Annotated in this window: 50 protein-coding genes and 2 tRNA genes (1 of these 52 running past the window's edge); 41 read left to right on the forward strand and 11 right to left on the reverse strand. The window is 61.3% G+C overall.

Features of this window, described 5'->3' with window-relative positions; all coding sequences use genetic code 11:
• The 29 genes from GM676_RS18395 to GM676_RS18535 form a co-directional block, all read left to right on the forward strand.
• The coding region (locus GM676_RS18395; RefSeq protein ID WP_155465281.1) for a DUF4115 domain-containing protein at window positions 1–320 on the forward strand (320 nt) is incomplete at its 5' end.
• A gap of 18 nt (window positions 321–338) precedes the next feature.
• Window positions 339–1595: a flavodoxin-dependent (E)-4-hydroxy-3-methylbut-2-enyl-diphosphate synthase gene (gene ispG, locus GM676_RS18400; RefSeq protein WP_155465283.1), complete on the forward strand. Its 1257-nt coding sequence runs from the start codon at window positions 339–341 to the stop codon at window positions 1593–1595.
• Window positions 1588–2931 (forward strand): histidine--tRNA ligase, encoded by a 1344-nt coding sequence (hisS, locus tag GM676_RS18405; RefSeq protein ID WP_155465285.1) that lies wholly within the window; start codon window positions 1588–1590, stop codon window positions 2929–2931. The genes ispG and hisS overlap by 8 nt, the downstream gene beginning before the upstream one ends.
• 30 nt (window positions 2932–2961) lie before the next feature.
• Window positions 2962–3594: a YfgM family protein gene (locus GM676_RS18410; protein WP_155465287.1), complete on the forward strand. Its 633-nt coding sequence runs from the start codon at window positions 2962–2964 to the stop codon at window positions 3592–3594.
• A 27-nt stretch (window positions 3595–3621) separates the two neighbouring features.
• A complete protein-coding gene (gene bamB, locus GM676_RS18415; protein WP_155465289.1) occupies window positions 3622–4761 on the forward strand; it encodes an outer membrane protein assembly factor BamB in 1140 nt (379 codons plus the stop codon).
• A gap of 4 nt (window positions 4762–4765) precedes the next feature.
• Complete coding sequence (der, locus tag GM676_RS18420) at window positions 4766–6112, forward strand: ribosome biogenesis GTPase Der (RefSeq protein WP_155465291.1); 1347 nt, start codon at window positions 4766–4768, stop codon at window positions 6110–6112.
• 194 nt (window positions 6113–6306) lie between these two features.
• Window positions 6307–6543, forward strand: a complete 237-nt coding sequence (gene hfq / locus GM676_RS18425; protein WP_072780809.1) for an RNA chaperone Hfq — start codon at window positions 6307–6309, stop codon at window positions 6541–6543.
• 42 nt (window positions 6544–6585) lie between these two features.
• Window positions 6586–7707, forward strand: coding sequence for a GTPase HflX (gene hflX, locus GM676_RS18430; RefSeq protein WP_155465293.1), 1122 nt, complete (start codon window positions 6586–6588; stop codon window positions 7705–7707).
• Window positions 7708–7724: 17 nt separating this feature from the next.
• Window positions 7725–9020 carry an FtsH protease activity modulator HflK gene (gene hflK, locus GM676_RS18435; RefSeq protein WP_229262759.1) on the forward strand — a complete coding sequence of 432 codons (1296 nt, stop codon included), beginning with the start codon at window positions 7725–7727 and terminating at the stop codon, window positions 9018–9020.
• The gene (gene hflC, locus GM676_RS18440) at window positions 9020–9931 is read left to right on the forward strand and encodes a protease modulator HflC (protein ID WP_155465297.1); all 912 of its coding nucleotides are present in this window, start codon (window positions 9020–9022) and stop codon (window positions 9929–9931) included. Before hflK ends, hflC begins: the two co-directional genes overlap by 1 nt.
• 160 nt (window positions 9932–10091) lie before the next feature.
• On the forward strand, window positions 10092–11252 hold the full coding sequence (locus tag GM676_RS18445; RefSeq protein ID WP_155465299.1) for an ATP phosphoribosyltransferase regulatory subunit: 1161 nt from the start codon (window positions 10092–10094) through the stop codon (window positions 11250–11252).
• Between the two features lie 4 nt (window positions 11253–11256).
• Window positions 11257–12567, forward strand: a complete 1311-nt coding sequence (locus GM676_RS18450) for an adenylosuccinate synthase (RefSeq protein ID WP_155465301.1) — start codon at window positions 11257–11259, stop codon at window positions 12565–12567.
• An 11-nt stretch (window positions 12568–12578) separates the two neighbouring features.
• Window positions 12579–13124: a phosphoribosyltransferase gene (locus GM676_RS18455; protein WP_155465303.1), complete on the forward strand. Its 546-nt coding sequence runs from the start codon at window positions 12579–12581 to the stop codon at window positions 13122–13124.
• A 245-nt stretch (window positions 13125–13369) separates the two neighbouring features.
• Window positions 13370–14041, forward strand: coding sequence for a choice-of-anchor E domain-containing protein (locus GM676_RS18460; protein ID WP_155465305.1), 672 nt, complete (start codon window positions 13370–13372; stop codon window positions 14039–14041).
• Window positions 14042–14075: 34 nt separating this feature from the next.
• Window positions 14076–14720, forward strand: a complete 645-nt coding sequence (locus GM676_RS32315; protein ID WP_229262760.1) for a choice-of-anchor E domain-containing protein — start codon at window positions 14076–14078, stop codon at window positions 14718–14720.
• Window positions 14721–14787: 67 nt separating this feature from the next.
• Window positions 14788–15384: a MarC family protein gene (locus GM676_RS18470; RefSeq protein WP_155465307.1), complete on the forward strand. Its 597-nt coding sequence runs from the start codon at window positions 14788–14790 to the stop codon at window positions 15382–15384.
• A gap of 150 nt (window positions 15385–15534) precedes the next feature.
• A complete protein-coding gene (locus GM676_RS18475) occupies window positions 15535–16551 on the forward strand; it encodes a LacI family DNA-binding transcriptional regulator (protein WP_155465309.1) in 1017 nt (338 codons plus the stop codon).
• A 62-nt stretch (window positions 16552–16613) separates the two neighbouring features.
• Window positions 16614–19472 (forward strand): TonB-dependent receptor, encoded by a 2859-nt coding sequence (locus GM676_RS18480; protein ID WP_155465311.1) that lies wholly within the window; start codon window positions 16614–16616, stop codon window positions 19470–19472.
• 7 nt (window positions 19473–19479) lie between these two features.
• Window positions 19480–20889 (forward strand): glucoamylase family protein, encoded by a 1410-nt coding sequence (locus GM676_RS18485; RefSeq protein WP_155465313.1) that lies wholly within the window; start codon window positions 19480–19482, stop codon window positions 20887–20889.
• A gap of 8 nt (window positions 20890–20897) precedes the next feature.
• Window positions 20898–22142, forward strand: coding sequence for a sugar ABC transporter substrate-binding protein (locus GM676_RS18490; protein ID WP_211923257.1), 1245 nt, complete (start codon window positions 20898–20900; stop codon window positions 22140–22142).
• Window positions 22139–23014: a carbohydrate ABC transporter permease gene (locus tag GM676_RS18495; protein ID WP_155465315.1), complete on the forward strand. Its 876-nt coding sequence runs from the start codon at window positions 22139–22141 to the stop codon at window positions 23012–23014. The genes GM676_RS18490 and GM676_RS18495 overlap by 4 nt, the downstream gene beginning before the upstream one ends.
• A complete protein-coding gene (locus GM676_RS18500; RefSeq protein ID WP_155465317.1) occupies window positions 23011–23826 on the forward strand; it encodes a carbohydrate ABC transporter permease in 816 nt (271 codons plus the stop codon). Before GM676_RS18495 ends, GM676_RS18500 begins: the two co-directional genes overlap by 4 nt.
• Complete coding sequence (locus tag GM676_RS18505; RefSeq protein ID WP_155465319.1) at window positions 23823–26885, forward strand: discoidin domain-containing protein; 3063 nt, start codon at window positions 23823–23825, stop codon at window positions 26883–26885. The genes GM676_RS18500 and GM676_RS18505 overlap by 4 nt, the downstream gene beginning before the upstream one ends.
• Before the next feature lie 27 nt (window positions 26886–26912).
• Window positions 26913–28271 (forward strand): GH1 family beta-glucosidase, encoded by a 1359-nt coding sequence (locus tag GM676_RS18510; protein WP_155465321.1) that lies wholly within the window; start codon window positions 26913–26915, stop codon window positions 28269–28271.
• A gap of 8 nt (window positions 28272–28279) precedes the next feature.
• Window positions 28280–32083 (forward strand): GH36-type glycosyl hydrolase domain-containing protein, encoded by a 3804-nt coding sequence (locus GM676_RS18515; protein WP_211923258.1) that lies wholly within the window; start codon window positions 28280–28282, stop codon window positions 32081–32083.
• Between the two features lie 9 nt (window positions 32084–32092).
• Entirely contained in the window at window positions 32093–33175 is a 1083-nt protein-coding gene (locus GM676_RS18520) for an ABC transporter ATP-binding protein (RefSeq protein ID WP_155465325.1), read from the forward strand.
• Window positions 33176–33244: 69 nt separating this feature from the next.
• Complete coding sequence (locus GM676_RS18525) at window positions 33245–33532, forward strand: autorepressor SdpR family transcription factor (protein WP_155465327.1); 288 nt, start codon at window positions 33245–33247, stop codon at window positions 33530–33532.
• Window positions 33529–34164 (forward strand): SdpI family protein, encoded by a 636-nt coding sequence (locus GM676_RS18530; RefSeq protein ID WP_155465329.1) that lies wholly within the window; start codon window positions 33529–33531, stop codon window positions 34162–34164. Before GM676_RS18525 ends, GM676_RS18530 begins: the two co-directional genes overlap by 4 nt.
• Window positions 34165–34176: 12 nt before the next feature.
• Window positions 34177–35109 (forward strand): alpha/beta hydrolase, encoded by a 933-nt coding sequence (locus GM676_RS18535; RefSeq protein WP_155465331.1) that lies wholly within the window; start codon window positions 34177–34179, stop codon window positions 35107–35109.
• 92 nt (window positions 35110–35201) lie between these two features.
• Here the strand turns inward: GM676_RS18535 and uvrB are convergent, their stop codons facing one another.
• Window positions 35202–37274, reverse strand: a complete 2073-nt coding sequence (uvrB, locus tag GM676_RS18540) for an excinuclease ABC subunit UvrB (protein WP_155465333.1) — start codon at window positions 37272–37274, stop codon at window positions 35202–35204.
• Between the two features lie 114 nt (window positions 37275–37388).
• On the opposite strand from uvrB, the gene GM676_RS18545 reads away from it, so the two are divergent.
• The 5 genes from GM676_RS18545 to GM676_RS18565 all read left to right on the forward strand — a co-directional run bounded on the left by GM676_RS18545 (window position 37389) and on the right by GM676_RS18565 (window position 40546).
• The gene (locus GM676_RS18545) at window positions 37389–38585 is read left to right on the forward strand and encodes an amino acid aminotransferase (protein ID WP_211923259.1); all 1197 of its coding nucleotides are present in this window, start codon (window positions 37389–37391) and stop codon (window positions 38583–38585) included.
• Window positions 38586–38698: 113 nt separating this feature from the next.
• Window positions 38699–38774 (forward strand) — tRNA-Asn (locus GM676_RS18550).
• Window positions 38775–38893: 119 nt separating this feature from the next.
• On the forward strand, window positions 38894–40162 hold the full coding sequence (locus tag GM676_RS18555) for a hypothetical protein (RefSeq protein ID WP_155465335.1): 1269 nt from the start codon (window positions 38894–38896) through the stop codon (window positions 40160–40162).
• A gap of 84 nt (window positions 40163–40246) precedes the next feature.
• Window positions 40247–40399 (forward strand): hypothetical protein, encoded by a 153-nt coding sequence (locus GM676_RS18560; RefSeq protein ID WP_155465337.1) that lies wholly within the window; start codon window positions 40247–40249, stop codon window positions 40397–40399.
• Between the two features lie 71 nt (window positions 40400–40470).
• A tRNA-Asn gene (locus GM676_RS18565) sits at window positions 40471–40546 on the forward strand.
• A gap of 312 nt (window positions 40547–40858) precedes the next feature.
• Here GM676_RS18565 and GM676_RS18570 read toward each other — a convergent pair.
• Both GM676_RS18570 and GM676_RS18575 read right to left on the reverse strand, forming a co-directional pair.
• Complete coding sequence (locus GM676_RS18570; RefSeq protein WP_155465339.1) at window positions 40859–41878, reverse strand: DUF4365 and DUF1817 domain-containing protein; 1020 nt, start codon at window positions 41876–41878, stop codon at window positions 40859–40861.
• A 264-nt stretch (window positions 41879–42142) separates the two neighbouring features.
• Window positions 42143–43141 carry a hypothetical protein gene (locus GM676_RS18575; RefSeq protein ID WP_155465341.1) on the reverse strand — a complete coding sequence of 333 codons (999 nt, stop codon included), beginning with the start codon at window positions 43139–43141 and terminating at the stop codon, window positions 42143–42145.
• A gap of 541 nt (window positions 43142–43682) precedes the next feature.
• Here GM676_RS18575 and GM676_RS18580 point away from each other — a divergent pair.
• The 3 genes from GM676_RS18580 (at window position 43683) to GM676_RS18590 (ending at window position 46341) form a co-directional block, all read left to right on the forward strand.
• Window positions 43683–43961 (forward strand): hypothetical protein, encoded by a 279-nt coding sequence (locus GM676_RS18580; protein WP_155465343.1) that lies wholly within the window; start codon window positions 43683–43685, stop codon window positions 43959–43961.
• Between the two features lie 199 nt (window positions 43962–44160).
• Window positions 44161–45510, forward strand: a complete 1350-nt coding sequence (locus GM676_RS18585; RefSeq protein WP_155465345.1) for a protein kinase domain-containing protein — start codon at window positions 44161–44163, stop codon at window positions 45508–45510.
• Window positions 45511–45546: 36 nt separating this feature from the next.
• Window positions 45547–46341, forward strand: coding sequence for a hypothetical protein (locus tag GM676_RS18590; protein ID WP_155465347.1), 795 nt, complete (start codon window positions 45547–45549; stop codon window positions 46339–46341).
• A gap of 214 nt (window positions 46342–46555) precedes the next feature.
• Here the strand turns inward: GM676_RS18590 and GM676_RS18595 are convergent, their stop codons facing one another.
• The 7 genes from GM676_RS18595 to GM676_RS18625 all read right to left on the reverse strand — a co-directional run bounded on the left by GM676_RS18595 (window position 46556) and on the right by GM676_RS18625 (window position 53406).
• On the reverse strand, window positions 46556–47089 hold the full coding sequence (locus tag GM676_RS18595) for an integrase core domain-containing protein (protein WP_155465349.1): 534 nt from the start codon (window positions 47087–47089) through the stop codon (window positions 46556–46558).
• Window positions 47090–47259: 170 nt separating this feature from the next.
• Window positions 47260–47607 (reverse strand): helix-turn-helix domain-containing protein, encoded by a 348-nt coding sequence (locus tag GM676_RS18600; protein ID WP_155465350.1) that lies wholly within the window; start codon window positions 47605–47607, stop codon window positions 47260–47262.
• Window positions 47604–47768: a hypothetical protein gene (locus GM676_RS18605; RefSeq protein ID WP_155465351.1), complete on the reverse strand. Its 165-nt coding sequence runs from the start codon at window positions 47766–47768 to the stop codon at window positions 47604–47606. The genes GM676_RS18600 and GM676_RS18605 overlap by 4 nt, the downstream gene beginning before the upstream one ends.
• Before the next feature lie 498 nt (window positions 47769–48266).
• A complete protein-coding gene (locus tag GM676_RS18610) occupies window positions 48267–48689 on the reverse strand; it encodes a putative toxin-antitoxin system toxin component, PIN family (protein WP_155465352.1) in 423 nt (140 codons plus the stop codon).
• Entirely contained in the window at window positions 48676–48966 is a 291-nt protein-coding gene (locus tag GM676_RS18615; RefSeq protein ID WP_211923260.1) for a type II toxin-antitoxin system Phd/YefM family antitoxin, read from the reverse strand. The genes GM676_RS18610 and GM676_RS18615 overlap by 14 nt, the downstream gene beginning before the upstream one ends.
• A 94-nt stretch (window positions 48967–49060) precedes the next feature.
• The gene (locus GM676_RS18620) at window positions 49061–50791 is read right to left on the reverse strand and encodes a ferritin-like domain-containing protein (RefSeq protein WP_155465354.1); all 1731 of its coding nucleotides are present in this window, start codon (window positions 50789–50791) and stop codon (window positions 49061–49063) included.
• Window positions 50791–53406: a xanthine dehydrogenase family protein molybdopterin-binding subunit gene (locus GM676_RS18625; RefSeq protein WP_155465355.1), complete on the reverse strand. Its 2616-nt coding sequence runs from the start codon at window positions 53404–53406 to the stop codon at window positions 50791–50793. The genes GM676_RS18620 and GM676_RS18625 overlap by 1 nt, the downstream gene beginning before the upstream one ends.
• 135 nt (window positions 53407–53541) lie before the next feature.
• Between GM676_RS18625 and GM676_RS18630 the strand changes: the two genes are divergently transcribed.
• Window positions 53542–54621 (forward strand): hypothetical protein, encoded by a 1080-nt coding sequence (locus GM676_RS18630; protein WP_155465356.1) that lies wholly within the window; start codon window positions 53542–53544, stop codon window positions 54619–54621.
• A 67-nt stretch (window positions 54622–54688) separates the two neighbouring features.
• Here the strand turns inward: GM676_RS18630 and GM676_RS18635 are convergent, their stop codons facing one another.
• Window positions 54689–55018 (reverse strand): DUF2322 family protein, encoded by a 330-nt coding sequence (locus tag GM676_RS18635; protein ID WP_155465357.1) that lies wholly within the window; start codon window positions 55016–55018, stop codon window positions 54689–54691.
• Between the two features lie 206 nt (window positions 55019–55224).
• Here GM676_RS18635 and GM676_RS18640 point away from each other — a divergent pair, with 206 nt between their 5' ends.
• The 3 genes from GM676_RS18640 to GM676_RS18650 all read left to right on the forward strand — a co-directional run.
• Window positions 55225–56220: a helix-turn-helix transcriptional regulator gene (locus GM676_RS18640; RefSeq protein WP_155465358.1), complete on the forward strand. Its 996-nt coding sequence runs from the start codon at window positions 55225–55227 to the stop codon at window positions 56218–56220.
• Window positions 56217–56984 (forward strand): alpha/beta fold hydrolase, encoded by a 768-nt coding sequence (locus GM676_RS18645; protein WP_155465359.1) that lies wholly within the window; start codon window positions 56217–56219, stop codon window positions 56982–56984. The genes GM676_RS18640 and GM676_RS18645 overlap by 4 nt, the downstream gene beginning before the upstream one ends.
• 112 nt (window positions 56985–57096) lie before the next feature.
• A protein-coding gene (locus GM676_RS18650) for a methyl-accepting chemotaxis protein (RefSeq protein WP_155465360.1) crosses the window boundary here: on the forward strand, window positions 57097–57671 show its beginning. Its footprint extends 1066 nt past the window's final position; the window shows 575 of its 1641 coding nt (coding positions 1–575); it begins with the start codon at window positions 57097–57099; its stop codon lies off the right edge, out of view.

Here is a 57671-nt window from a genome sequence, read left to right on the forward strand (position 1 = left end):
CCCCGGCCCCGGCGCCAGTGGCGACCGCGCCTGCCGCCGCACCAGCCCCGGCGCCCGCCGCAGCGCCAGTCGCTGCCGGCTCCGGCCATCAGCTGGTATTGAAAGTGACGGAAGATTCGTGGGTGGAAATCCGCCGCCCCGGCACCACCTCGCTGATCTCGCGCGTGGTGAAAGCCGGCAGCACCGAGACCTTTGACATCAAGGACCCGGCGCTGCTGATCGTCGGCAAGCCGGGCGGCGTGGAGGCCACCTTGGGTGGCGCGCCGCTGGCGCTGCCGCTGATCCCTGGCGGCACGATTTCGCGTGTGAACATCAAGTAAGAACAGAGTAGAACGACCATGACGCAAACTGCTATTCCATCGGGACCGACCGACCGCCGCGCCAGCCGCCGCGTGTTGATCTCGCACGGCGAGCGCAAGATCTGGGTGGGCGGCGACGCCCCGGTGGTGGTGCAGTCGATGACCAACACCGACACCGCCAACGCCATCGAAACCGCGATCCAGATCCGCGACCTGGCGCGTGCCGGCTCGGAGCTGGTGCGCCTGACCGTGGACCGTCCGGAAGCCGCCGAAGCGGTGCCCTACATCCGCGAACAGCTGGACAAGATGGACGTGGACGTGCCGCTGGTGGGCGACTTCCACTACAACGGCCACACGCTGCTGCAAGACTATCCGGAGTGCGCCAAGGCGCTGTCCAAGTACCGCATCAATCCGGGCAACGTCGGCAAGGGCGCGAAGCGCGACACGCAGTTTGCGCAAATGATCGAAGTGGCCGCGCGCTACGACAAACCGGTGCGCATCGGCGTCAACTGGGGCAGCCTGGATCAGGCGCTGCTGGCGCGCATCATGGACGAAAACGCCGTGCGTGAAAATCCGTGGACCGCGCAGCAGGTGATGTATGAGGCGCTGATCACCTCCGCCATCGAAAACGCGCAGCGCGCCGAAGAACTGGGCCTGGGCCGCGACAAGATCATCCTGTCGTGCAAAGTCTCGGGCGTGCAGGACCTGATCGCCGTGTACCGTGAGCTGGGCAAGCGCTGCGACTATCCGCTGCACCTCGGCCTGACCGAAGCGGGCATGGGCAGCAAGGGCATTGTGGCCTCGACCGCCGCGCTGTCGGTGCTGCTGCAAGAAGGCATCGGCGACACCATCCGCATTTCGCTGACGCCGGAACCGGGCGGCGACCGCACCAAGGAAGTGGTGGTGGGGCAGGAGATTCTGCAAACCATGGGCCTGCGCAAATTCACCCCGATGGTGATCGCGTGCCCGGGTTGCGGCCGTACCACCTCGACCACTTTCCAGGAACTGGCCGACAATATCCAGACCTTCCTGCGCGACCAGATGCCGGAGTGGAAAAAGAGCTATCCGGGCGTGGAGGCGATGAACGTGGCCGTGATGGGGTGCATCGTCAACGGTCCGGGCGAATCCAAGCACGCCAACATCGGCATCAGCCTGCCGGGCACCGGCGAATCGCCGGCCGCGCCGGTGTTCGTGGACGGCGCCAAGGTGGCGACGCTGCGCGGTGAACGCATCGTGGAAGAGTTCCAGGAAATCGTACTGAATTACGTGAAGAAGAATTACAGCAAACATGTCTAAACAAGAGAAAATCACCGCCGTCAAAGGCATGAACGACATCCTGCCGCAGGACTCGCACCTGTGGCAGCTGTTCGAGAACACCGCGCAGTCGGTGGTGCAGAGCTACGGCTTCCAGCAGATCCGCACGCCGATCGTGGAGGACACCGCCCTGTTCAAGCGCGCCATCGGCGCTGTGACCGACATCGTCGAAAAAGAGATGTACTCGTTCGAGGATTCGATGAACGGCGACCAGCTGACCCTGCGCCCTGAAGGCACGGCCGGCGCGGTGCGCGCGGTGATCGAGCACAATCTGGTCTACGAAGGTCCGAAGCGCCTGTGGTACACCGGCCCGATGTTCCGCCACGAGCGTCCGCAGCGCGGCCGCTATCGCCAGTTCTACCAGTTCGGTTGCGAGGCCGTGGGCTTCTCCGGTCCTGACGTCGACGCGGAACTGATCATGATGTGCCGCCGCCTGTGGGACGACCTGGGCCTGCCGGAAATCCGCCTGGAACTGAACTCGATCGGCGACGCCGAAGAGCGCGCGCGCCACCGCGTCGACCTGATCGCCTATCTGGAAAAGCACGAAGACATCCTCGACGCCGAAGCCAAACGCCGCCTGCACAGCAACCCGCTGCGCATCCTGGACACCAAGAACCCTGCCATGCAGGACATGGTCAACGCCGCGCCGAAGCTGATGGACTATTTGGGCGAAGAATCGCTGGCGCACTTCAACGGCGTGCGCAAGATCCTCGACCACAACAACATCCCGTACGTGATCAACACGCGCCTGGTGCGCGGTCTGGATTACTACAACCGTACCGTGTTCGAATGGGTGACGGATTCGCTGGGCTCGCAAGGCACGGTGTGCGCCGGCGGCCGTTACGATCCGCTGATCGCCTCCTTCGGCGGCAAACCGACGCCCGCCGTCGGTTTCGCCATGGGCATCGAACGCCTGCTGGAACTGATGAAGGAAGCCGGCGAGCCGGACATGCCTAACCAGTGCGACGTCTACCTCGTGCATCAAGGCGAGGCGGCCCAGCTGCAAGCCTTCGTGCTGGGCGAGCGCCTGCGCGACGCCGGCCTGGACGTAATCATGCACGGCTCCACCGCGGCCGGCGCGGGCAGCTTCAAGTCGCAGATGAAGAAGGCCGACGGCGCGGGCGCCGCCTTTGCCGTCATCATTGGCGAGGACGAAGTGAAGAACAACACCGCCGCAGTGAAGTCCATGCGCGCGGCGGAAGGCGAGCAGCAGCAAAGCACGGTGCCGTTCGACCAGGTAGTAGACTTCGTGGTCGACCAAATCACCGACGGCGGCGATCACCATCACCACGTGCACGACGAGCACTGCAACCATTAATTCAATCAACAACAACGGCAGACGAATACCATGGCATACGATCTTGAAGAACAAGAACAGATAGCAACCCTCAAAGCATGGTGGGACAAGTACGGCAATGCGACCACCTGGGTGTTGATCGCGGCGCTGGCGGCCTACTCGGGCTGGAACGGCTGGAACTACTACCAGCGCGACCAGGCCGGCAAGGCCTCGGCCCTGTACGGTGAGCTGCAAGCGGCGGTGGAAGCCAAGGATAACGCCAAGGTGCTGCGCGCCGCCGGCGACATGGAATCGCAATTCGCCAGCACCGCCTACGCGCCGATGGCCGCGCTGGTGGCGGCAAAAAGCGCGTTTGAAGCCAACGACCTGAAATCGGCCAAAGCCCAGCTGCAATGGGCGGCGGAGCATGGCGCCGATGAATTCAAGGCCGTCGCCAAAGTGCGTCTGGCCGGCGTGCTGCTGGATGAAAAAGCCTACGACGAAGCGCTGAAAGTGCTGGCCGGCGACGTGCCCGCGGCATTTGCCGGTGCCGTGGCGGACCGCAAGGGCGACGTGCTGGCCGCGCAAAACAAGCTGACCGAAGCCCGTGCCGCCTACAAGGCCGCGCTGGACGCCACCGACAAGAAGAACCCTGGCCGTCAACTGATTCAGATGAAACTGGAAGCCATCGGCGGCGCCGCCTAATCACTCAAGCACCAAGGTTTATAGACTATGCGTATTACCGAAAAAGTAGTTGCAGCAAGCGTGTTTGCGATGTTGGCCGGTTGTTCCCTGTTCTCCTCCAAGGAGACCAAGAACCTGCCAGCGCCGCTGGTGGAGCTGAAGAATCCTTCGCTCACGCCGCAGGTGGTGTGGAAGTACTCGGTAGGTAAGGCTGGCAACGCGGTGTTCACCCCCGCAGTGGCCGGCGACAGCATTTATGTGGCGGACGCCGACGGCACGCTGGCGCGCCTGAACGCCGCCACCGGCAAGGAAATCTGGCGCATCCGCACCGGCACCGATCTGACCGCGGGCGTGGGCAGCGACGGCGAGGTGGTGGTGGTCGGCGGCGTCAAGGGCAAGATCCTGGCCTACGACAGCAACGGCAAGCAGCTGTGGACCGCGCAAGCCACCAGCGAGGTGCTGTCGTCGCCGGAAGCCGGCGGCGGTGTGGTGGTGGTGCGCAGTGTCGACAACATGATCACCGGTTACGACGCCAAGACCGGCGCCAGGAAATGGAACGTGGCCCGCACCACGCCGGCCCTGACCCTGCGCAATGCGCCGGGCATGGTGATCAGCGGTCCTAACGCCTACATCGCCCAGCCGGGCGGCAAGCTGCTGGCGCTGAACGTGGCCGGCGGCCTGCAACGCTTTGAAGTGGTGGTGGGCGAACCGCGCGGCGCCACGGAACTGGAACGTGTGACCGACATCGCCGGCACTCCGGTGATCTTCGAAAAAGATGTCTGCGCTGTGTCGTACCAAGGCCGTGTGGCCTGCTTCGACGCCACCACCGGCGCGCCGCACTGGAGCAAGCCGGTATCGTCCGACAAGGGCGTGGCGGTGGACCAGCGTTTTGTATTCGTCTCCGACGACAAAGGCGAAGTTGGCGCCTACAGCCGTGAAAACGGCGCCAACGCCTGGAAGAACGACAAGCTGTCGTACCGTGTGCTGTCGACCCCCGTGTCGTATGGCCGCGCGGTGGCGGTGGGCGACTATCAGGGTTACATCCACTTCCTGTCGCGGGAAGATGGCGCATTTATAGGTCGTGTGGCGACGGACGGTAGCCCTATCCAGGCTGACCCGGTCATCGCCGGCACGAATTTGATTTTCCAAACCCAATCAGGGACTGTGACCGCTCTGGCGGTCGAATAATAAAATGAAGCCGGTAATCGCATTAGTGGGTCGACCCAACGTTGGGAAATCGACCTTGTTCAATCGTCTGACCCGCTCGCGCGATGCGCTGGTGGCGGACTTGCCTGGGTTGACGCGCGATCGTCACTATGGCGAGGGCCGTGTCGGCGAACGTCCCTTCCTGGTCATTGACACCGGCGGCTTTGAGCCGGTGGCCAAGGAAGGCATCCTCCACCAGATGGCGAAGCAGACCAAGCAAGCCGTGGCCGAAGCCGACGTTGTCGTCTTCCTGGTCGACGGCCGCCAGGGCCTGACGCCGCACGACAAGACCATCACCGACTTCCTGCGCAAGAGCGGCCGTCCGGTGATCCTGGTCGTGAACAAGGCGGAGGGCATGCGCTACACCTCGGTGGTGGCGGACTTCTATGAACTGGGACTAGGCGAACCGGCTGTCATTTCGTCGGCACACGGCGACGGCGTGCACGACCTGGTGGACCTGGCCCTCGATACCGCCTTCGAACAGCGCCCGGAAGATCCGGAAGAGCTGGAGAAGTCGGACCGTGGCGTCAAGATCGCGCTGGTCGGCCGTCCCAACGTCGGCAAGTCGACCCTGATCAACACCCTGGTGGGCGAAGAGCGCGTGATCGCCTTCGACATGCCGGGCACCACCCGCGACTCGATCGAGATTCCGTTTGAGCGCGACGGCAAGAAGTACACCCTGATCGACACCGCCGGCATCCGCCGCCGCGGCAAGGTGTTTGAAGCCATCGAGAAGTTCTCGGTGGTGAAGACGCTGCAATCGATCTCGGAAGCCAACGTGGTGGTGCTGATGCTGGATGCTCAGCAGGACATCTCCGAGCAGGACGCCCACATCGCCGGCTTCGTGCTGGAAACCGGCCGCGCGCTGGTCATCGCCGTCAACAAGTGGGACGGCCTGGAATCGTGGCAGCGCGACGAAATCAAGATCGACATCGACCGCAAGCTGGACTTCCTCGGCTTCGCCAAGATGCACTTCATCTCGGCGCTGAAGGCGCAGGGCATCGGCCCGCTGATGAAATCCCTGGACCAGGCCTACGCCGCCGCCTTTGCCGACCTGTCCACGCCCAAGCTGACCCGCGCGCTGATCGAGGCGGTGGAGAAGCAGGAGCCGAAGCGCAAAGGCTCGATCCGTCCGAAGATGCGTTACGCCCACCAGGGGGGCATGAATCCGCCGGTGATCGTCATCCACGGCAATGCGCTGGACGCCATCAGCGAACCATATAAACGCTATCTGGAGAAGCATTTCCGCGAGACGTTCAACCTGGTCGGCACGCCGCTGCGCATCGAACTGCGCACCGGTAAAAATCCATTCGCAAAATCTTCGGAAAAATAAGCGTTTTTTTTACAGGAACTCCCTGCAAAAAAAGCAAAAACAAGGTACAGTGGCTTAGAAGCACCACTTTTGACGTGGCGAGCGGTGTTTCAGCGAAAATTGTTTGACTTTAGTTAGACTTTTTGCTGAGCCACGTACTTGAAATCAAGCGTTTCGCCTCCACTTCCAACACAACAACATAAAATGGAGCTGTTATGAGCAACAAAGGGCAACTGTTACAAGACCCATTCCTCAATGCCTTGCGCAAAGAGCACGTTCCTGTTTCGATCTACCTGGTCAACGGCATCAAGCTGCAAGGCCATATCGAATCGTTCGATCAATACGTCGTACTGCTGCGTAACACCGTGACCCAGATGGTCTACAAGCACGCCATCTCCACCGTGGTGCCGGCACGCGCCGTCAACCTCAATATTGAAAACGAAGCGGAATAAGCATTTGCTGTATCGCTTCTTTTTACCTGGCCTGACCGTCGTATGCGTGCAGCTCTAGTCGGTATCGATTTCGGCAAGGGCGACTTTGCCGCCAGCATGGAGGAACTGCAACTGCTGGCTCGTTCAGCCGGTGCGGAACCGGTGACGATGATCACGGCAAAGCGTTCTTCGCCGGACGCGGCTTATTTCGTCGGCAGCGGCAAGGCCGACGAGATTGGCCAGGCCGCGTTGGCCGACCGCCTCGACATCGTCATCTTCAACCACGCGCTGTCGCCCGCGCAGCAACGCAATCTGGAAAAGCGCCTGAATATCCGGGTGCTGGACCGGACCAGCTTAATCCTTGATATCTTCGCCCAGCGGGCCAAGAGCCACGAGGGCAAGCTGCAAGTCGAGCTGGCGCAGTTGCAGCACCTGGCCACGCGCCTGATCCGCGGCTGGACTCACCTTGAGCGCCAGAAGGGCGGTATCGGCTTGCGCGGTCCCGGCGAAACCCAGCTGGAGACCGACCGCCGGCTGATCGGCGAGCGTGTCAAGATGCTGCGTTCGCGCCTGGCCAAGCTGCGCAAGCAGCACGAGACCCAGCGCCGTTCGCGCAACCGCACCCAGACTTTCTCGATCTCGCTGGTCGGCTATACCAATGCCGGCAAGTCGACCCTGTTCAACGCGGTGACCAAGGCCGGCGTGTATGCGGCCGACCAGCTGTTCGCCACGCTGGACACCACCTCGCGCCGCGTCTACATGAACGCGGAAGTAGGGCACGTGGTGCTGTCCGACACGGTCGGCTTCGTGCGCGAGCTGCCGCACCAGCTGGTGGCGGCGTTCCGCGCCACGCTGGAAGAGACCATCCATGCCGACCTGCTGCTGCACGTGGTGGACGCCGCGTCGCCAGTGCGCATGGAGCAGATCGAGCAGGTCAACCTGGTGCTGCAGGAAATCGGCGCCGATCACATCCCGCAGATTCTGGTGTGGAACAAGATCGACGCCGCAGGCCTGGAGCCGTCGGTGGAGCGAGATGAATATGATAAGATTTCCAGGGTCTTCCTCAGTGCGCGCACGGGGCAGGGACTGGACCTGCTGCGCGACGCCATCACTGAATGGGCCACCAAAGAAGAATTAGAAGAAGTAGAGAGCAGTCCCACCCTCACTCACGTTGGATCACACTAATGCGTGTCTCCTCACTTATGAAACGACTTGGCTTGAAGCTGTCGCTGAACGACCCTCGCTGGGGGAAGGACAACAAGCCGCAAGCCAACGAAGGCAAGAAGCCCGGCGAGGGCCCGCCCGACATGGAACAGCTGTGGCGCGACTTCAATCAGCGCCTGAATGGCTTGTTCGGGCAAAAACGTCCCAACGGCGATAACAACGGCGGCGGCGATGGCGGCGGCGGCAACCGCCCCGACATGAGTGGCGGCGTGCGCGCCACGGCTGGCGCCATCGGCGCGGTGGTCGGGCTGATCTGGCTCGCCAGCGGCTCGTTCATCGTGCAGGAAGGCCAGACCGGCGTGGTCTACACCTTCGGTAAAGTCAGCCATACCACCGGCTCCGGTTTCAACTGGCGCTGGCCGTACCCGTTCCAGAGCGATGAAACGGTCAAGGTGTCGCAGATGCGCATGGTGGAAATCGGCTACCGCGGCAATATCAAGAACAAGCAGACGCGCGAATCGCTGATGCTGACCGATGACGAGAACATCATCGACATCCAGTTCGCCGTCCAGTTCAAGCTGAAGGACCCGGTCGCGTGGCTGATGAATAACCGCGACGAGGAAGACACCGTGCGTCAGGTGGCCGAGACCTCGATCCGCGAAATCGTCGGCAAGAACAAGATGGACTTCGTGCTGTACGAAGGCCGCGACAAAGTGGCTTTCGAAACCCAGCAGCTGATGCAGCAGATCCTCGACCGCTACGCCTCGGGCGTGCTGATTTCCAGCGTCACCCTGCAAGCGGTGCAGCCGCCGGAGCAGGTGCAGATCGCCTTTGACGACGCGGTGAAAGCAGGGCAGGACCGCGAGCGCCAGAAGAACGAGGGCCAGGCCTACGCCAACGACGTGATTCCGAAAGCGCGCGGCACCGCCTCGCGCCTGTTGCAGGAAGCCGAGGGCTATCGCTCGATGGTGGTGGAAAACGCCACCGGTAACGCCTCGCGCTTCAAGCAGGTGCTTGTCGAGTACCAGAAGGCGCCGGCGGTCACGCGCGACCGCATGTATCTGGACACCATGCAGCAGATCTTCTCCAGCTCCTCCAAGGTGATGGTGGACGCCAAGACCGGCAGCAACCTGCTGTATCTGCCGCTGGACAAGCTGATCGCCCAGGCGGCGGCCACCGATGCGCAAGCCGCCGCCGCGCGCGCCGCGCAAGCTGCGGGCGGCGCACCGGCCGCCAGCACCACGCTGCCGTCGGAGCTGATGCCGTCGGTGGAAGTGAACCGCACGCGCGACTCGCGCTCGCGTGAATCCTTACGTGACCGGGAGAGCCGTTAATGAATCGCATAGCCAGTACCGTCGTCCTGGGCTTCATCGCCCTGATGCTGCTGTCGTCGACCGTGTTCGTGGTCGACCAGCGCAAGTACGCGATCGTGTTCGCGCTGGGCCAGATCAAGGAAGTGATCCGCGAGCCGGGCCTGCACTTCAAGTTGCCGCCGCCGTTCCAGAACGTGCTGCTGCTGGATAACCGCATCATGACCATCGAGTCGCCGGATGCCGAACGCTTTATCACCGCCGAGAAGATGAACATCCTGGTGGACAGCTTCGTCAAATGGCGCATCGGCCGCGGCGAGAATCAGCCCAAGCTGTACTACGTCACCTTTGGCGGCGACGAAGGTCGTGCGCGCGATCGCATGTCGCAGATCATCAAGGCGGCGCTGAACGAGGAAATCACCAAGCGCACCGTGGCCGAAGTGATCTCCGGCCAGCGCGGCAAGGTGATGGAAGGCATCCGCGCCAAGGTGGTGCAGGAGGCCGCGCAGATCGGCGTCGAGATCATCGACGTGCGCTTGAAGCGCGTGGAATACGTGGAGCAGATCAACAACTCGGTGTACGAGCGCATGAAGGCCGAGCGCACCCGCGTGGCCAACGAGCTGCGTTCGACCGGTTCGGCGGAATCTGAAAAGATCCGCGCCGACGCCGATCGCCAGCGTTCGGTGATTCTGGCGGAAGCCTATCGCGATGCGGAAGAGATTCGCGGCGAGGGCGATGCCAAGGCCTCGGCCATCTACGCCGAAGCGTTTGGCCGGAATCCGGAGTTCTACAAGTTCTATCGCAGCCTGGAAGCCTATCGCGCCACCTTCAAGAACCACGGCGACGTGATGGTGATGGATTCCAGTTCGGACTTCTTCAAATACTTCAAAGGCTCTGGCGCCGGCGGCGCCGCACCCGCGCCAGCCAAGAAGTAAGTCATAGCAGGGACCTCGCACCGGGATGCCCACAAGGCATCCCGGTCGCATCTTTTTCCCCTCTGTAGACGCGTTTTCGCGTAAAATATCAGGTTCGGCCCTCCGCTTTGGTGGTCGAGGCCTCCGCGCCGCATTGTTCATTTCTTAATTAAATAGTCCCATGCCTAATTGGCTGCTGCCCGAGAATATCGCCGACGTCTTGCCGTCGGAAGCACGCAAGATTGAAGAGTTGCGTCGCCTGATGCTGGATAATTTCCGTCTGTACGGCTACGAGCTGGTGATGCCGCCGCTGCTGGAGTACCTGGAGTCGCTGCTGACCGGCGCCGGCGAGGATACCGACCTGCGCACCTTCAAGCTGGTGGACCAGCTGTCGGGCCGCATGCTGGGCCTGCGCCCGGACATGACCACGCAGGTGGCGCGCATCGACGCCCACCTGCTGAACCGCGCCTCGGTCACGCGCCTGTGCTACGCCGGCAGCGTGCTGCATACCCGTCCATCGGGCCTGCACGCCACCCGCGAGCCGCTGCAAATCGGCGCCGAGATGTATGGCCATGCCGGCCTTGAAGCCGACGCCGAAATCCAGGAACTGGCGCTGGCCTCGCTGGCGCTGGCCGGTTTCATCGAAGTGCGGCTGGACCTGACTCACGTCGGCGTGCTGCATGCGCTGCTGGAGCAATGCCCGGCCGCCCGCCGCGATCAGGCTAAAATCCACGCCGCGCTGCGCGCCAAGGATGTGCCGGACCTGCAAGCGTTGACCAGGGGCTACGCGCCGCAAGTGCGCGACGCCTTGCTGGCCTTGCCCTCGCTGTACGGCGACGTCGACGTGCTGGCCAAGGCGCGCGAAGTGCTGCCGGAGCTGCCGGGCATCGCCAAGGCGCTGGCCGAACTGGCCGCGCTGGCGGCATCGGCCATCGGCCGCGCGCAAGTGGCCATCGACCTGGCCGACCTGCGCGGTTATCAGTATGAAAGCGGCGCGATGTTCGCGCTGTATGTGCCAGGCTTGCCGAACGCGGTGGCGCGCGGCGGTCGTTACGATCACGTAGGCGAGGCCTTCGGCCGGGCGCGTCCCGCCACCGGCTTCTCGCTCGACCTGCGCGAACTGGCGCGCCTGTTGCCCACCGCGGAGCGCAAGCATTCGATCCGCGCGCCATGGGGCAATGCGCCGGAATTGAAGGAAAAAATCGCCGAGCTGCGCAAGTCCGGCGAAGTGGTGATCCAGAGTATGCCGGGTCACAGCCACGAACTGGACGAGTTCGAGTGCGACCGCGCACTGGTGCTCGAAGAGAATGGTAGTAACTGGATTCTTAAAAACTTAGGTTAATGTGATGTCAAACAAAAACGCAAAAAACGTCGTCGTCATCGGTACCCAATGGGGCGATGAAGGTAAAGGCAAAATCGTCGACTGGCTGACCGACCACGCCCAGGGCGTGGTGCGCTTCCAGGGCGGCCACAACGCCGGCCACACGCTGGTCATCGGCGGCGTGAAGACTGCGCTGCAACTGATCCCGTCGGGCATCATGCGCCCAGGCGTGGCCTGCTACATCGGCAACGGTGTGGTGGTGTCGGTGCCGGACGTGCTGCGCGAAATCGACAAGCTGGAAGCGGTGGGCGTGGAAGTCGCCTCGCGCCTGAAGGTGTCGGACGCCGCGCCGGTGATCCTGCCTTACCACTCGGCGCTGGACCACGCGCGCGAAGCCGCGCGCGGCGACGCCAAGATCGGCACCACCGGCAAGGGCATCGGCCCCGCGTACGAAGACAAGGTGGCCCGCCGCGCCATCCGTATCGCCGACCTGCTGAACGAAGGCCGCTTCGCCGAGAAGCTGAAAGAGAACCTAGACTACCATAACTTCGTGCTGGAAAACTATCTGAAGGCACCGAAGATCGATTACCAGAAGACCCTGGACGACGCGCTGGCCTACGTGCCGCGCCTGCGCCCGATGGTGACCGACGTGTCGAGCGCCCTGTACAAGGCGCACAAGGCCGGCGCCAACCTGCTGTTCGAAGGCGCGCAAGGCTCGCTGCTGGACGTCGACCACGGCACCTATCCATTCGTCACCTCGTCGAACTGCGTGGCTGGCAACGCCGCCGCCGGCGCCGGTGTCGGTCCGAGCATGCTGCACTACGTCATGGGCATCACCAAGGCCTACACCACCCGCGTGGGTTCCGGCCCGTTCCCATCGGAACTGCCAACCGACGCCGGCGTGGGCCACCACCTGGCGCAAGTGGGCCACGAGTTCGGCACCGTGACCGGCCGTGCCCGCCGCTGCGGCTGGTTCGACGCCGCGCTGCTGCGCCGCTCGGTCCAGATCAACGGCGTGACCGGCATGTGCATCACCAAGCTGGACGTGCTGGACGGCCTGGAAAGCCTGAAGCTGTGCACCGGCTACACCATCGACGGCGAAGCCGTGGACATCTTCCCATCGGGCGCCGAAGAGGCGGCCCGCTGCGTGCCGGTGTACGAAGAAATGCCGGGCTGGAAGGACAGCACCGTGGGCGCCAAGACCATGGAAGCCCTGCCGGTTGCCGCCCGCAACTACATCAAGCGTATCGAAGAACTGGTCGGCGTGCCGGTGGACATGGTCTCGACCGGTCCGGATCGTGAAGAGACGATCGTCCTGCGCCATCCGTTCGCGTAATAAGGAAAAGTATGAGCACCCCACAATCCAACGAAAAACACCTCTGGGTCTCCTGGGACGAGTATCACCGCCTGATCGAGCGCCTGGCGCTCAAGGTGCATGAGTCGGGCTGGAAGTTCGACATGGTGCTGTGCCTGGCGCGCGGCGGCGTGCGTCCGGGCGATGTGTTCTCGCGCATCTTCGACGTGCCGCTGGCCATCCTGTCGACCAGCTCCTACCGCGCCGAGAAGGGCACCGTGCAGGGCGACCTCGACATCGCCAAGTACATGACCATGACCAAGGGCCCGCTGAGCGGCAAGATCCTGCTGCTGGACGACCTGGCCGATTCCGGCGTGACCCTGATGAAGGTGGTGGACCACCTGAAGCAGAACTTCGCCGGCGTGACCGAAGTCAAAACCGCAGTGATCTGGACCAAGGGCAGCTCGGCCTTCAAGCCGGACTACCAGATGGAAGAGCTGCCGCACAACCCGTGGATTCACCAGCCGTTTGAAGATTACGACGGCTTGCGCCCGCATCAATTGGCGGCCTGGATCAAAAAAGGCGAGACCACCAAGTAAGCGCCCCTAAGGGCTTTACCTAGTTTGTAGCAAAAAAACGACCCTTTCGGGTCGTTTTTTATTTGAATTACTTTTCGGCAATTATAATTTCATTTTTCTATCGAAAATTGCCGAAATGGCGATGACATTTCCATATTGTATGTTAAGATTGCTCTAAGTAAGAAGAAGGCAGCAAAGGAAAGACTCTGCGGCCGACCAAAATCAAGGCCCTGGATCTTTACCAGACACAAAAATAAGGAAATCTCATGAAACTCAAACAATTTGCTGCCGCTTCCCTGTGTGTTGCAGCCGGCGCCTTCGCCGCTCCAGCCATGGCCGCAGTGGTCGAATACGACATTACGTCCCTGAACACCACCCAGACCAATATCCTGACCAACCTGCTGATCCAGAAGTTCGACAGCTCGCTGGGCACCCTGACCGGCATCACCATCGAGTACGAATCGGCGGTCAGTGGCCATGTTGCCCTGAGCAATAGCAGCCTGACCAAGGACAAGAGCGCCACCGTCGGCCTGACCGCCACCATGGCCCTGACTGGTCCGGGCGGTTTGTCGCTGAGCGATACCGACACCCTGTTCAGCGGCGTTGTTGTTACCGCCGTGAAAAACACCACTAACGTGATTGTGGCCAGCGGCGAGGGCAACCTGTCGGGCAGCCAGGCGCTGGATGCGGCTTACTTCGGCCTGTTCACTGGCACCGGTTCGGTCACCGCTTCGCTGGCGATCAACGCCACCGGTGCCGCCGCTGTCTCGTCCGGCGTCCGTCCCCAATTCACCACGCTGGCCGACGGCGCCGGTAAAGTGACCTACACCTACGACATCGCTCCAGTGCCGGAGCCAGAAACCTACGGCATGCTGCTGTTGGGCCTGGGTGTTGTGGCATACGCCGCCAAGCGCAAATCGCGTTCGGCCCAAGCCTGATACGCCAACCTGACAACCAAGATCTGGATCTCCTATGAAAAACTTCTCGAAAACCATTCTGGCCGCCGCAGCCATGACCTTCGCGCTGGGCGCCAACGCTGCCGTCATCGAGTACACCTCGAACACCGCCACCAACATCGAAGAAAACGATGGCGACCTGGCCCTGGCCAAGTTCGACGCCTCGCTGGGCAACCTGACCAGCGTAAAAATTGAACTGTTCAACACCCTGAGCGGCTCCATCGGTGTGACCAACGACGGCCCAAGCACCGGCACCTTCTTCGTGTCGGCCACCGGCAAGCTCGAAGGCGACGTAGTGGGCAATGCGCTGGCCGTCACCGGCACCGTTAGCAAGGACTTCACCCTGGCATCGGGCGCCTACGGCAGCGTGACGCTGTCGCCATGGACCGTCAGCAACTCGCTGACCCTGTCGTCCGGCGCCGCCCTGGCTGCCTTCACCGGCGCCGGCACCTTCTACCACGCGCTGCTGACCGGCACCTCGAGCGCCGAAGCATGGGGTAGCGGCAACGCCACCTACGATCCAGTGCTGCTGATGGACGGCTACGCCAAAGTCACCTATACCTACGATGTCGCCCCGGTTCCGGAGCCAGAAACCTACGCCATGATGTTGGCTGGCCTGGGCCTGGTAGGCGCCATCGCCCGCCGCCGCAAGTCCGCCTAAGTCGGAACTGGTGGTACACTCAAACGGGAGCTTCGGCTCCCGTTTTTCTTTTCCACTTCGAGCTTCCATGACCCAGGACTTTTTCCAGACCTTCATCCTGCTGCTGCTGGTGACCGACCCGTTCGGCAACGTGCCCTTGTTCGCCAGCGTGCTCAATCCGGTGCCGGTGGCACGCCGGCCGCGCATCGTGGTGCGCGAATGCGCGATCGCCTTCGTGCTGCTGCTGATCTTCATGTTCTTCGGCCGCCACTTCCTCAGCGCGCTGCACCTGTCCGAGGTGGCGCTGCGCATCGGCGGCGCCGTGATCCTGCTGCTGATCTCGATCCGCATGATCTTCCCCCATCCCGACGGCGTTCTGGGCCGCACCGACGGCGCCGAACCCTTCATCGTGCCGCTGGCGATACCGGCGCTGGCGGGGCCGTCCGCCTTGGCCACGGTGCTGCTGTTCTCGCGCGAGAGCACCGGCGAAGTGTTGGTGCACGTGGCGGCGCTGGCGGCGGTGGGCGTGGTGTGGCTGGTGGTGTTCCTCAGCGCCGAGAAGCTGCAAAAAGTCCTCGGCCCGCAAGTGATGACCGCCTTTGAGCGCCTGATGGGTCTGATCCTGACCGCGATGTCGGTCGAGATGCTGCTGGGTGGCATACGGGAATTCGTGAAAACCCTGTAGCGCACGATTGCAAAAATAGCTTTACATTGTGCATTGTGCACGGTTAGACTAAACCAATATTCCATGTAACCGGTTACATTTCTTGCGAAAGTGATCGGTTTTATTTTTTGAGCAAAATGTAACCGGTTACATTTGCTGATAAGGGCAAAAATGGCAGTCACGATCAGGGATGTGGCGCAGGCGGCGGGGGTCTCGGTGGCTTCGGTGTCGCGCGCGCTCAACGGTCATCCCAGCCTCACGGACGACACGCGCCGCCACATCATGGCGGTCATCAAGCACATGCGCTACGTGCCGCACGTGGGCGCGCGCAGCCTGACCACCAGCTGTACCAACACCATCGGCGTGCTGCTGCCGGACCTGTACGGCGAATTCTTCTCCGAGATGATACGCGGCATAGACGCCGCGGCCCGCCAGCGTGGCCTGCACCTGATGGTCTCCAGCCTGCACGGCGACGCCGACGAAGCGGCGCACGCGATGCGCGCCATGCGCGGCCGCGTCGACGGCCTGCTGGTGATGTCGCCGCACGTGGACGCCGCTTTCCTGACCGAGAATCTGCCGGAGGAGCTGCCGATCGTGCTGATGAACTGCGCCGCCGACGGCGTGCGCTACCCGTCGCTGTCGGTCGATAACTACAGCGCGGCCTACGCGATGGTCGCGCACCTGGTGCGGCGCGGCTACCGCGACATCGCCTTCATCGCCGGCCCGGCCGGCAACTTCGAAGCGCAGGAACGCCTGCGCGGCTACCACGCGGCGCTGGCCGGCCTGGCGCCGTCCGACGCGCCGCATCGTGTGTTTGAAGGCGACTTCTCGGAACAGTCCGGCCAGGCGGTAGGCCAGGCGCTGCTGGCGCTGCCGCCTCTCGGGCGCCCCGATGCGCTGTTCGCGGCCAACGACATGATGGCGATCGGCGCGCTGCTGGCGCTGACCCAGGGCGGCCTGCAACTGCCGCGCGACATGGCGCTGGCCGGTTTCGACGATATTCCCATCGCGCGCTATGTCAGCCCGGCGCTGACCACGGTGCGGGTTCCGATCGCGGAACTGGGCGTGCAGGCATTGGCGCGGCTGCACGCGGCCATCGGCCAATCGGGCGACCGCAGCGCCACCGTGCACACGCTGGCGGCCGAACTGGTGCTGCGCGCATCGACGGGAGAATCCAGCACCGCATAACCACCACTGCAAGACCACAGCTTCATGACCTAGATGCATACAACAAAAATCAGGAGACGACCATGAACACAGCCACACATTGCAAACCCTATCGCACACCCGCCTTATCCCTGATGGCCGCGGCGCTGGCCGCCGCCTTGTTCAGCGCGCCATGTGCCCACGCGCAGCTGAGCAGCGCCACGATCCAGGGGCAGGTCACGCGCGGCGCCGCGGCCGCCCCCGGCACGCCCGTGGTCGCGGTCAATCAGCTGAACGGCTATGCCTACAACGCGGTCACGCGCGCGGACGGCAGCTATATCCTGACCGGCGTGGCGCCGGGCACCTACCAGATCAAGGTCGGCGACCAGGCATCGGAACTGGTGACCGTCAGCGTCGGCCAGACCAGCCAGGTCAACCTGGCGCTGCAGGAAGGCGTGACGCAAGTGGTCATCACCGGCTCGGCGGCGCGGCGCGACGTCGCCGGCTCCGAAGTCGGCACTTCCGTGTCGCGCCAGCAGATCGAGAAGCTGCCCCAGGTGACGCGCAACTTCCTGTCCTTCGCCGACCTGGCTCCGGGCGTGCGTTTCGATGTCGACCAGAGCGGCAACGTCAAGGTGCAGAGCGGGGCGCAGAACCAGGACAACATCAACGTCTTCATTGATGGCGTCAGCCAGAAGAACAATATCCTGCGCGGCGGCACCGCGGGCCTGGACTCCAGCCGCGGCAATCCGTTTCCGCAATCGGCGATCGCCGAGTACAAGGTCATCTCGCAGAACTACAAGGCGGAGTACGACCAGGTGTCCAGCGCCGCCATTACGGCGGTGACCAAATCCGGCGGCAACCAACTGCATGGCGACGTTTTCTGGGACCACACCGGCACCAACCTGACCGCGCTCGATCCGTTCCAGAAGGAGGCCGAACGCCAGGGCGTGGCACGCCCCGCGTCGTCGCAGGACCAGTACGGCTTTACGCTGGGCGGTCCGATCAGGCAGGACGTGGCGCACTTCTTCTTCGCCTACGAAGGCAAGAAGATCGACAGTCCGCGCCAGGTGGTCGCCCAGCGCACCGACCTGCTGCCGAACGCCGGCATCGTGCCTTCGCTGCTGGCGCAGCAGGGCGCCACCGTGTCGTCGTTTAAGGAGGACCTGTTCCTGCTGAAGGTGGATGCGCAGATCGACCGTAGCCAGCGGGTGGAAGCGAGCGCGCGGATTCGCCGCGAATCGGACATCATCCCGGAAGACATCAAGCTGAGCTTGCCGGAGAACGCCGTCAACCGCAGCAACGACGAAGATCGCTACGACTTCAAGCATGAGTGGAGCAGCGACAGCTTCCTCAACGAGGCGCGCCTGGGCTACGAGAAGTACACCTGGAATCCGCATTCGAATGCGACCAAGCCGGAGATCCATTACCAGGTCTCGCCCAGCAACACGGACAACAACGTGGTGGACGTGCTGATCGTCGGCGGTTCGCCCAACAACCAGCACCGCGAACAGAGCGGCTTGCTGGCGCAGGATGACCTGACCTATACCGGCATCAAGGGTCATACCATGAAGGGCGGGGTGAAGGTCAAGCACATCACCTACAACCTGTCCGGCACCGCCTTTGCCGTCGACCAGACCTGGGAGCGCATCGATACCGTTACCGGCATGCCTAGCGTGATCCGCTCGCAGGCGGCGGTGCCGGCTACCGGCGTCGACTTCGCCAACAATCAGTATGGCATTTACTTCCAGGACGACTGGCAGTACAACGACAAGCTGCTGCTGAACCTCGGCCTGCGCTACGACTACGAAGACAATATGCTGAACGACAGCTACGTCACGCCGGCCGACCGCGCCGCCATCTTCGACAAGCAGGACCCGCGCGACGGCGCGCCGGCAGGCCAGACCTATGCGCAGTCGCTGGCCAAGGGCGGCGTCAACATCCGGGACTACATCAGCACCGGCAGCAGCCGCAAGCCGTTCAAGAACGCCTGGGCGCCGCGCCTGGGCGCATCGTACGACATCCATGGCGACCGCTCCTCCGTGCTGTTCGCGGGCTGGGGGCGTGCCTACGACCGCACCATTGCCAACCATGCGCTGGATGAGGCGCAGAAGAACGCCCAGCCCGGCGGCGAGATCTGGCTGATCAAGAACGACCACAAGATGGCCTACACGGATCAATACAGTTTCGGCCTGCGCCAGGCGCTGGGGGTGTGGAACGGCGAACTGGGTTACACCAATTCGCGCAGCCATAACCAGTTCAACTGGTTCGGCGGCAACCGCGATGTCAATGGCGGCTGGGGCACTCAGAGCCCGATCGATCCGCTGTGGGGTTCGGTGCCGGGCTATTCGACCCTGATCCTGGGTGATTTCGTCACCCAGGCCAAGACCGATTCGGTCTACATGAAGATGGATAAGCCGTACACCAAGGCTTCCACCTGGAGCGTGAACGCGACCTATACCTACAGCCGCGGCGAGACCACCAACAAGGAATGGACCAACAACATCTTCAACTGGACTTACGGCCGCTACGCCTATGCATGGAATCCGTCGACCGACGTCGAGAGGCACCGGCTGGTGGTGGCTGGCGTGTCGGATGGTTGGCTGCCGTGGGGGCTGATGTTGTCCGGGAAGCTGACGCTGGGTTCCGGCCTGCCTTACCGCATCACCGATTGCTCGAAAGGCTTCGATCAATGCGTCTCGGCCAAGGGGAACGGCGATGCCTTCCACCAGTTGGATGTCGGCCTGTCGAAGGAGGTGGCGTTCCGGTTCGGACGCGTATCGCTGCGCGCCGACGTGCTGAATCTGTTCAACAGCATCAATTACGGCGGCTATGACGGCTGGGTGGGCGGTCCGGGCAATCCGCAGAACCGCTACGGCGGCGACAACGCCAACCTGGGCAAGCCCAATTCCATCGGCGGGTCAATGCGCACCGTGAAGTTCAGCGCCCGCTACGCTTTCTGAGGACACCATGCGATACCGTACCGTTACGCATCTGCTGCTGTCCGCCTGTGCGCTGCTGGGCGCAGGCCAGGCGGCCGCGCGCGATATGGCGCTGCCGCCGGTGTTCGATGACATCGAACAGCGCACCTTCCGCTTTTTCTGGGATACCGCCAATCCCGCCAACGGCCTGGTGCCGGACCGCTACCCGACGCCATCGTTTTCCAGCGTGGCGGCGGTGGGTTTCGGCCTGACGGCGTATCCGATCGGCGTGGAGCGCGGCTACATCACGCGCCAGCAGGCGCGCGACCGCGTGCTGGCGACGCTGCGCTTTTTCCGCAATGCGCCGCAAGGACCGGAAAAGGGCATGGTCAACAGCGGCTACAAGGGTTTCTTCTATCACTTCCTCGACATGAAGACGGGGCTGCGCCACAACGACAAGGTGGAACTGTCCACCATCGATACCGCGCTGTTCCTGGCGGGCGCCATGTTCTGCGAATCCTATTTCAATGGCGGCGACGCCGGCGAACAGGAAATCCGCAAGCTGGCGAAGGAAATCTACGAGCGCGTCGATTGGTCGTGGGCGCAGGCCCGCAAGCCATCCATCGCGCTGGGCTGGGAACCTGAATCCGGTTTCCATGGCTATGACTGGAAAGGCTACAACGAAGCGATGCTGATCTACGTGCTGGCGCTGGGATCGCCGACGCACCCGGTGCAGCCGGATGCATGGCGGGCGTGGACCAGCACTTACGAACGCAGCCTGGAAGGCAAGGGCGACCGCCAGCATCTGGGTTTCCCCTCGCTGTTCGTGCACCAGTATAGCCATGTGTGGATAGACTTCCGCGGCATCCGCGACGACTACATGCGCGAACGTGGCTTCGATTATTTCGAGAACAGTCGCCGGGCGACCTATGCGCAGCAGGCTTACGCCGTCGCCAATCCGCTGGGTTGCAAGGGATATGGACAGAATGTCTGGGGCATCACCGCCAGTGACGGCCCGGTCGACCAGACGTTGGAGTACAACGGCAAGCAGCTGCCGTTCCGCACCTATGCGGCACGCGGCGTGGGTGGCCTCAAGGCTTATGACGACTGTACGCTGGCGCCAACCGCTGCCGCCGCTTCCTTGCCGTTCGCGCCGGAGATCGTGGTACCGGCCGTGCTGGAGATGAAGCAGCGTTACGGCGACTTCATCTACGGCCAGTACGGCTTCTACGATGCCTTCAATCCGACCTTCACCTACAACGTGCCGGTGTCGCAAGGCCATGTTATCGAAGGCAAGGGCTGGGTGGACAGCGATTATCTCGGCATCGACCAGGGACCGATCATCGCCATGACCGAGAACTACCGCAGCGGGCTGGTATGGCGCGTGATGCGCGGGCATCCGGCGATCCGTCGCGGACTGGAGCGGGCCGGCTTCACCGGCGGCTGGCTGGTTAAATGATGCGGCGGATGGTCATCGTCCTGATGCTGGCGGTGCTGGCGTCGTGCACGCCGCGCCAGCAGCAAGGCGTCGTCCTGAAATTCTGGGCGATGGGACGCGAGGGCGAGGTGGTCACCGAGCTGATACCGGAGTTCGAACGCACGCATCCCGGCGTGCGTGTCGAAGTCCAGCAACTGCCATGGACTGCCGCACACGAAAAGCTGCTGACCGCTTTCGCTGGCGAAGTGATGCCGGATATTTTCCAGCTCGGGAACACCTGGATACCGGAGTTTGAAATCCTGAACGCGCTGGCGCCGCTGGATGGTTATGTGGCCGCATCGCAGTTGGTGAGGCGTGACGATTATTTTCCGGGCATCTGGGACACCAATGTCGTCAACGGCAAACTGTGGGGACTGCCGTGGTATGTCGATACGCGCGTGATGTTCTATCGCCAGGACTTGCTAAAACGCGCAGGCTACGCGCAGCCGCCGCAAACCTGGGCCGAGTGGATGAAGGCGATGCTGGCCATCAAACGCATCGTCGGCCCCGACAACTACGCCATCCTGCTGCCCGGCGAGGAATTCGAACCGCTGCTGGCGCTGGCCCTGCAGCAGGACGAACCACTGCTGCGCGACGGCGACCGCTATGGCAATTTCCGCAGCGCCGGCTTCCAGCGCAGCCTGCAACTGTACGCGGATATCTACGCGCGGCAACTGGCGCCGATGAACCGAATCACCAACGTCTATCACGAATTCGCGACGGGGTACGTATCGTTTTACATCTCCGGCCCGTGGAATATCGGCGAATTCAAGCGCCGCATTCCGCCGGAAAAGCAGCATACCTGGATGACGGCCATCCTGCCAGGACCGGCCGGCCCCGCAGCCTCCGTGGCCGGCGGCTCCAGCCTGGTGCTGGCCGCGTCGTCGAAACACAAGGCCGAAGCCTGGCAATTGGTCGAATTTTTGTCGCGTACCGAAACCATGTCACGCTTCCACGAATTAACCGGCGACCTGCCGCCACGCCGCAGCAGCTGGACCAATCCGCGCCTGGCGGGCGACGTCTATGCCCGCGCGTTCGAACAGCAGTTCGAGCGCGTGCGGCCGACGCCCAAGGTGCCGGAGTGGGAACAGATCGCCACCGAGATGCGCCTGGTGGCGGAGCGCGTCACCCATGGCGAGCTGACCGTCGCGCAGGCGGCGGAACTGCTGGACGCCAAGGCGGATCACATCCTTGAAAAGCGCCGCTGGATGCTGGCGCGGAAAGGCGCGCGATGAATACGCAACGCGCCGCATGGTGCTTCGCCGGGCCGGCGCTGCTGGTCATCAGCGTGTTTTTCTTCATGCCGGTACTGGTCGCGCTGGTGATGAGCCTGACCGACTTCGACATCTATGCGCTGGCCGATCCGCGCAACCTGCGTTTCGTCGGTCTGCGCAACTACATCGAACTGCTGCAAACGCCGCTGTTCTGGCAGGCGTTGGGCAACACGCTGTACTTCGTGGTGGTTGGCGTGCCGCTGTCCATCGCGGCTTCGCTGGGCGCGGCATTGCTGCTGCATTCGCGCTTCACCTGGCTGAAGGGATTGTTCCGCACCGCCTTCTTCGCGCCGGTGGTCACTTCGCTGGTGGCGGTGGCCGTGATCTGGCGCTACCTGCTGCATACGCGCTATGGCATGATCAATTACGGCTTGCAGGAGCTTGGACTACCCGCCATCGACTGGTTGAATGATCCGCATTGGTCCATGCCGGCGATCATCCTGTTCGCGGTCTGGAAGAACTTCGGCTACAACATGATCATCTTCCTGGCGGGCTTGCAAAGCATACCGGATGATTTGTACGAGGCTGCGGGACTGGACGGCGCCGGCACGTGGCAGCAGTTCCGCTTCGTGACCTGGCCCATGCTCGGGCCGACGCTGCTCATGGTGAGTATCCTGAGCATGACCGGCTACTTCCAGCTGTTCGCCGAGCCCTATGTGATGACGCAGGGCGGGCCGGTGCAAAGCACCGTCAGCGTGCTGTACTTCATGTATGAGCAGGGCTTCAAATGGTGGAACCTGGGCGCGGCATCGGCGGTGGCCTTCGTGCTGTTCGCGATCATGTTCTGCGTAACGCTGTTGCAGCTGCGCTTTGCGAAAGGAGCCGAAGCATGAAGCCCCGCGCATTGGCGATGAACGGCGTGATGCTGGTCGCTGGTTTGCTGACGCTGTTTCCGCTGTTGTGGATGCTGTCCGCCTCGCTGATGACGCCGGGCGAGTCCAGCTCCTTCCCGCTGCGCTTCTTGCCGCAGTCGCCTACCTTGCATAACTACCATGAGCTGTTCAGCCATGCCGGCATCGGCCAGTACCTGTTCAACAGCGTGCTGCTGTCCTGCGCGGCGACCTTGCTGTCGCTGCTGTTTAACGTCAGCGCGGGCTATGCTTTCGCCAAGCTGCGTTTTCGGGGGCGCGACCGCCTCTTCAAGATCATGCTTGGGGCACTGGTCATTCCGAGCCAGGTAGCCATGCTGCCGCTGTTCCTGCTGTTGAAGTACATGGGATTGGTGAACAGCTATGGCGCCGTTCTGGTGCCGGCGATGGCGGGCATCTTCGGCATTTTCCTGGTCCGCCAGTATGCGTTGACGATACCGGATGCCTTGCTGGAGGCCGCGCGCATGGATGGCGCGACCGAATTCCAGATCTTCCGCATCATCGTCCTGCCATTGCTGACGCCCATCCTGGTCACGCTGGGCATCTTCACTTTTCTCGGCACCTGGAACGACTTCATGTGGCCACTGATCGTGCTGACCGATAAAGACCTGTACACGCTGCCGGTCGCACTGGCCTCGCTGTCGCGCGAGCATGTGCAGGACAACGAGTTGATGATGGCCGGTTCGGTGCTGACCGTGCTGCCTGTGCTGCTGTTGTTCCTCGGCTTGCAGCGCTACTATATTCAAGGTCTGCTGGTGGGGAGCGTAAAAGGATGAAGTTGATACGCGCAATCCTCGCCTGCTGCCTGCTGGCGGCCACTGCGGCGGTGCTCGCCCGGCCATCGCGCGTGCTGGACGACTTCTCGACGATCGCGGCGTGGCAGGCGCAAGCTTCGGATGGCGTACAGGCCGGAGCCGGCGTCGCTGACGGCGGCCTGCGTCTGGACTTCGATTTCGCCGGCAAGGGCGGTTACGCCTTCGTTCGCCGCAGCCTGCCGCTGGACCTGCCGGACAATTACGAAATCTCGTTTTACGTCCGCGCCGATGCGCCAACCAATCATTTCGAATTCAAGCTGACCGACGCCAGCGGCGAGAATGTCTGGTGGTTTCAGCGGCAGAACTATACATTCCCGAAGGCCTGGCAACTGGTGCGTATCAAGAAGCGCCAGATCGTGTTTGCATGGGGACCGACGAAAGACCGTCAGCTGAAGCATGCCGATCGCGTGGAATTTGTGGTCAGCGCCGGTAGCGGCGGCGGCAAGGGCTCGGTCTACATCCGTCAACTGGCCATCCGCGAACTGCCGCCAACGCCCGCGACCTGGCCGGCGCCGGTTGCGAGCGCATCCTCCGCCAGCCCTGGCGCCGATGCCGGCAACGCGGTTGATGGCAATGCCGCCACGGCCTGGAACAGCGCCGCCGGCAAGGAGCAGCGGCTGGTTATCGACCTTGGCATGGCGCGCGAATTCGGCGGGTTGCTGCTGCGCTGGCAAGGCCGCCGCCATGCCAGCCGCTACGATGTCGAGTTCTCCGACGATGGACAGCAATGGCGCACCGTGCGCCGCGTCACCGAAGGGAATGGCGGCGATGATCCTCTGCGCCTGGCCGAATCGGAAACGCGCTACATCCGCCTGTCGTTGCACGCCGGCCCCGCGTCCTCTTATGCCTTGTCGGAAGTCGAATTGAAGGACCTGGATTACGGCGCCACACCCAATCAATTCATCACCGCGGTCGCCGCCACGGCGCAACGGGGCCTGTACCCGCGCGGTTTCAGCGGCCAGCAACCGTATTGGACGCTGGTCGGCGTGGATGGCGGCGGTGATCACAGCGCCCTGATTTCCGAAGACGGCGCGGTAGAGGCAAAGCAGGGCGGCTTCTCGCTTGAGCCGTTCGTGCTTGACGGCGGCCGTTTGTTCAGCTGGGCCGATGTTGAAGTCACTCAAAGCCTGCGAGACGGCTACCTGCCGCTGCCCAGCGTGACATGGAAGCAGGCCACATGGGCCATGAATGTCACCGCCGCGGCCTCCGGTACGCCGGCGTCCTCGCAACTGCTGATGCGCTACGAGCTGAAAAATCTCACCGCCGCGACGAGGAAGTTGACGCTGGTGCTGGTCGTTCGCCCCTTCCAGGTCAACGCTCCGCGCCAGTTCCTCAACACACCTGGCGGCTACAGCGCGATCCACGAATTGGCATGGGACGGCAAGGCGATAACCGTCAATGGGAATGCCCAGGTCTACCCATTGCAAGCGCCCGCCGGCATAGCGCTATCCTCGTTCGACGCCGGCCTGCTGCCGCAACCCGTCCAGCACCGGAACCTGTCTGCGCGAACGGTGACGGACGACAGCAATGGCATGGCTTCGGCGGCACTCAGTTACGACCTCACGCTGCCTCCGCATGGCGCCGTCGTTCTGGGCGCGGTCCTGCCTATGGCCGGCCAGGCCGTGGCGCCTGCCGTTCAAGGCGGCGCGGCTGGCTGGCTCGCCGCTGAGCAGGAAAAAGTCGCCGCCGAATGGCGCGGCAAGCTCAATCGCGTCACGCTGAAAGTTCCTGCGGCCGGCCAGCATATGAGCGACACGCTGCGCTCTTCGCTCGCGCATATCCTGATGACCCGGGAGGGCGCCGCCCTGCAACCCGGCACGCGTTCCTATCGCCGATCCTGGATACGCGACGGCGCCATGATGTCGGAAGCCTTGCTGCGCCTGGGGCAGGCCGACATCGCCGCCAACTACCTGCGCTGGTATGCCCCCTACCAGTTCGACAACGGCAAAATCCCATGCTGCGTGGACCTGCGCGGCGCCGATCCGGTGCCGGAAAACGACAGCCAGGGCGAACTGATTTTCCTCGCCGCCGAGCTGTATCGCTACACACAGGACAAGGCCGCACTGGCTGCCGTCTGGCCCCGCGTCAAAGCCGCCGCCGGCTACATGGAGACGCTGCGCAAGTCCGAAAGCGGCGGTCTGATGCCTGCGTCGATCAGCCACGAGGGCTACTCGGAAAAACCGATGCATTCCTATTGGGACGACTTCTGGGCCATGCGCGGCTACAAGGACGCCGCCGACATGGCCGCCATCCTGGGCCATGAAGCGGAGGCACGCAGCCTGGCTGCCGCGCGCGACCAGTTCCGCCACGACCTGTATGCATCGCTGGAGACCAGCATGCGCAGGCACGGCATCCACTATTTGCCCGGAGCCGAAGAACTCGGCGATTTCGACCCCACCTCGTCCACCATCGCGTTGACACCCGGCGGCGAGCAGCGGCATTTGCCGCCGGCGGCGCTGAATGCCACCTACGAAAAATACTGGGACTTCTTCCGCACCCGTCGCGACGGCGGCCGCGCATGGGACGACTATACGCCGTACGAACTGCGCAACGTCAGCGCCTTCATCCGCCTGGGCTGGCGCGAGCGTGCGACGGAACTGCTGGACTACTTCTACGCCGACCAGCGCCCGCGCGCATGGAACCAGTGGGCCGAAGTGGTCGGTCGCGATGCCCGCCAACCGCGCTTCCTTGGCGATATGCCGCACGGCTGGATCTCGTCCGACTACATCCGCGCCGCACTGGACTCCTTTGCCTACGAACGCGAATCCGACCACGCATTGCTGCTGGCCGAAGGCATCCCCATCGCATGGCTGCGCGGAGAGGGCGTTGCCCTGCACGGCCTGCGCACGCCTTACGGCCCGCTCAGCTACACACTGGCGCAGCAAGACGATGGCGTCATGCTGCGGGTCGAAGCGATGCCGCGTATGCCGCCGGGGGGCCTGATCTTCAGCTGGCAGGGACGTCAATACACGATCGCCAGCCTGCCCGCGGTTCTGCATATCGATGGCGCACCGCTTTAACTTCCGTATTCAAGGGACACCGACAACATGAACAAGGCAATCCAGTTTCCGCCCAACTTCCTGTGGGGCAGCGCCACTTCCGCGTATCAGATCGAAGGCTCACCGCTGGCCGATGGCGCAGGGCCGAGCATCTGGCAACGCTTCTGCGCCGTGCCGGGCAATGTCCGTGACGGCGATAGCGGCGATGTCGCATGCGACCACTACAACCGCTACAAGGACGATGTGGCCCTGATGGCCAGGCTGGGATTGAAGGCTTACCGCTTCAGCGTTTCGTGGAGCCGCATCCTGCCGCAGGGAAGAGGACGGATCAATCAGGCCGGGCTGGATTTCTACAATAATCTGATCGACGAACTGCTCGCCAACGGCATCGAGCCGATGGTGACGCTGTACCACTGGGATCTGCCGGCCGCGCTGGACGACCGTGGCGGCTGGCTCAATCCCGACATCGCCGACTGGTTCGCGGATTATGCCCGTATCCTGTTCACTGCGTTCGATGGCCGTGTCAAATACTGGGCCACCTTGAACGAGCCGTGGGTGGTGACGGACGGCGGCTACATGCATGGCACGCTGGCGCCGGGCCACCGCAGTCCGCACGAAGCGGCGCTGGCCAGCCACAATCTGATGCGCGCGCATGGCAGCGCGGTGAAGGTGTACCGCGAAGTGGGAAAACATCAGATCGGCATCGTCGTCAATATCGAACCCAAGTATCCGGCCAGCCAGTCGCAGGAGGATCTGGATGCGACGCGCCGCGCCGATGCTTATATGAACCGCCAGTACCTGGATCCGGTTTTCCATGGCCGCTATCCCGAGGAGATGAAACAGATGTTTGGCGACGCTTGGCCGGAATGGCCCGCCGCCGATTTTTCGCTGATAGGCCAGAAGCTGGACTTCGTCGGCATTAACTACTACACGCGCGCGGTGGTGCGGAATGAGCCCACCCATTGGCCACTGAAGGTTATGCCGGTGCGCCAGACCCAGGCCACCTACACCGAAACCGGCTGGGAAGTCTACCCGCAAGGCCTGACCGACACGCTGGTGAATTTCAAGCGGCTCTACGGCGACACGCCGCTGTATGTGATGGAAAACGGCTCTGCCTTCTACGACCCGCCGAATGCGGACGAGGGCCGCATCCATGATCCGCTGCGCATCGACTGCATGCGCAAGAACATGCGTGCGCTGAGCGATGCGCTGGAGCAGGGCGTCGATGTGCGAGGCTACATGGTGTGGTCGCTGCTCGACAATCTGGAATGGTCGCTGGGATTCTCCAAGCGCTTCGGCATCATCCACGTCAATTTCGAAACCCAGCAGCGCACTTTGAAAGACAGCGCTTACCTGTATGCCGATATCGTCGCCAGCAACGGCGCCTGCCTGAACCAACCCGTATGAGTATCGCCATGACCACAACGCCATTGATGCGCCACGCGCAACTGCTGTCGAACGGCAGATTCACCACCTTGTTGACCGGCGCCGGAACGGGTTTCAGCCGTGTCGGCGAAACCATGCTGTCGCGCTGGAGCGGCGACCGTATCGAGGACGCGGAGGGCTATTTCTTCTACCTGCGCGACGCCGTCAGCGGCCGGCAATGGTCGCTGGGCCTGCGGCCCGGTGGCGATGGCGTGGACCGACGGGACGCCGGCGGCGATGCCGGCAGCTGCTGGATTGATGTCACCGCCAACGGTATACAGGCCCGCATGGAAGTGGCGGTCGATCCGCGGCGCGATGTGGAGGTACGAAGTATCCTGATCCGCAATCTGTCGGAGCGGGAGCGGCACATTGAGCTGACCAGTTATCTGGAGGTGGTGCTGAACCGTCAGGCCGATGAGGCGGCGCATCCGGCCTTTTCCAAACTGTTCGTGCAGACCGAGCGCGACGCCGCCAGCGGTGCGCTGCTGGCGCGTCGCCGTCCGCGTGGCGAGGGGGAGGCCGGCTTGTGGATGGTGCATGCCGCGAGTGGCGGCGTCGATGCGGGCTTTGAAACGGACCGTGCGCGCTTTATAGGGCGCGGCCGTGATCCGCGTGCGCCGAAAGGCATGGATGGCGCGCTGTCCGGCACGGCCGGTAACGTATTGGACCCGGCATTCAGCCTGCGCCGCGGCGTCATGCTGGCGCCGGGCGGACAGACGCGCGTGGTGTTCGTCCTCGGTGCCGCCGGCAGCCGCGAACAGGCGCTTGCCCTCACCAGCGCGTTGCAGGGCGATGGCGAACCGTTGCTGTCGTCCGCGCGTGCCGCCGGGCAGGCGGCGTTACAGCACGCCGGCCTGGATGCCGCGCAGGCCACGTACTGCCAATGGCTGGCCGGCGCGCTGCTTTACGGGCAGTCGGCGGTACGCATCACCGGCGAAAACGCGGCGGTTGCCAGCGCCGCCGTCAGCGCAGCGGCCATCAAGGGGGACCCGGTCAGCGTCGCGGCGAGCAGCCTGCCCGCCATACAGGTGATGGTGTGGCCGCGCGGCGCCGATGTCGACCTGATTCTGCGTGCCCGCCGCTACTGGGCGGCTTTGGGATTGAGGTTGAACGTGCTGCTGCTGGGGACGGAGGGGGCCTGGACTGCCGAAGATGGCGTCTACGTGCGGAATCCGGCGGACTTCGCACCGGCCGATCTGGCGCGTCTTGAAATGCATGCGTGGCTGGTTGTGCGTAATGGCTTGCCTGCGCTGGATACGCCGGATGGCGCCGACACGGCCTTGCCGGCGCCGCCGATAGCGGCGATGACGGCGGCAACCGCCAGCGCCGCCGCTGCGCGCGAAGCGCGCCCGCCGCTGCGCTTCTTCAATGGCAACGGCGGCTTCAGCGAGGCGGGCAATGAATACGTCATCCGCATGGATTGGGACCCTCGGCGTGGCCTGAATCGTCCGCCGCTGGCCTGGACCAACGCCATCTCCAATGAGCATTTCGGTTTCCTGGTCAGCGAGAGTGGCGCCGGCTATACCTGGAGCCGCAACAGCCGCGTTCATCGCCTCACGCCGTGGTACAACGATCCTGTCCGCGACCCGCATGGCGAAGCGCTGTATCTGCGCGACGAAAACAGCGGCGCCTTCTGGTCGCCCATGCCTGGCCCGGCGCCGGCCAATGCGGATTACGAAGCGATTCACGGTTTCGGTTATACGCGCTTCAAACATACCAGCCACGAACTGGAACAGGAAACCGTGCTGTTTGTGCCCCGTTACGATCCCGTGAAACTGATCCGCGTTCGTGTGACGAATCTCGGCAAGACGGCACGCCGCTTGTCGCTGTTCTCCTATCAGCGTCTGGTGCTGGGCGGGACCCCCGCCGATAGCAGCCGTTTTGTGGTCACCGAACACGACGTGTCAGGCGTGCTGTTGGCGCATAATCCGCTGGCCGGCGTTTTTGCCGACGGCGTGACCTTTGCCGCGGCGCTGGCTGGCGACGCGGTTGTGCATCACAGCGCCGACCGCGCCGCCTTCATCGGCCTGCACGGCAGCACCGCCACTCCGGCGGCGTTGGCCGCGCCAATGCTGGATGGTGTGACCGGCGCGGGACTGGATCCATGCGCCGCTTTCCAGATCGTGCACGAGCTCGCGCCCGGCGCGACCATGGAATGCGTCTTCCTGTTGGGCGAAACGGTGGAGCGCCAGGCCGCGCTGGATTTGGTCGGGCGCTATCGGGCCGAGGGCGCGGTGCGCAAGGCCTACGAGGAAATCACCGCTTTCTGGCGTCATACCGTCGACGCCGTGCAGGTGAAGACGCCGGCGGCCGCCGTCGACATGATGCTCAACGGCTGGCTGGCCTATCAGAACCTGGGCTGCCGTATCTGGGGCCGTTCCGCTTTCTATCAGTCCGGCGGCGCCTTGGGTTATCGCGACCAGTTGCAGGACTCCAGCGCCATGATTTACGCCCGTCCCGATATCACGCGCCAGCAGATCCGCATTCATGCGGCACATCAGTTTGTCGAAGGCGATGTGCTGCACTGGTGGCATACCGAACCGATGGAACAGGGCTTGCGCACGCGCTTCTCGGACGATCTCCTTTGGCTGCCCTACATCACCGCGTTCTACATCAAAAATACCGGCGACTGGAGCGTGCTCGATGAGGTGGAGCCGTTCCTGAAGGCGCCGCTGCTGGCGGACGGCGAGGACGAAGTCTATCTCAAGCCGGAACTGTCCGGCACCAGCGGCGACGTCTATGAGCATTGCTGTCGCGCGCTGGATCGCTCGCTGACGCAAGGCGAACATGGATTGCCGCTGATGGGCACTGGCGACTGGAACGACGGCATGAATCGTGTCGGCCGCGAAGGCCGTGGCGAAAGCGTATGGATGGGCTTCTTCCTGTCCCGTATCATCAAGGACTTCCTGCCGATTTGCGAGCGTCGCGGCGACCAGGCCCGCATCGTCAGCTACGGCGCGTATCGCGATCATCTGGATGACGCGCTGAACGCGGACGGCTGGGATGGCGAATGGTATCGCCGCGCTTTCTACGATAACGGCGCCGTCATCGGCTCCAGGGACAGCGACGAGTGCCAGATCGACGCGCTGGCGCAGGCCTGGGCGGTGATCTCCGAAGTTGCGCCGGCGGAGCGGGTGAATCAGGCACTGGACGCAATGGAGCAGCGCCTGATCTCCGAGGAGGAAGGCCTGATTCGCCTGTTGACGCCCGCCTTTGTCAACACCCCCAACGACCCGGGCTACATCAAGGGCTACGTGGCGGGCGTGCGCGAGAATGGCGGCCAATACACGCACGCGGCCTGCTGGGCGGTGCGCGCCATGGCGGAGGCGGGGCGCCGCGAGCGCGCCGCCAGGTTGCTGGAGATGATCAGTCCTGTCAGCCATGCGCTGGACCCGGCCGCGGTGTCGATTTATCAGGTCGAACCTTATGTGATCGCCGCCGATATTTACGGCGAGGCGCCGCACATCGGCCGTGGCGGATGGACCTGGTACACGGGATCGTCGGGATGGATGTTCCGCGTCGGCCTTGAATCCGTGCTGGGCTTTACCATCGAAGAAGGGCGGCACATCGTCCTTGCCCCGCGCGTTCCTGACGATTGGCCGGAATTCAGCATCCACTACAATCTCCCGCAAGGCGGCGCCTATGACATCGTGGTGCGCAATCCGCGGCGGCACTCCTCCGCGGTGGTGTCGGCTACGCTGGATGGCAGCCCCGTGCCGGTCGATGGCGGCGTGGCGCGTATCCCGCTGTGGCATGACGGTGCCGCGCATCGCGTCGAAGTCGTGCTGGGCTGAGGAGGGCACATGGCGGGATTGGAGATACGAGGAATCCGCAAGGGCTTTGGCCAGCAGCGGATATTGCGCGGCATCGACCTGGATATCGCCGATGGCGAATTCGTGGTGTTTGTCGGGCCATCGGGATGCGGCAAGTCGACCTTGTTGCGCACGATCTGCGGTCTGGAGACCAGCGACGAAGGCGCGGTGTTGATCGGCGGGCGGGACATGACGAACGTGCCACCGGCGCAGCGCGGCATCGCGATGGTGTTCCAGAGCTATGCGCTATATCCGCATATGACGGTCTACGACAATATGGGCTTCGCGCTCAGGCTGGCCGGCCTGGCGCCGGACAAGATACGCGAGAAGGTCATGCGGGCGGCCGCCGTGCTTCGCATCGAAGCGCTATTGCAGCGTAAACCAAAGGAGCTGTCCGGCGGTCAGCGCCAGCGTGTGGCGATCGGCCGCGCCATTGTGCGTCAGCCGGAGGTTTTCCTGTTTGACGAGCCCTTGTCCAATCTGGATGCGGCATTGCGTGTGCAGATGCGTATCGAGTTGAAGAACCTGCACCGCGCATTGGGCAGTACGATGATCTACGTGACCCACGATCAGGTGGAGGCCATGACGCTGGCTGACCGTATCGTGGTGTTGCGGGGCGGCGTGGTGGAGCAGGTCGGCGCACCGCTGGCGCTTTACCAGCGTCCGGCCAATCTGTTCGTGGCGGGCTTCCTCGGCTCTCCAGCGATGAACTTCATCGGCGGCCGGATAGAGGCGGTCAATGGGCCGGAGATGATGGTGCGGCTGGCGGGGGGCGCGGTGGTAGCCGCGACCACGCGTGCGGGATTATCCACCGGCGCCGGCGTCACCCTGGGCGTGCGCGCCGAGCACATGACCTTGGCCGTCAGCGGCGGTGGCGATATCCCCGTGACGATACAAGCCGCCGAGTTGCTGGGGGATGCCAGCTACATCTATCTGACGCCAGACGATGGCGCCACACAATTCATCGCCCGCGTCGATGCCGAGGCACACTGGGAGCGCGGCCAGATGGCGGCGGTCCGGGTGGCACCCGACCGCTGGCACGTTTTCGACAGCGACGGCATCGCTTTACTTTAAAAGCGGAAGCTTGACTTCGCCGGCCGGCGGGTCTATATTTAGACAACTGTCTAATTAGATGATTGCCTAATGAATGCTACCAACAGCGCCTTCAAAGCCATCGCCGATCCGGCGCGGCGTGAAATCCTGCGTTTGCTGCGCGGCGGCGAGATGACGGCCGGCGAGCTGGCGGAGCATTTCGACATGAGCAAGCCGACCATGTCGCATCACTTCGCCGTGCTGGCGGAAGCCGACCTGATCACGCGTCGGCGTGAAGGCCAGACCATCTGGTATGGCCTCAACACCACCGTGCTGCAAGACGTGCTGGCCTGGATGATGGATCTGGCCGGCGACCAACCTCCAGGGAGAAAGAAATGAAGCCTCGTGCCTTATTGCTGTGCATCCTGATGATCGTCGCGATGACGGCGGTCACCGCTTATGTTTATCCTTCGCTGCCGGCGTGGATGCCGATGCACTGGAACGCGGCCGGGCAGGTGGATGGCTACGGGCCGCGCTGGCAGTTGTGGCTGCTGGGGCCGGTCAGCATGAGCGGCTTCCTGTTGCTGGGCATGGCGCTGCCGTGGCTGTCGCCGAAACAGTTCGAGGTGCAGGCTTCCGGCGCCACCTACGGCTACCTGATGGCGATTCCGGTCGCGCTGATGGCCTGTGTCGAGGTCATGGTGCTGTGCGCGGCCTTGGGTGTGCACGTGCCGGTCGAACGGGTGGCGCCGGCGCTGGTGTTTATCGTGCTGATTTTGATCGGCAATCCTATGGGCAAGGTGCGGCGCAATTTCTTCCTGGGCATCCGCACGCCCTGGACCTTGGCCAGCGAGCGCGTATGGCACGCCACGCATCGGCTGGCCGGCAAGCTGATGGTGGGTAGCGGCGCGCTTGGTTTGCTCGCGGTGTGGCTGGGTGCGCCGCATTGGCTGCTGCTGGCGATTATGATGGCGTGGGCGCCGGTGGCGGCCAGCTACTCGCTGCTGCTGTACAAACGTCTTCCTCAATAAATGGAGAAAAGTATGAAGCTGTTGCTGTCTTTGATGATGCTGTCCTCGTCCGTGTTGGCCGCCTCGCGGCCGGTGTCGCTGGAGGTGGGTGGCGGCACGGTGTATGGCACCGAGCTGACGCCCGATGGCGTGAAAGGCAAGGTGCCGGTGGTGCTGCTGCACGCCGGCTCCGGCCCCACTGACCGTGATGGCAACAGCAAGCTGCTGCCCGGTCCTAACGATTCCCTGAAAATGGTGGCGGAAGGTTTGGCACGCAATGGCATCGCGTCGATCCGCTACGACAAGCGCGGCATCGGCTCCAGCGCGCTGCCGGTGTGGCGGGAAGAGAATCTGCGTCTCGACGATTACATCGGCGATGCCGCCGCCTGGCTGCGCAGGCTGCGTGCCGATCCGCGCTTCTCGCGCGTGGTGATGGCGGGGCATAGCGAAGGTGCGCTGATCGCATCGGAAGCCTGTGCGCAGGGCGGGGCGGATGCCTGCGTGCTGATCGCCGGTATCGGCCATGGCCTGGACGACATCTTGCGCGAACAGCTAAAGGACAAGCTGCCGCCAACGCTGCTGGCCGAGAGTGAAGAGATTCTGACTTCGCTCAAGCAGGGCAAGACCATCGACAAAGTACCGCCGCCGCTGATGGCGCTGTATCGCCCGGACGTGCAGCCGTATCTGATCTCCACCTTGCGGCATGATCCGCGCCAAGCGATTGCCGCGCTGAAGATGCCGGTGCTGATCCTGCAAGGCACGTCCGACATTCAGGTGCCACAGGCGGAGGCGAAACTGCTGTCCGCCGCCGCGCCGCAGGCCAAGGTGGTGATTGTGGAGGGCATGAACCACGTGCTGAAAATCGTCGGCGACGACAAAGCCCTCCAGCAAAAATCCTACGCCAGCCCGGACCTGCCGGTCGCGCCGCAACTGATCGAGGCGCTGAGCAGCTTCGTGGCTCACTAAGCCGTCGTCCCGGCGAAGGCCGGGACCCAATGAAGCGCTGGGGTGGCGCGCATTGGAGTCCGGCCTGCGCCGGAATGACGCAGCGTGGCAGGTCAGGCGATGTTGTCGGCGCCCGGTGCGCCGAACAACTGCTGCTTGAGATGATGCAGCTGGTCGCGCACTTGCGCGGCCTTCTCGAACTCCAGATTCTTGGCGTGATCCAGCATGGCTTTCTCGAGGCGCTTGATCTCCTTGCTGATCTGCTTCTCGCTCATGGATTCGTACTTGGCCGTCTCCTGCGCCACCTCCAGCTCTTCCTTCGCTTCCTTCTCGCTGTAGACACCGTCGATCATGTCCTTGATCACCTTCTTCACGCCGCGCGGCACGATGCCGTTGGCTTCATTGAAGGCGATCTGCTTGGCGCGGCGACGCTCGGTCTCGCCGATGGCGCGCTCCATCGAATCGGTCATGCGGTCGGCGTACAGCAGCGCCACGCCGTTCAGGTTACGCGCGGCGCGGCCGATGGTCTGGATCAGCGAGCGCTCGGAACGCAGGAAGCCTTCCTTGTCGGCGTCCAGGATGGCCACCAGCGACACCTCGGGCAAGTCCAGGCCTTCGCGCAGCAGGTTGATCCCGACCAGCACATCGAAGGTGCCGATGCGCAGGTCGCGCAGCAGTTCCACACGCTCCACGGTTTCGATATCGCTGTGCAGGTAGCGCACCTTGATGCCATGGTCGCTCAGGTATTCTGTCAGCTGTTCCGACATGCGCTTGGTCAGCGTGGTGACCAGCACGCGCTCGTTCTTGGCCACACGGTCGGTGATCTCGGACATCAGGTCGTCCACCTGCGACAGGGCGGGGCGCACGATCACTTGCGGGTCCACCAGGCCGGTCGGACGCACCACCTGTTCCACCACCTGGTCGGCGTGCGACTTCTCGTATTCGGCCGGTGTGGCGGAGACGAAAACCGTCTGCCGCATCTTCTGCTCGAACTCTTCGAATTTCAGCGGGCGGTTGTCCAGCGCCGACGGCAGGCGGAAGCCGTAGTCCACCAGATTGGTCTTGCGCGAACGGTCGCCGTTGTACATGGCGCTCAGTTGGCCGATCAGCACGTGCGACTCGTCGAGGAACATCAGCGCGTCTTTCGGCAGATAGTCCACCAGCGTTGGCGGCGGCTGGCCCGGCAGCGCGCCGCTCAGGTGGCGCGAATAGTTCTCGATGCCCTTGGTGAAGCCGATTTCGGCCATCATCTCCAGGTCGAAGCGGGTGCGCTGTTCGAGGCGCTGTTCTTCCACCAGCTTGCCTTCCTTGCGGAAGAACTCAAGACGGTCGCGCAGCTCTTCCTTGATGGTCTCGATGGCGCGCAGCACGGTGGCACGCGGGGTCACGTAGTGCGAGCCCGGATACACGGTGAAGCGCGGGATCTTGGTCTTCACGCGGCCGGTCAGCGGATCGAACAGCTGGATCGATTCCAGCTCGTCGTCCCACAGCTCAAGGCGCACCGCGAGGTCCGCATTCTCGGCCGGGAAAATGTCGAGCGTGTCGCCGCGCACGCGGAAGGTGCCGCGGCCGAAGTCCACCTCATTGCGCGTGTACTGCATCTGGATCAAGCGCGCGATGATGTCGCGCTGCGCCACGCGGTCCTTCTGGCGCAAGGTCAGGATCATCTGATGGTACTCGTTCGGATTACCGATACCGTAGATGGCCGACACCGTCGCCACGATCACCACGTCGCGCCGTTCCATCAGCGACTTGGTGCACGACAGGCGCATCTGCTCGATGTGCTCATTGATGGACGAATCCTTTTCAATGAACAGATCGCGCTGCGGCACGTAGGCTTCCGGTTGGTAGTAATCGTAGTAGGACACGAAGTACTCGACCGCGTTCTCCGGGAAGAATTCGCGGAACTCCGAGTACAGCTGCGCGGCCAGGGTTTTGTTCGGCGCGAACACAATCGCCGGCCGGCCCTTGCGCGCGATGACGTTGGCCATGGTGTAGGTTTTGCCGGAACCGGTCACGCCGAGCAGGGTCTGGAAAAACAGGCCGTCGTCGATGCCTTCGCACAGCTGATCGATCGCCGTCGGCTGATCGCCGGCGGGCGGGAAGGGCTGGTGCAGTTTGAACGGCGAATCCGGGAACGTAACCACGGTCGCTTTGGGGGTATCTGCTACAGGTAAATCAGCCATCTTGCTCAGACCTTTGTTAGAATAATGGCCTGCCGGCGGCCTGAAGTGTTTATTTTAAGGGCGCTGTCTATACATCTCTGCTGCGAACCGCTTCCAATTGAATCCAATCTTATCATGACGAATCCTAGCTTGTTCAGCGCCATCGACATGGCACCACGCGACCCTATCCTGGGTATTACCGAAGCCTTTAACGCCGACCAGAACCCTCAGAAAATCAATCTGGGCGTTGGCGTTTATTATGACGACAACGGTAAAGTGCCGCTGCTATCGTGCGTGCAGAAAGCGGAGGAAATCCTGATCGCGGCGCCGGCGCCGCGCACCTACCTGCCGATCGAAGGCCTGGCTGCCTACGACAAAGCGGTGCAAGAGCTGGTATTTGGCGCCGACAGCGCTGTTTTGCAAGAGAAGCGTGCCGTCACCGTGCAAGCCATCGGCGGCACCGGCGCACTGAAAATCGGCGCCGACTTCCTGAAGCGCTTCGCCTCGGACGCCGAAGTCTACATCAGCGACCCAAGCTGGGAAAACCACCGCGCCCTGTTTGAAAGCGCCGGCTTCAAAGTCAACAACTACGCCTACTTCGACGCCGCCACCCACGGCGTCAACTTCGCCGGCATGATCGCCGACATCAAGGCCATGCCAGCCGGCTCCATCGTGCTGCTGCACGCCTGCTGCCACAACCCGACCGGCGCCGACCTGACCTCGGCCCAGTGGGATGAGGTGATTGCCGCCGTGACCTCGCGCGGCCTGGTGCCGTTCCTGGACATGGCTTACCAGGGCTTCGGCGCGGGCATCGCCGAAGACGGCGCCGTGGTGCGCCGCTTCGCTGCCGCCGGCGGCCCGCTGCTGGTATCGAACTCGTTCTCCAAATCGTTCTCGCTGTACGGCGAGCGCGTGGGCGCGCTGAGCGTGGTGGCTGCCACCGCCGAAGAAGCGTCGCGCCTGATGTCGCAACTGAAGCGCGTGGTGCGCACCAACTACTCCAACCCACCGGTACATGGCGGCAAGGTGGTGGCAACCGTGCTGACCACCCCGGAACTGCGTCAGATGTGGGAAGACGAACTGGCCGCGATGCGCGTGCGCATCAAGGAAATGCGCGAAGCCTTCGTGGTCAAGCTGCAAGCCAAGGGCCACGACTTCGCCTTCGTGCGCGATCAGGTTGGCATGTTCTCGTACTCGGGCCTGAGCAAGGCGCAAGTGGAGCAACTGCGCGCCAAATCGATCTACGCCGTGGACACCGGCCGCATTTGCGTGGCCGCGTTGAATTCGCGTAATATCGATATCGTTATTGACGCCATCGCCGAAGTGCTCTAAACTCTTGTTTCTTCGCGTTGAGCTGCACAGCTTGATGCGAAAGGCAGCATGAAATACCGCAGTCGATCGGGCCTTGCCGGAACGAAAGAAACAGTATAAAATGTTGCCTCTAATCCCTGATAGCTCAGTCGGTAGAGCGACGGACTGTTAATCCGCAGGTCCCTGGTTCGAGTCCAGGTCGGGGAGCCAGAATACCAACGGCCCCGCGAGTCATCGCGGGGCCGTTTTCGTTTCCCGTCAGGGAACTATTTCCAGTCGTACGGCCACTGAACTCCAGTAGTCCAAAATGCCACTACTGGATCTCAAGCATGTTCCCTGCTATTTCAAGAACGCAATCCTCGCTGGCCGGCATTGATCCGGCCCCGGAGCCCGCACCGGGAGCCGGTGGTGCTGAGAGTGCCGGTTCACCGATGCCGGATGCCCCTGCGCGCCTTCCTCCCGCAGCGACGACTTCGGGTTCTTCGCGCACGCTTTTCGTGAACCAAATCGCCGGGCATGACAAGCAGCTGGCGAGTTATCTGATGGGCCGCAGGGTGGTGGGGCGAGAGATCGAGGGTGAGGAGCTGGCGCGCCTGCGCCAGGCCAATAATGTCTTGCAGGAGTCGCGTGAGGCCTTGCACATCGGGCGTGGAAACGTCACGACGGATATTGCCGCCACCGACGGCCGCAGCGCCCTCACTTGCTCAGCGGCCAGGGTGGTTCGCAAGAGCAAGAAGCTGGATGAACTGCCCATGCATCGGGCCGCCATCGCCGAGATCGCGGGAGCGGGGAACTGCGGCGAGCATTCCGCAGTGGCCGCGCACAAACTGGCGGCCCGGCTATCCGAAAACGAGGAAGTGCACAGCGTCTATAACCGCGCCGCCGATCACGGCTGGGCCGAAGTGCGCACATCGCCCCCGGATCAGCGGCCCGCTATCGTTGTGGATGCCTGGGGCGAGGGTCCGGCGATACACGCGGAGGACGCGCTTTTCGCATCGTCCGCCATACCGGCCGAACAGCGGGTGAGCGATTTTTCGTATGACGCCCGGACGGCGCCGGCCGCATTGGCGGATAAGGCGAATTTTTTGGCCGAGCAGGGCGGCGTTATCGAGGGCAGAATCGACGCAGTGCGAAAACGGCTGCCAGCGCATGGTTTCGAACAGAGAAAAGTATTCAACCCCACGCCGATCATCGATCCCGCCTTTGCCAATGATGTCAGCGAAAAGATGTCAGACCTGCATGACATGACCATGTTTCGCTTGGATCTGCCGGCATTGGAAAGCGCGGATTTTCGCAATAAGCTGCTTGCCACGAGCGTGCTCAGGGAACTCGGTGCGTCGGTCAAGGAGGCCACGGCCGCTGCGGCTGAAGTGTCATCGGCTGCCGGCGCGCTTGCCCGCGCGCCACAGAATCCCGCTCGCTCCCATGCCGCGCTACAGGCTCAGGCGGCCGAGATTCAACGCTCGGCTCAGCGGCCATTATTGGACCTATTCCCCTCCGGCCCGTCCGATGAGGGGGCCCTGTCGAGAAGGAGGGGCCGCGACCCCGGATCTGACGACGAACATGATGCGCGCGACGTTCGCCAACGCCGGACTTGATATCCCTCACACTCCTTGTGATGCGGTCCCTGTGGCTTGGCGCTTCTGTCGTACACTCTGGCGATGGCGTCCAGGGGAGGGGGTATGGAAATTACACAAGTGATCGTGAACCTGCCCAGTGAGCAGGTGGAGTTTCTGGAGCGGGTGGCCAGAAAAGAGCGGCTGACATTCACCGACATCTTGCGCCGGGCAATTGACTTCCTTCGCCCCGTCTATGGCGGTACTAAGTCCAAGTAGCGCCCTCAACGGAGAAGTTTCGTTCAGGACTAGACAACGGGGGATGCGCTGTATATAATTCTGGCCTCAATTCCCTGATAGCTCAGTCGGTAGAGCGACGGACTGTTAATCCGCAGGTCCCTGGTTCGAGTCCAGGTCGGGGAGCCAGAATTCATAAGGACCCGTGAAAAATCACGGGCCTTTTCTCATTGGTTATTCCCCATATATTCCCACTTCGGGAACGGAGCGACGACGAGCAGCTCGACGCCGGTCGATGTCACGGGCCTCACGTCGGGCTTCGTGGCTATCTCTCTGGGGCGACCATACCTGCGCCCTTACTGCTGCATGAGGCGTCAAGTGCTGAGGATACAACCCCTTTGGGGGGGAGGCTGTAATGGATGCTGCATCGTGGGCGCTCCAAGTTACATCCCACGGCACTGCTCCAGTTCCGGCCTGAATGCAATTGCACTGCCTTGTGAACTACTCTTCGCCAGGAGGTACGCGCAACCCGATGCACCTCACGGCATTGAAATAGATCCGCTTCTCTTCCTCCAGGGGCATCTTGACCCACTCGGTCAGTTCGTTCAACGGAGGAGTGTGCCGATCCAGGAAATCGAACGCCTGCCGGACGTCGAACCTGACCTGTTTGACTGCTTTCTTCGTGGAGCGGCCGTTCGCCCACTCGACGTCCATCTGGCACAGCGCGAACGTGGACAGGGTGTACGTCGGCTGCGTCGCCCTCGCGAAGAAGATCAGATCGGGCAGAGCTGCGTCGAGCTTGGCGACGTATGCGCGGACCTCTGGTATCTCGAACAGCTCGCGCGGGTCGGTGTCGTAGCCAGAAAACATGAGCTCGACCTTGCCTTGGCACTGGGCGGCCATCTGTCTCGTCACGCGCATCCGGTCGAAGAACGCTCGCGGCAGCGCGACCTCTTGGGTCGTCACGTCGGTCTCGTCGAGCGTGTAGTAGATGACCGACGATTCGCCCATCATCTGGTTGACCTTCCAGTAGACTTCGAGCTCGGCGAGGCCGTCGCGGATTGGGTCTACCATGCCGAGCAGTTGCCGTTCGGCCTCCGCAAGCTTGTTCTCGAAGGGGACCGTGATCTTCCATCCCGATTCCGTCGATTCGGTCTCTTCCGGCCGGAACATGACCCAGTAGCAGTCGTGCGTGTCCGGGTCGCAGAGGCAGACCACTACGGGAATTGGATAGTTCACCAGGTAGTTGAAATGCTTGGATTCCCCCCTGTAGACGAATCCCCACCTGTTCCTTTCCTTCAGGAAGGACTTGCCACACTTGATCTGGACCGCGAGCATCTGGCCCGTGACGGATCCTTCCTCGGTGACCAGCTCGACTTGCCCGTCGATCCCGAAGTCGTGCTCTTGGTGGTTCCTCTTGAAAAGCCAACCGAAGGAATTGCTCACGATGCGGGACACGATCCCGATGCCGAGTTCCCCAAGCTTGGCGGACGACGAGTACTGCGGAAAGCCTTTTTTCATTTCGCTTTGCTTCTCACTGTTGCGCGCGCCGGGCCCTATTACGGACAGTAGTCTGGACGCTGGCGCCGGATGGCGCCTTTCCAATGGGCATTTTACAGGTAGGGTTCTCTGTGGGGGAAGGATGGGGCGTGCACTATGCCTTATGCAACGCTCTGCCGCTGAGCCTGCGTTTCGTTATGGGTGTTTCTGGCAATGCCTACACCGGCATTCCAGCGCAATCGCGACGCCTTCAGTATTCAGGCAGCTTAGGCCGTCGCCGAACCGCTATAGACTCCTTATGCGTTCCAAGACTTCTGTGATGTGTTTCGGGTATTGGCCGCTGAAATATTCGGAGGTCAACGGATTCTGCGCGAAGAAGTGGCAGCATAGGTTCACCCAGTCGGCGGTGCTGACTGCTCCGTTCAGCTTAAACAGTTTTTTAGAGCGGGACTTGATCTGCTCGCTGTTCTTCGCGTTGTAGTTGAAATCCGAATCGCGTCGGCTCATGTACTCTGACGGCGAGTAGTACTGCATCGCGCCGTCGAAATGGCGGAACATTCCCGTCTCCGAGTCGAATTCCGCATGGACGTACCGGGCGGGGTGGAAGATGCTGTCACCAAGTTTGATGGTTGTCCTTTCCGATTTGATTTCGAGAGCCTGGAATGTCTTGATTCTTCCGTCGGAGCTCCACTTGATGTCCAAACAGTGCGAATCGGTGAAGAACATGGAAACGTGGGAATCGCTCAGGTCTAAGGGCGGCTTCAGCTTCGTGATCCCATCGGGAATTTTGGATACTTCCTCGTTGAAAGGGGCGCCGAACCAAGTGTCAAGTTCCGCAATGTAGCTCCTGCTATTGAGCTTCACGCGATCCTCATCAATGGCGATGTACTTCAGCACTTCCTCGCCAGCGTAGGCCCAGAAACGGTCCACAAAGAGCGGGGTGAAGCCGCTCGCTTCATGCAGTGCTCGGCGGAAGTGCGGGTGGGCCATGACGGTGAAGTGCTCGCACTGAACGTAGCCGGTTTGGGAACTCTCACTCGCATTTTCAGCGAGCCAGCCAAACGGCACCAGTCCGTCCTTCTCGCGGGGTACCGGGGAGAGAAGTCTCTCGACCAACTTCGGTGCCGTCGCGACGATGCCAGTCGTCTGGAAATATCTGAAGTCGCTGTCAGTCAGGTCGATTCCCTTCCTGCGCGCAACCGAGATTAGGGCTTCGATTTCGGCTCGATGCGATTCGAGCTGCTGCTTTTCGAGCTCGGCCAGGCCGCGCAAGTAATCGGCCATGAACTGCTCTTCGGATCGGGCTGTGGTGCTGGGTTCTGTCGTCATCGGATGGCGGGCTGAAAAAGTATGGCGGTGCCGGGACTTGATTTTATTGCCTTTTTGCTACAATGACTATGTAAAAGGTCTTCTGCGGAACGGCGGACCTTTTCTTTGTTCTAAGCGAAAAGCATGGAGTCGTCGGAATGTACGATCTTACGATTGACGATCTCGTAGGAGACTCCGTTTCTCGGATGCGGCGCCTTGCCGGTAAGGTGCCTCCCTATCGAGGGACAACCTGGTAGCGGAAAAACAGCTCGCGAACGAGATCCGGTCAAAGGCGGAGGTGCTTCGCTTACATCCCTTCCTCGTGCGGGAGGTAATTCCGGGAATCCGCGAACTGGTCGTCCACGGCCATTACCTGCTTTCCTACCGGATCAGGCCCTGACGGGTGGAAATCGTCCAGGTATGGTACACGTCGCAGGACCGGTAGGAGGGGACTGCTGGTATTGCCTCAAGCTGGGAAAGAATCGATAGCTCCTTACCCGCCTAACTGGAGGGCTAGATGATCCGAATCGAGGAAATCGGCGAACGTGAGCTGACGCAATCGCTAGCGCACGCTGGGTACGTTCTGCTCGCTTTCGAGCTTATGAAGAGCCTCGTAGTGCTGCCGGTCAAGCAGTTCTATTCCAACGTCACGTTCGGAACCGGAGTGCCCTTCAAGTCGTATGAGGAAGACGTGCGGCGCCGTCACAAAAACGAGTTCGAAGCATGCCTCTTTTATCGTGAAGGCGCGGTCGGATGCCAACGCATTGCGCGACCAGGAGTTGGCAAAGCTTCGTAAATTATTGGAGACCAAAGACGTTGCGGGTTATGAAGTACAGGCAAGTACATGTGCAGCACGTTTCGAACGCTTGTCAAGAACTCTGTCGAAAAGGTTCTTGTGACAATTTGTGAATTTTTCAACAAGGCAACATGCTATTCTGGGTATGTAACCGGATTTGGTTTCGGAACCGTGAAAGCTCAACTTAACCTATAAATTTATGCAACTTACCCTTCACAAAAAACTCGGCGATGGCGCATTCGCTGATGTTTGGCACGCAACTGACCAGCTAGAGCGAGATGTAGCAGTGAAAATTGTTCGTCCTGCAAACGTAGGCGTTGCCGATGCTCTCGCTCATGCGAAGGCTTTAGCGAGAGCTAGCCATCCCAATGTCGTTGCTGTACTCACTCTTGAACAAGTTGATGATCCTGATGGAAAGGGGAAGGTTGACTGTGTAGTAATGGAATTGATTAGAGGGCAGACGCTAGCCGAAACATTCGAGGGCGAAATTTTGACTTTGAAGGAGGTCGAATCGCTAGGCTTAGGTATATTAGATGGGTTGGCACATATACATGCACAAGGCCTTGCCCACGGCGATCTTCATGAAGAGAATATAATGGTCGCTGAGGGCGTGGCCAAAGTGATTGACATCCTGTACCTTAATTCACTTGCGACACTTAGCACCGAGAAAAAATCCTCTCGACTTAGGAAGGATATTTTGGGCCTGAGGCTCATGCTTCAGCAATTGATTATTCATTCTGAGCTCGACTCGGCGGAAGCAACAGAGTTCAACAATCTTCTAGAGTCTGATTCTGCGATTGACGATATCCGCTCAGCGTTCCTTTCTATATTAAATCCTGATACAGGAGTCGCAACAGAGCGAGCCCTCGAACATGCGTTTGCTCGTCTAACAGAAGAAGCATTTGTAGATGGTCCTGAATATGCCGAGGCTCTCGCAGAGGAAACCGCAGACGAAACTATTGTGCCACTCTTCAAGAAACTGATAGAAAGCAATTCATATGAGTCTCGTCAGCAGACTTATATTGAATTGTTATGGGATCGATTGGGTGATATGGAAAAGAAAGAGGTTGCACTGGAAGTCGGAAAAATTCTGGATGTCGAAATGCCCAAAGGCCGCTGGGTGCCAGGGCTTCGTCTACTCTATGCATTCGGTCGTAAAGGATGGGATTCATTAGGTGTTCGCCTGAGAGTCAAACTTGAGGGGCTTATCGTCAAGGACGTACTTGCCGGACACAAGGACATTCACAGCACAAAAAAATTAAATGGCGGAGCACTCGGAACGCATGCTAATAGGTTTTGGCGGCGCTTTTCTCATCCTGAAGTGCTTGCCGATAACTTGGTCTCATTGTTGAGACAAAATTGGTACACTCAGAACTATGTCGGTGAATATTTTTTTAAACAGATCCCAGCAATCGCTCGAGCCACAGATAAGCGAGAGGATTTCATTGCTGCACTCAAGTCCGCTGTCGCGAATGATGCCCGTCTTATTGCGCGGAAAATTGACGATTTGCCTGATGATTGGATAGTCGCTATCCACGAGAATGATTAGTGAAAAGTTGTTTGATAAATATTTTGGAAAATTGATATGGTTCAGTTGTGTCGACCTAAAATTAAAACACCTGAAAACGCTAAAATTTTATATTGTCTTGGAGAGACTGGGTCGCTACTAGTTGGTGATTTTTTTCTCCCCGCCTATATCACTGAAAGCATTGGTATGGCAGAAGGATTGGGTCATATCCATAAAATACTTATAGAAAAAGAAGGTGTTGAGAAAAATAGTGATCCGGAGCTCATAAAGACAATTTTAGCACGTGCGGATGATAATATTAAATGGGCGAAAGAATTTCGAGAGGACGGTTATCATCAGATTCATACATTAACATTTATAAGCGAATGGGCTGCGCAAGAAGCCGGAAATGAAAATGTCATAGCTGCAATTATTGAAACAATAAAGGAATCTGCTAAAGTGGCGGCATCGAAATTTGCTGCTGGCCGTTATAATATGGAAAATTGGCCTTGGCCCAATGAAACATGTCTTGAGATTGCTCAAAAACTTGATCAGAAGGCGAAAGATAAAACTCCTGATGGCGGCTGGGATATCTCAGCCAGACTAACTGTACTCTTCGACTGGCTGGGAGTATCTTTGAACATTGCTCCTGATGTTGCGGCCAGATATAACGAGGCCTCAATGATTAGAAATGTAATTGTGCATCGCTATGGGCGACTGGGGAGCGGCGATGCTAAAAATGTAACGCATTTGGCCGAGTGGGTAGGGAAAACAGTGCCGATGACACGAGAAAGATTGGGTGAGTACCATAATGCTATCGTTGCGATTCATTTGGCAATTTTCAATGGTGTGCGAGCCAATGGATGGAAGTAGCGAAGCAATGGACGAAAAAATTGGGCTGAGTGTTTCCGGATTCTTGTGCTCGGCTCCGGTTCGGCGTTCGGCAGCTGTAAGCCCTTGAGCTGCATCAACTTTTTGCCAACAGGGCCACGGCAGCAGCTATACTGTTTCGGTATCGGTACGTGTCAAGGCAGTTGTCGCATAAAGCTGTTTTAGAATGCGTCGGTTTTGTCCTTTCCTCAGCGGGTCATGCGGCGCGACGCTGGTCAAGTTTGGACGGCGGATTGAGCCAAACCTCGTCAGCCACCTGCCACGCGCGTGGCGGCCGTTTCCAGCGCGACGGATGGCGCTCGCGCGCCTGCGCGTAGACCTCTCGCCGCTGCCGCAGAACGGCGTCGGCAACGCCGCTGTGGCGCTGCTCTGGCGTCACGAAGGACAGGCCGCTGTGCAGGTGCTCGCCGTTGTACCAGGTGACGAATTTCAGCACCCATTGCCGCGCCAGTTCGATGTCCTTGAATCCATTCGGCGGATAGCCAGGCGCGTACTTGCAAGTGCGAAACCAAGCTTCGATATGGGCGTTGTCGTCCGATACGCCGGGGCGGCTGTGCGACGGCGTGATGCCCAGTATCTCCAGCTTGGACTTGGGCGTGTGCGCCTTTTGCGCCGCGCCATTGTCGGCGTGCAGCACCAGCGGCGTGTTGTGGCGACGGCGCTCGCGCCAGCAGGCTCGTTCAACCAACGCGGCCGCCTCGTCGCCACCCTCGCGCGCATCACCTCCCATGCGACCAGCTTGCGGCTGAACAGGTCGATGACGGCGTACAGATAGAAGAACATGCCGCGCACCTGACGGGACAAGTAGGTCATGTCCCAGCTCCACACCTCGTTGGGGCCGTGGGCCACGTGGTGCCGCGGTTCGGTGCGCTGGGGCGCCTTGGCGCGGCCGCGATGCCGCTATTCTTGCGCGGCTCGCAGTATGCGGTAGAACGACGATTCGGACGCCAGATAGGTTCCCTCGTCGGCCAGACGCGGCACAATCTGCGCCGGCGGCAAGTCGGCGAAGCGCGCCTCGTGGCAGACGTCGAGCACACGCTGGCGTTCTTGCTCGCTCAGCTTGTGCGTCGGTGCCGGCCGGGCCGCCGTCGGTCTCGCATCCGCACGGACCTCGCCTGTGCGACGCCAGCGCTCGACGGTGCGCGCACTCAGGCCCAGTTCGGCACAAGCCGAACCAAGATGGGCGCCATCCTGGCAGGCTTGCTCAATATCGGCGACCAACTCCTGGCGCTGCGGCAACGCAATCATGCGTCCTCGCCGTCGGTCCACAGCGCTTCGTACTTTCGGGACGACACCAGCAGCGCCGCCGTCTCCGCCAAGGCCTTCTCCTTGCGGCGCAAGTCCCTTTTATGCGGCGCGCTCATTTGGCTGAGCGCGTGCTCTTTCTTCTCGTTGGTGTATTTCGTCATCGTCAAATCCATCGCCCCAGGGCGGATTAGAACTCCAATTGCTGGAGGCGACAACTATTTTGACAGAGGGGGGTATTAGGTCGGTTTTTGAGAGACGCAGCGGCAGGGGCTGGAAAACCCATTGCGTTTCTTCGACTTGGTGGTTATCTGCTTGCCGGATCGCCGTTCTGTTAATCCGCAGGTCCCTGGTTCGAGTCCAGGTCGGGGAGCCAGAATACTGTAGCATGCCAAGACCCCAGCCCTAACCCGGTTGGGTTTTTGCGTTTTAGGGCCCGTTTATTTGCGCATAGTGGACCGCAGCGAGGCTGTTGGGGGGCGGGTGGCGGCTACCCATTAGGCTGGGCTCGCGCTGCGCAGGCGAGCACTCTGCAAGCCGGTTGTTGGACCCTGCAGGGCGCGGCTAATAGTGCGTCAGTCGCGATGCGGGGAGCCGATCAGGCGGCGATGGTCGTGCTGGAAGTGTTGGAAGCGGCGTAAGAGGGCGGGGCGCTATCCACTCTACTCGGCTAGTCGCAGGAACTCAGCTGGCGCCAACACGGAGATTCCCCGATATGGGTGCATGTCCAACAGGTGGTTGTCGCCACTCACGATAATTGGCGATTCGGCCTCCATCGCCAATTCCAGAAATTTGTTGTCCTTGGGGTCTGCACAATCGGAGATTGTGATAGACACGTTCAGGAATTTGCTGCTCCTCGCCATCATCAGCATGAATTCGATGCGGCTCGCATCGGGAAAATAGCGGTCGAATTTCTTGCGCGCGATCACTTCGGCGAACTCTGCCCAGGTTTCTTCGGAATGGACGAGTTGGTAACGTTCGACGGCCTGCAGCAATGCTTTCCGGCTTACCGAGTCAGGGATGATCGCGGCGCTGATGAGGGCATTGGTATCGAAAACGAGATGAGGCAAATTACTTTGTGTCATTTACCAGGCGAGTTATATCGGCTTCCGTCAACCCTTCCGCCTTCGCCTGATGACCGATGCGAGACAGCACGTCCGCCAGAGCATTAGAGGCTTCCTTGCCATGCAAGGGGGCAAGTTCGCGTACGACTTTCATGAACTGGAAAAGCGCCTCTTTCGCATCCCCGTTCGGAGAAATTACAACGGACACAGGGCGGCCGCGTCGTGTGATGAGCACGGGCTCGCGCTGGGAAGTGTCAATCATTTCGCCAAAGTGATTCTGCGCTTCGAGGGAGGTCATGGTTCGCATACGCTGATACAGAGTCGTTAGTGGCTATTACAGACATTATAGGTGCTTCTGTGCCGGTTTCCAGCGAACCTGCCGAATGCCGTCCTTATCGGAGTGTGCTGTGCTCCGACTTGTTTTTGGCCCCATCCAGCTCGCGGACCGAACTATTTGACTTTATTTCCTGCATAAAGGTTCGAATAGTGTCCAGCGGGTAATCTTCCGGAAGGTGACGCAGGACGTCCTGCTCGCAGCTGGCAATTTCCTCGCACATCTCTTCCATCAAGTGCAGCCGGTCGGGGTCGGTTAATCCCGGGGAGTAGGTCATCGGCAAGGTGTCGAACGGGATGCCGACGCCATTGCAGGCCAGGAATTGGCCCAGGCTGCGGATGGGGCCCCACATGATGCGGCGCGCGGCTTGAAGCAGGCGGTTGTCGTGCAGATGCGACCAATCCAGCGCCATGCACACCAGCCAGTAGTACAAGTTGGACAGCCATGCCACTTTCCGGAAAGTCGGCGACTGGATCGCGCCATCGGCGGAGTCGAACGCGCTCGGATTGAGCGGCAATGGGTATGCTGGGTAGTCGGCGTGCTGCGGCGGTAATTCCCACGGGTTCGCCACGCCCGCGAATGCCGGGTGCGTGCCGAGCAAGATGCTGCTGAATAATTCAAAATGGCCGCCTTCGCCTTCATTTTTGATCTTGCCCAGCTCATTGCGCCAATGCGCATAGTCCAGGCCGGGAAAGTGGCCTGAAGTGTCCAGCTCGTCGAGCATGGCGACAATGCGATCATAAATACTGCCGACCGGATTGAGGCGGGTATAGCGGTTCAGCCAGTGATTGACCGCCTTGCTGATGTCATCGCTGTCATCGGACAGGATCTTGCCGTGCGGCGCTTCGATGTAGACATATTTGGCGACGCTGCCAGGACTCAGCGGTTCCAGATGCACCGGGAACGGATAGATATCGGTTTCGAGAGGGAATTGCTGGCGGCCCAGGTTGGGCCGCGCGCCCAGCGCGACCAGCAGCTGATTCACCGTATGCAGATGCACCATTTCTTCGATCGCCACGCCAAGCAAGCTGTTGGGTGGGCCGCCGTGGCGGTGGGTGCTCCAGCCGGCAAGCATCGCGTAGCGCGGCAGCTTGACGGAAAAAACCGCATACAGGTACTGGATCATCAACGAATGCTCGATTTCCGCCGCCGAGCGCAACAGCCGGATCAGCTCCAGATGGGCCGATGCGAAGGTGCGCCCCGCCGGTTTGGCGATCGTCTCGAAGTAGGGCGGCGGCGGCGTCAACGGCGACGTGTCGGGCACGTCGTCCGGGTTGACGCCGATCACGTTGGCCGCCAGCCGCTTGACCGAGGCATAATATTTGGCATAGCCCGTACAGCGACAGTAATTTTCGCCCAGCGCATCGTGTATCAGTTGCGGCAACTGATCGATGGCAACCGGCTTGACCTTCAGTTGTTCCAGCAGACCAATGGTCGACATGATAAAACCCGGCGCGCAATAGCCGCACTGGAACGCGAATTGGTCGACAAATTCCTTCTGCACGTCGGCATACGCGGTTCCCGCGACGGACTCGATGGTATAGACGCTTTGGCCCTGGCAATGGCGTAGTGGCGTCATGCAGCTTTGCTGCGCGCGCCGGTGACCTGCCTGTGGGTCATCCACCAGCACCGTGCAGGCCCGGCATTCACCGATGCCGCAGCCAAACTTGGTGCCCCTGAACTGGAGATCGGGATAGTCATGCAGCAGATTCAGCAGCGATCTGCTGCCGTTCGCCGAGACGTGGACTTCCTCGTCGTTGACGTTCAGCCGGATGTCGATTTTATCCATCAGGTATGGTCCTCAAAGGCTGTCAGGATGAATTTGCGGGTCAGCGGCAGTTGCAGTTCGCCGAGCCATTGGTAGTTGCCGGAAGCGTGGGCGATCGCATTGGCCAGGGCGGGGGCGACGGTCGTCATGACCGCCTCGGCAATGCCTTTCGAGCGCGCTTTAGGCTGGTCGTCGGACAAGATACTGACGCCGGCCGGCAGCGGTATCAATTCCAGCGTGTGCCGGACCGGCGCCACGTTTTTGAAGCGCGGCGCCCGGTAGGTATGGAAATTCATGAAGTCCGCGTCGCGCGGGTCGTCGGGGATTTGCTCGGACAGCGCGAAGCCCAGTCCCATGGCGAAGCCCCCCTCGGCCTGGCCTTCGACGATTTCCTTGCTGATGATGTCGCCCGCGTCCAGGATGGAATGGCAGGACAGCACCGTCAGGCGGCCACTGGCGCGGTCCACCGTGATTTCCACCAGGTGGCCCGCCGCCGCGTACAGCGAGCGCTGCGGCGCGCTTTTCGATGGGTCTTCCGGGACCACCAACTGCGCCTCCCATACCTCGTCGAAGGTGGATTGAATCGCCAGGCCATCAAGGAACAGCCGGGTCTTGGTCTGGTTGAGAATCGCGCTGGACTTGCGCCAGCCATTCTGGAAGGCGGCATGGCACATGACGCCGCTCCATAGCTTTTTCTCACGGATCATATCGAGCAGCGTGGCGCGCGCAATCGGTGCCTCGCCCGGAATATGCAGCGCACCGCCTTCCCAATGGTATTCCGCGGGAAGGGCGGCAAGGCCCAGCAGAGCTTGCGCGGCGGGCAGGAAACCGTATTGCATCAGCATGGCACAGGCTTCACGGATCGGATGCTGATGGATGAAGGCGGTGCGCGACGCGGTGCTGGAGCTGTGGACCAGGCGATTAGGAAACGGCGTTTCAAACACACCGGTCTCGGCCAACCTGATGTCTTCCATCTCCGGCCGGATGCCCAGCAGCGTTTCGACGATCAGGGCCAGGGAGGTGCGGCTGCCCTGTCCCATTTCCGCCGCGTCGGAATACATCATGACGCGGCCATCACGCGTCAGTTGCACAGCGCCGAACACGGGATCGCTGGACGCGCCATACGCCTCCATGTTGGCGGCGAAGCCGACGCCGTAGGCCAGTCCCCGTTCCCGCATTTCAAGCTGGCGCGCGTTGCGGTTGAGCCAGACATCATGCGCACGGGCGCGCTCCAGCGTCTCCTGGTTGGCAACGTGGAAGTTGAGCGGATAACCGGCGGGGTCCAGATCGCCCTTTTTGAACAGGTTTCGCATCCGCAGTTCGAGCGGATCGATATTGAGTTGATGGGCGACCCGGTCCACCAGCGTCTCGATATGCAAACAGGCTTGCGGGATGCCAAAGCCGCGCGATGGGCCGCAGGGTGTATGAGGGCGCAAGGAAGCCATGCCGTGCAGGGATGTCTTCGGGATATTGTAGGGGCCGGTAAGGTGCAGGGCGCCCAGCGCGACAATGGGGCCGCTCAGGTTGGCGTGGATGCCGGCCCCGAGCACATAATATGCCTCAAGTGCCAGGAATTGCGCCGATTCCGGCGCGACACGCAGGGTGGACTGCACGACGGAAGAATGCCGTTTCAGGCCTAGCAGGAATTGCTGAAAGCGATCCCAGCGCAGCCGCACCGGCCTGTCCTTGGCATACACCGCAGCCAGCGCCAGATAATAGACGAACAACGAGCCGTTACGGCCGCCAAAGCCGCCACCGATATCGTGATTTTTTGCCTGGACTTCGATTTTGTCCTTCTCCCCCAGGCCGAGCGATTTGCGATAGGCGGCAATGGCGGCGCCGGCGTTGCCGATGTCGGTGTAAATATTCTGGCTGCCAAGTTGTAGATGCAGGGTTTTCTTTGCCGATTCGTACCAAGCCAAGCCGGATTCCGGCTCCAGAAAGGCGTTATCGCCCAGCATGGTGGTGGATTTATGCACGTACAGGTTGGGGTCTTTCCCGGTTGCCGGCTTTAACGCCTGCCTCACCTCGTGATAGACGTCCCAGGCGGCCTCTTCGGCTTCGATGTTGTCGCTGAAGCGCGGCGTGGGCGGATCGCCCACGTTGCGCGTTTTAAAGCCGGCCTGACCACTATCGAACGCGGGCCTTTTGCCCGGTGTCTTCAAATAGCTGATCGCGCCGGTGCTGGCCTGGGGCAGCTTCAGCTGTCGCCATGCCTCCATATCGTCATCGAGCGAAAAACGGCGCCGTAACTGGTCGTCAGGTTGGTACTTGCCCTGAAACTGGCTCAGCTCACGCAAATACTGGTTGGCAAAAAAGGCCGTCTCGCTGTCCTCGTAAAAAGCGATCGCAATTGGCTGGCCGAAGAAGTCCGGTGTCTCGCCCACGGATGCAAAAAGCGGGGGACCATTGAATTCAGCTTTCGTATCCTTGACTGGCTGAAACGCCAGGGATGGCCGGACTGCCTGCGGCAACTGTGTGCTGTCCCACGCGTTGATGTCGTGCTCAAGCGTTCTGGAGCAGACCAGAATGGCGTCGAGAGGGGCCAGTGTTGTGGCCCATATGCCGGACGGGCCGAAGTCGCTGGTGAAAATGCGCTTGCCCTGACTTTTGGCCGGCCCTTCGATTCGTCCCATCGGTGTCTCCTGTCGGCTACAACAAGTTGCAATAAACTTATTTAATATAGAGTAACATTGATGTGTTTGAAAACACAAGATGCACCTTGAGCCGCATGTCTGCCAGTCGCAAGCCGGATTCAAAAGGAAGGTTGAATGGAATTTGAAAAGAAGGAAAAGTCGCAATCGCACGCTTTTGTCTTTTTTGACGCAGGGCCGCCCTATTGTCAGCTGGGATGGTCGCGCTATCGCGAATTCAATGATTTGATTCTGGCTGCCTTAGGCGACTCCGAGCAGGCTGGCGTTACGGTGTATTTGCATGAGCATGAGTTTCCGCACATCGAAGGTTGTTTCGTCTGGTGCTTCAGTTTTTTTCAAGCTGATCCGGGCATCCGGGAAACGTTGAGCAAACGCCTGCAAGCGCGGATTGAAAGCATCATGTCGCAGTTTGCGGAGCTGCGCGACAGCATGGTCTTGCGCAATCACAGTGACGAGTTCGACATGACGCCAGACTTCGCCCGCTACTATGTGTCCCTGGTGGACTTGGCTGACAAGGAACTGCTGCCGGTGTACCCGTCAAGAGCGAAGAAGAGCTACGACAAACCCGATCTTGACCTTGACGTATTCAAGAAGGAAATTACTGTTGAGGAATTCAAGGCCCAGATCGGCGAGCACTTGTCCCACTCTTCAATCGCGCACATAAAGTATTTGTTGGCGCCGGACGGCTTTTTTTCGACTGTCCACCGGCCCAATAAATATCTTAGGGAAGAACTCATTCCCGCGTTTTACTTCATGCTTCGACGGCGGATTCCAGACGCGGCAACCATGAAGTTTGGGCTGGAAAAAGGAGAAATTGACGTCAAGATCAAGCTCCCGAACGAAGTCTCCATGAGCCTGGAAATCACCTCGGCACTTCCCGAAGGGGATCACCTCCTGTTCTCCATAGTGAATCAAGGATGGCAGGGCGATTTGCCGGTGAAAACGCGACATGAACTGAAAAAGGCTAACGATAGCCTTGCTGGGAAGGTCGTCGCTGCAATCGCTAAAAAGCAAGAGAAAACTTACCCGGCCAACGCCACCCTGCTGGTCGTGATTCCGCCCGAGTATCTGTATCAAGGTGAAGAGTACATCCTGAATGAGATGTTGAACGAGGTGCGTTCCCGCTTGAGTGAGGGGAAAAGGAGTTTTTGTGAAGTCGTGGCCTTGTGTAACGGGAAAATTTATACCGTGTTCTGATGAGGTATATCAGAAGTGCTAATCCACCATGGCGGCCAAGGGCAGTCACCGGCCGCCAAGGCCAGGCTTACAGGCTTTTCACTTGCAGAGCCTGCTCGGGCGTTTTGATGTTGAACAGGCGGTCGATGTTGGGGTGCTTGCCCGGGTTGGCGCGGGCGTCCTGCGTGTGCTCGGCATAAATCTTCAGGCCCAGTTCCGCCGCCTCGGGCGTAATCGCCCCCAGCGTTGCAGCCAGCCAATGATAAACGCGCAGCGAGCCGGCCTGGCCGGGTTTGTTTTCGATCTTTGCCACCGGCGTGCCGGACTGGTCGACCAGTTCGATAGCAGCCACCGCATCCATGACGGGAAGCTGGGCCAGGTTGTCTGAGAATTTGTCGCTGAAGTTCGGTTGTGGCATGAGTACTCTTGCAAATGGTTAAGTGAAAAGCGCTATTTTGGCATAGCGGCCGTGGCTTTGCGATCTGCAGGCGGCCGCGCTTGAATGATGAAGTTTCATAAAGCAATTGATCGTAGTTTTTTGACATCCCATTTGCAAAAGGAAATTGTAAATATGGTAATTATTCGCTAAGCTAGTCGTTCACTTTTCCGGTCCGAGAGGTCCTCATGGAATCCCATGGTTCACTATTGCTGGCTTTGTATCGCGGCGCGCGCACCATGCCTACCAGCGACTACCCCGACTTCGCGCTGGGATTGCTGAAAACGGCCATTCGCTTTGAAAAAGCGCGTTTCACCGTCGCCGAGTTGGGGCAAGGGAGCGTGACGGTGCGCTCGATGTTGCTGCATAACGAACCCGATGGCATGTTGCTGGATTGGGTGGCGATTGCGCGTCAGGACAGCGTGGTCGATGTCGCGCGCGCCAATCTGGGCCGTGCCATCAACTATCATGCCAGCGCCTTGTTTGCCGGCCCCGACACCGCCCTGATGCGCGATTACGCGGCGCGCTACGAGCATCGCAATGGCTTGGTACTGATGCAGCGTGATTCATTCACTGGCCTGTACGAAGCGTTGGCGCTGTATCGCGCGGGCGAGTACGATCATTTCAGCGGGGCGGAGCAGCACACCATGCAGCACCTGGCGCAACATGTGCAGGAAGCCTTGCACATCAACCAGCAGACGATGAGTGGCCAGCCGGCACAAAGCGATCTGGCAATTGTGGATTTCGACGGCGCGGTGCAGTTCTGCGGCCCGGCCTTCCACACGCTGGCACAGCTGGAGTGGCCCGATTGGCAGGCGCAGCGACTGCCGGCCGCGTTGATGACGGCGCTGTCCGCCCCGGACGGCGTCTATGCCGGGCGCCATTTGCTGGTGTCGTGCATGGTCCATGAGCGCTGGTTATACCTGCGCGCGCGCAAGCATTTCAAGTTTGCCCAGCTGTCGCCGCGCGAAATGGAGGTGGCGCGCAGTTTTGCCAGCGGCCTGTCTTCCAAGGAAGTGGCGCAGCAACTGGGACTGGCACCGGCCACAGTGCGCAACTTCCTGCAAAAGGTGTATCAAAAGCTGGAAGTCAGCGATAAGGCGCAACTGGCGAACGCCATTATGGCCAGTAACGTGCCCCTGCGCCGCCCCGCGCGCGGAGCGGCGCAGGGAGACCAACAATGAGCTACCGTTATTTGTTCCTGCATGGCGGTCCGGCCATGGGCGCCGCCATGGAGCGTGCGCTATATCCCGAGCGGATCGATTGCCACTGGTGGGACCAGCCGCGCCCGGTGGTCGGCGCGCGCCGGCCCTGTCAGGATTTATGCGATGCCGCGGAAGTCGAGCTGCGCCGCCAGGCGCAATTGCATGGCCAGCCGCTGACGCTGTTGGCCAGCTCATTCGGCGCCGTGCTGGCCACCCATCTGTCACGTGTGGCGCCGCGGCTGATCGCGCGCATTGTGTTGCTGAGTCCGGTTGCGGAACTGGAGCAGGGCTTGCTGCGGGTGGCGCGCCGCGTGGCGCAGTTGTCCGGCCAGCCGGCGCCGGCGCTGGATGCCGCGCTGGCGCGTCACGATCAGGCGCCGGGGCGCGAATCGTACTGGGCCGTATTTCATGCATTGCTGTCGCACCCCGCGCTGGTGAAGCAATACTGGCTGCCCGGTTCGCCGCGCGCGGACTGGTTTGCGCAGATGCTGGCCTTGCCTGAAATGTTCGACCTGGCCGCCCACATGGCGATCGCTGACGATTACCAGCGCACGCCGCTGCTGCCGCAAGCCGTGCCCTTTCGCGGCCCGGTCGACATCATCCTTGGTGTGGCCGACCCCTTGTTCGACCCGGTCGAAGCGGCCGCGTGGTGGCGCCGCTGTTACCCGCAGGCGCAGGTGCGGCTGGCGCCGGCCGCGCATTTCCCGCATCTGGAATGGTCGCTTGACGCCTGCCTGGCGTAAGTTTTTTCAGCGTGTGGTTTTTTGCGTAGTTGTTTCAAGCACTTTATTGCCCTCTATTTTCCTGCGGCATATGATCGTTGCAGAGAATAAAAATATTCCGGAGGGGAGAGCAATGAAGAAGTCGTTGACGCTCAAGAGCACGATCTGGCTGTTTCTGATCCTGCTGACCATGCTGGCAGGCCTGACGCTGTGGGGCCTGATGCGGATTACAACTGCCCAGAACAACGTCAGCGCCGCCAACGCCGCGCGCTATCAATCCTATCTGCTGGCCGATGAGTTGCGGCAGAGCTCCGACGACCTGACCCGCCTGGCGCGCACCTACGTGGTCACCGGCGCCCCCGACTATGAAAAGCAATATGGCGACATCGTCGATATCCGCAACGGCAAGAAGCCGCGTCCCAAGGACTATGAGCGCATCTACTGGGACTTCGTGGCCGCCGGCGATCCCAAGCCCAGCCCGGACACCGCATCCATCCCGCTGCTGGACCTGATGAAAAAAGCCGGCTTCACGGAACAGGAACTCGGCAAGCTGCGCGAAGCGGCCGCCAATTCGGATGATCTGATCAAGGCCGAAACCGTGGCGATGAACGCCGTCAAAGGTCTGTACGCCGACGATGCCGGCAATTTCACCAAAAAAGGCGCGCCCGACGCCGAACTGGCGCGGCGCCTGACGCACGACGCCAACTA

The sequence above is a fragment of the Duganella radicis genome (genome assembly GCF_009720825.1).
GTDB lineage: Bacteria > Pseudomonadota > Gammaproteobacteria > Burkholderiales > Burkholderiaceae_D > Rugamonas > Rugamonas radicis.

Excerpts from the sequence above, each read along its gene's own strand:
- ispG (WP_155465283.1), top strand. The coding sequence starts at position 339 with ATGACGCAAACTGCTATTCCATCGGGACCGACCGACCGCCGCGCCAGC.
- hisS (WP_155465285.1), top strand. The coding sequence starts at position 1,588 with ATGTCTAAACAAGAGAAAATCACCGCCGTCAAAGGCATGAACGACATC.
- GM676_RS18410 (WP_155465287.1), top strand. The coding sequence starts at position 2,962 with ATGGCATACGATCTTGAAGAACAAGAACAGATAGCAACCCTCAAAGCA.
- bamB (WP_155465289.1), top strand. The coding sequence starts at position 3,622 with ATGCGTATTACCGAAAAAGTAGTTGCAGCAAGCGTGTTTGCGATGTTG.
- der (WP_155465291.1), top strand. The coding sequence starts at position 4,766 with ATGAAGCCGGTAATCGCATTAGTGGGTCGACCCAACGTTGGGAAATCG.
- hfq (WP_072780809.1), top strand. The coding sequence starts at position 6,307 with ATGAGCAACAAAGGGCAACTGTTACAAGACCCATTCCTCAATGCCTTG.
- hflX (WP_155465293.1), top strand. The coding sequence starts at position 6,586 with ATGCGTGCAGCTCTAGTCGGTATCGATTTCGGCAAGGGCGACTTTGCC.
- hflK (WP_229262759.1), top strand. The coding sequence starts at position 7,725 with ATGAAACGACTTGGCTTGAAGCTGTCGCTGAACGACCCTCGCTGGGGG.
- hflC (WP_155465297.1), top strand. The coding sequence starts at position 9,020 with ATGAATCGCATAGCCAGTACCGTCGTCCTGGGCTTCATCGCCCTGATG.
- GM676_RS18445 (WP_155465299.1), top strand. The coding sequence starts at position 10,092 with ATGCCTAATTGGCTGCTGCCCGAGAATATCGCCGACGTCTTGCCGTCG.
- GM676_RS18450 (WP_155465301.1), top strand. The coding sequence starts at position 11,257 with ATGTCAAACAAAAACGCAAAAAACGTCGTCGTCATCGGTACCCAATGG.
- GM676_RS18455 (WP_155465303.1), top strand. The coding sequence starts at position 12,579 with ATGAGCACCCCACAATCCAACGAAAAACACCTCTGGGTCTCCTGGGAC.
- GM676_RS18460 (WP_155465305.1), top strand. The coding sequence starts at position 13,370 with ATGAAACTCAAACAATTTGCTGCCGCTTCCCTGTGTGTTGCAGCCGGC.
- GM676_RS32315 (WP_229262760.1), top strand. The coding sequence starts at position 14,076 with ATGAAAAACTTCTCGAAAACCATTCTGGCCGCCGCAGCCATGACCTTC.
- GM676_RS18470 (WP_155465307.1), top strand. The coding sequence starts at position 14,788 with ATGACCCAGGACTTTTTCCAGACCTTCATCCTGCTGCTGCTGGTGACC.
- GM676_RS18475 (WP_155465309.1), top strand. The coding sequence starts at position 15,535 with ATGGCAGTCACGATCAGGGATGTGGCGCAGGCGGCGGGGGTCTCGGTG.
- GM676_RS18480 (WP_155465311.1), top strand. The coding sequence starts at position 16,614 with ATGAACACAGCCACACATTGCAAACCCTATCGCACACCCGCCTTATCC.
- GM676_RS18485 (WP_155465313.1), top strand. The coding sequence starts at position 19,480 with ATGCGATACCGTACCGTTACGCATCTGCTGCTGTCCGCCTGTGCGCTG.
- GM676_RS18490 (WP_211923257.1), top strand. The coding sequence starts at position 20,898 with ATGGTCATCGTCCTGATGCTGGCGGTGCTGGCGTCGTGCACGCCGCGC.
- GM676_RS18495 (WP_155465315.1), top strand. The coding sequence starts at position 22,139 with ATGAATACGCAACGCGCCGCATGGTGCTTCGCCGGGCCGGCGCTGCTG.
- GM676_RS18500 (WP_155465317.1), top strand. The coding sequence starts at position 23,011 with ATGAAGCCCCGCGCATTGGCGATGAACGGCGTGATGCTGGTCGCTGGT.
- GM676_RS18505 (WP_155465319.1), top strand. The coding sequence starts at position 23,823 with ATGAAGTTGATACGCGCAATCCTCGCCTGCTGCCTGCTGGCGGCCACT.
- GM676_RS18510 (WP_155465321.1), top strand. The coding sequence starts at position 26,913 with ATGAACAAGGCAATCCAGTTTCCGCCCAACTTCCTGTGGGGCAGCGCC.
- GM676_RS18515 (WP_211923258.1), top strand. The coding sequence starts at position 28,280 with ATGACCACAACGCCATTGATGCGCCACGCGCAACTGCTGTCGAACGGC.
- GM676_RS18520 (WP_155465325.1), top strand. The coding sequence starts at position 32,093 with ATGGCGGGATTGGAGATACGAGGAATCCGCAAGGGCTTTGGCCAGCAG.
- GM676_RS18525 (WP_155465327.1), top strand. The coding sequence starts at position 33,245 with ATGAATGCTACCAACAGCGCCTTCAAAGCCATCGCCGATCCGGCGCGG.
- GM676_RS18530 (WP_155465329.1), top strand. The coding sequence starts at position 33,529 with ATGAAGCCTCGTGCCTTATTGCTGTGCATCCTGATGATCGTCGCGATG.
- GM676_RS18535 (WP_155465331.1), top strand. The coding sequence starts at position 34,177 with ATGAAGCTGTTGCTGTCTTTGATGATGCTGTCCTCGTCCGTGTTGGCC.
- uvrB (WP_155465333.1), bottom strand. The coding sequence starts at position 37,274 with ATGGCTGATTTACCTGTAGCAGATACCCCCAAAGCGACCGTGGTTACG.
- GM676_RS18545 (WP_211923259.1), top strand. The coding sequence starts at position 37,389 with ATGACGAATCCTAGCTTGTTCAGCGCCATCGACATGGCACCACGCGAC.
- GM676_RS18555 (WP_155465335.1), top strand. The coding sequence starts at position 38,894 with ATGTTCCCTGCTATTTCAAGAACGCAATCCTCGCTGGCCGGCATTGAT.
- GM676_RS18560 (WP_155465337.1), top strand. The coding sequence starts at position 40,247 with ATGGAAATTACACAAGTGATCGTGAACCTGCCCAGTGAGCAGGTGGAG.
- GM676_RS18570 (WP_155465339.1), bottom strand. The coding sequence starts at position 41,878 with ATGAAAAAAGGCTTTCCGCAGTACTCGTCGTCCGCCAAGCTTGGGGAA.
- GM676_RS18575 (WP_155465341.1), bottom strand. The coding sequence starts at position 43,141 with ATGGCCGATTACTTGCGCGGCCTGGCCGAGCTCGAAAAGCAGCAGCTC.
- GM676_RS18580 (WP_155465343.1), top strand. The coding sequence starts at position 43,683 with ATGATCCGAATCGAGGAAATCGGCGAACGTGAGCTGACGCAATCGCTA.
- GM676_RS18585 (WP_155465345.1), top strand. The coding sequence starts at position 44,161 with ATGCAACTTACCCTTCACAAAAAACTCGGCGATGGCGCATTCGCTGAT.
- GM676_RS18590 (WP_155465347.1), top strand. The coding sequence starts at position 45,547 with ATGGTTCAGTTGTGTCGACCTAAAATTAAAACACCTGAAAACGCTAAA.
- GM676_RS18595 (WP_155465349.1), bottom strand. The coding sequence starts at position 47,089 with ATGGGAGGTGATGCGCGCGAGGGTGGCGACGAGGCGGCCGCGTTGGTT.
- GM676_RS18600 (WP_155465350.1), bottom strand. The coding sequence starts at position 47,607 with ATGATTGCGTTGCCGCAGCGCCAGGAGTTGGTCGCCGATATTGAGCAA.
- GM676_RS18605 (WP_155465351.1), bottom strand. The coding sequence starts at position 47,768 with ATGACGAAATACACCAACGAGAAGAAAGAGCACGCGCTCAGCCAAATG.
- GM676_RS18610 (WP_155465352.1), bottom strand. The coding sequence starts at position 48,689 with ATGACACAAAGTAATTTGCCTCATCTCGTTTTCGATACCAATGCCCTC.
- GM676_RS18615 (WP_211923260.1), bottom strand. The coding sequence starts at position 48,966 with ATGACCTCCCTCGAAGCGCAGAATCACTTTGGCGAAATGATTGACACT.
- GM676_RS18620 (WP_155465354.1), bottom strand. The coding sequence starts at position 50,791 with ATGGATAAAATCGACATCCGGCTGAACGTCAACGACGAGGAAGTCCAC.
- GM676_RS18625 (WP_155465355.1), bottom strand. The coding sequence starts at position 53,406 with ATGGGACGAATCGAAGGGCCGGCCAAAAGTCAGGGCAAGCGCATTTTC.
- GM676_RS18630 (WP_155465356.1), top strand. The coding sequence starts at position 53,542 with ATGGAATTTGAAAAGAAGGAAAAGTCGCAATCGCACGCTTTTGTCTTT.
- GM676_RS18635 (WP_155465357.1), bottom strand. The coding sequence starts at position 55,018 with ATGCCACAACCGAACTTCAGCGACAAATTCTCAGACAACCTGGCCCAG.
- GM676_RS18640 (WP_155465358.1), top strand. The coding sequence starts at position 55,225 with ATGGAATCCCATGGTTCACTATTGCTGGCTTTGTATCGCGGCGCGCGC.
- GM676_RS18645 (WP_155465359.1), top strand. The coding sequence starts at position 56,217 with ATGAGCTACCGTTATTTGTTCCTGCATGGCGGTCCGGCCATGGGCGCC.